We start from the raw sequence: 57,671 nt of genomic DNA, 5'->3' as shown, positions 1-57,671 counted from the left end.
CTTAAATTGAAGAGGTGGTATATCTTAAAAAGATGGCTCTAATTATCTCCTATACACTCTTTTTACAGAATTATGTACTTTGATGATGTACCATCCTTCAGGAAGTTTACTGAGTGATAACTGCGTCAATTTCTGGTCTATATCTATTCCAACTTGCGTTGAGTAATCTTTACCTACGTGATTGAAGATTTGAATTGGACGGTTATCTGTTCTGATTACTGTCACAATATCATCTGTAATTGTGGGATAGATTTTTATATTTTGAGTGGAATGATTTAAGTTCACTTCTAGATAGTAGTAAGTAGACTTTCCATCAAAATCAACTTGTTTTAATCGGTAAAATACTATTCCGTTTCTATAATTATCAAGAGCCTCTTCAAGCATATAATGCGTTCGAGTTTGCTTATTTCCGTTTCCATTGATTACCGCTACTTCCTCCCATTTTTTTCGATCATAAGAATAGTCTAAAACAAAAAAGTCATTATTAACTTCAGTAGCGGTAGTCCAATTTACAGAAATTACGTCATCCTCTACTTCTACAAAAAATGCAATCAGTTCTACAGGCAATTCTAACCCATCCATATCCAATAAGTAAGGTCTTTGATAAGGGTCTGCCTCAGAACCTCTGATTCCCCAATTCCCTGTAAAATTAAAATTATCCATGTCTTCAAATAATGAAGTGGCATAACCTTGCACACCCATCTGATTATTGGTGACTACATCATAAAGAGGCTCTCCTAGATTGCCCATATATTCATCACTGATATCAAAATAGGTATCGGAAATGTTATTTTGATTTCCATTATTTGCCGTTACTCCGCCAATTATTCCTCCTGACAATAGATTTCCAATGTTAGCCACTTTTGTCACTGCATAAGACTCAGTGATGGTAGCAGAAGTATAATTTCCTCCTACAACTCCCCCTATTAGAGTCGCATCCGTTTGCAATGTAAATTCAATAAAAGCATTGGACATATTGACACTGCTTGATGAATTATTATCACCAGTAATTCCCCCTATTCTTCTTTTTCCCTTTATTTTCCCTGATACCACCGCTTTTTCAATAGTACTTCCTTCATCATTTTTTCCGACAATTCCGCCAGCATATTGATCATCAACGATAATATCTAATCCTACAACTGTAATGGTACTCACCGTTGATGCTTTATTTTGCCCAACTATACCACCTGCATGAGAGACAGCGTTTATTGTTAGTCCATTTATCTCGACTTCCGATAAATCTGTCCCATTTGTAGTTTTACCAGCTACACCTCCAACTCTATTATTATCAGTATTTATTACAACATCATTCATTGTAATTCGGGTGATTTTCTTCCCCGTAGCACTATTAGAATTTAATCCTACAACCCCTCCAAGATTCTGAGCAGAGACACCTGTAGTATGTTCAATGGTCAATTCACTAACTACGATATCCTCTATGTTTCCTTTTTCATTATACCCTACAACACCACCTGTGTTATTTCCACCTCTAACATTAACACTATAATTCCCTGCCCCTTTTCTCAGTTCAATTTTCTTGATAGCATTTCCTTTTTCAATATATCCTGCAATGGCTCCCACATTATTTTGCCCTTCAATAAAAAAGTCTTCTAGGATTACTTTTTTAACTACAGCACCATTATTATTGAGGTAACCAAACATGCCCACATTATCCATCGCAGGCTGACTGATATACAAGTTCGAAATGACATGACCGGCATCAGAACCTCCATCAAAATTTCCTGTAAAGGCTACGGTACTATTTCCAATAGGAGAAAACGCTAATAAAGCATCGCCAGAACCTGAAGGAGTAGCATCTATAGCATTGGTCACAATAAAACTCTTATCCCACCATGAATCATTCTGCGAGATAAATAATAAATCATCATAGCTGTCGATTTCATATCGTGTACCACTACTTTCTAACTCAGGTTCTGTTTGAGCAAAAGAAAATTGAATCTGAAAAAATGATAGTAAGCAAAAAAGTAATTGTGATAAAGTCCATTTCATAACGCCTTTGTTTTTGTTTACTCAAAGGTGTCACAAATACAATTAATGAAAGGGGAACAAATATTAAAATTGATAGGGTGAAATATTGATCCCCTTCCATAAACGCCTATAAATCTGACTTTAAATCCACTTTTCTGTACTTTTTCATGTAGTCAGAAGGAGTAATATCAAATAGCTTTTTGAAGTTCGTTCTGAAATATTTGGCATCATTGAAGCCTACTAAGAATTGAATTTCTTTGATAGAATGATCTGAATTAGCAATCAATTCGGCCGCTTTTTCCAATCTGATTTTACGGATATAACCCGTGGCAGATTCGTTTTCGTACTTCTTCAATCTATTGTAAAGCGTGGCATAGGTCAAACCCATTTCTTTTGCGAAGGCTTTAGAATCAAAACCTTCATTCAACAAATTATCTTCAATCACCTTTTTGGCTTTCTTGATAAAAGTATCTTTTTCTGGATCTTCCTGCGTGACATTTTCATCTTTCTTAGAAGCATAAAACTGTTTGGTCAGTTTTCTTTCCTCAATCAAATTCATCACTTTGGCTAGTAAGAACTCCGTTTTGAAAGGCTTAATAATATAAGCATCTGCTCCACTCTCAATACCCTCCAAACGATCTTCATCTGCACTTTTGGCGGTCAATAAAATCACAGGTATATGGTTGAGATGCGGGTTTTTCTTGATTTCTTTACAGAGTTCAATACCATTCATTTCAGCCATCATAATATCAGAAATGACCACATCAGGCTTCATTTTTACCACTTGTTGATAACCTTCTTTTCCATTGTGTGCTAATGTAACGGAGAATAAATGCTCCAATTCTTTTTTCAAGTAATGAGCAATATCAAGATTATCCTCTACAATTAGAATCTTAGGACGGTGATCTTCTTTTGTTTTCACCTCAGCTTCATCACTAACCTCATTGATCACCTCTTCCACCACTTTTTCTTCGGGCTTCATAAAGTCATCACTCAATGGCAGTGTGACCACAAAACGGGTTCCTTCTCCTTCTTTACTCTCAAAAGTAATCGTACCATAATGTGCATCAATCAATCTTTTCACTAAAGATAAACCAAGCCCTGTGCCTCTATCCGTTTTATTTTGGGTTTGATAGAATTCCTCGAATATATGTTCTTGTTCTTCAGCCGGAATACCCTTTCCTGTATCTGTAATGGCAATTTGATAGTGATCGTCATTATTAGAAGAGAGTTCTACTAGAATATCCCCTCCCTCATTGGTGTTTTTAAAGGAGTTTGAAACTAGATTGTACACCACTTTTTCTATTATATCTTCATCCATCCAAGCCTCTTGAAAATCAATAAATGAATGGAAGGAATAATTGATATCATTGTCCTTGGCCAAGGTATTGAATGAGGAAGCGACCAAGCGTGTAAAGTTAACGATATCTGTATGTTTAAACTTCACTTTATGGTTACCTGTTTCGATTTTCCTAAAATCTAATAACTGATCGAACAATACTAAAAGACGATCAGAATTACGCTTCATGATATTGAGGTACTCTGTTACATTACTTTCCAGAGAAGTGTTTTTCAATAAGGTTTCCAAAGGACTTGAAATCAAAGTAAGAGGTGTTCTTAATTCATGAGAAATATTCACGAAGAAACGAATCTTCATTAAAGTGAGTTCTTCGTTCTTCTCTATTTTATAGCGTTCCAGCTCAAGACTTTGTTCCAACTTATGTTTATTGATCACCATTCTATTGATTTTATACACAATAGCCACAATAATCAAAAGGTATATTAAATAAGCCAATTTCGTTCTCCACCAAGGCGTTAAAACCGTAATTTTGATTTCTTGACCTGCTTCTTCCCAAACACCATCACTGTTGGCTGATTTCACTTTAAATACATAATTTCCGAAAGGTAGATTGGAATACACCACACTCCTTCTGTCAGTTGTCATCCATTTTTTATCAAAACCTTCCATCATATACTGATAGCTGTTTTTCTCTGGATTACCGAAGTGCATGGCATTAAAACCAATTTCAATATTATTCTGAAAATGCTGGAATATAATTTCTTGCGTTTCTTCCAAAGGTTTTTCAAGTAATATTTCACCATCTAACTCTTGTCCTTGTTCAATAGGCTGACCAAAAACATAAAGTGAATTAATAATGGTATGTGGAAGGTGTTTATTTTCTAATATTTTTCCCGCAAGAATATAGTTCAAAGCTTTATCGGAAGCAAAACAAAGGCTTCCATCCGATAATTGAGTAGCACAGTTCACTCTAAAATAACCTCCTTCAATACCATCATCTGTATTAAAAACATGAGTGATTTCATTTTCTGTATCAAATGCCGTCAGGTTTTTACCACCTACCCACAAATAATTACTCAATGAATCAAATACAAGGGATTGGATGGAATTAGAAGGCAATCCGTCTTTTGTTGTATAGGTTTTGATGTCTACTAATTGAAGTGATTTTGGATCAAAAGTTAGCTTAGAAAGTCCTTTCTCAATGGTTCCAACCCATAGTGTAGACCTTGAAGACCTGCAGATTTCCCAACAAAAAGCGGAGTTAACCTTTCCATCAATATTGATCACATTATACACTTTGTAAGTCAGTTTCTTTCCTTTTCTTTTGATTTTTGCCAATCCACTAGGTGTACTCGTCCATAAACATTTTTCGAAAGGATCGACATACATATAATTAATAGTATTGCTCATCAGAGGTAACTCCTCACTCTTTCTCCAGTATTGTTTTGATTTCAGTACATTCCCTTTTTTGTCGATGGAAAGCTTATTTAATCCTTTGCGGAAAGTGCCTACAAAAAGAGCATTATCATAAAAAGCTAAAGATGTAATTGTTTTGGATGTCAGATACTTATTATCAATTCTCTTAAAATACGCTCTCCCTGCCTTTTCTTCTTTTAGAGAAATAGAATGAAGGCCACCGCCCCAGCTACCAATCCATAAGTTACCGTAATCATCTTCACAAAGTGCTTCTACACCTCCGTAAGCATTTAAGTTGTAATTTGATTTTGAATCAGAGGAATATTCTACGGTAGTGTTATTGGCATATTTCACCAATTTACCGCTTTTCAAGCCAAACCAAGTCTGCCCTAATCGGTCTTCATAGACTACATTGACATTTTCTTTTTGTAACGCACTTAGGTGAACTGTTCGCAATGAAAGTGATTGAAGGTTAACATAACTGCTTCCTGATGAAGTACCTACCCAGAGAATATTTGATTTGTCAATTAAGAGTGAGTTGATATTATTACTCACCAAACTGTTCAATACATTTTTCTCACTCACAATGGAGGTCGTCTTATAATCCTCCAAGAGTGATACATGAAATAATCCGCTTTTGGTCCCCACCCAAAGCTGATTTTCCTTCAAACAAATCGAAGATATCGCTGTAATTGATTCATCTACTGGCAGTTTTTTTATTGTTGAAACCTGATTTTCATCGATTTCCAATGCATATATTGAATTATAAGTGGCCACAAAAACGGAAGTTCCTGTTAGAATAAGACCTCTAATAGAACCTTCTTCTAAAAACTCATGACCAATTACTTTAGTGAATTTTTTAGTATTAAGATTAAAGAAATAAAGACCACTTCCTCTAGTACCGATTAAAAAATCACCTGAAGGCAAAGGAAGAATTTCTGAGATAATCACCTTAGCATCCATTGGTTGAAAAAAAGCGACTTTCTTTTTCTTTATATCCAAAAGCCCTAAACCTTTTCGTAATTCGCCAACCCATATATTACCGTTCTTGTCCTCATTAATACTTGTAATATTAAAAGCTTGACCGGCAGTATATTGCTCAAAACCATAAGATTGTGAAATAAATTTATTCAAACCAGCATCTCTAGTCCCCACCCACAGGTCACCTGCTTTACTTTCATACATCGTGGAAATTCGATTACTGCTCAACCCCACTTTTTCTGAAAGACTACTGTAATAGTTCTTTACTGTAAAACCATCGTATTGATTAATACCATTGTTCGTCCCAAGCCATATATACCCATGTTTGTCCTGTAAAATGGAAGTGACATTAATATGCGACAGCCCTTTTTCAGGATTTAGGGTTCTAAAGTTCAATACCTCATTGGCCCAAATACTATTTGACACTATAAGGGCTAACAATAAAAAATGTATGAGTCGTCTAAAAGTAGATTTCATTTCTAAAAAATTGCAACAAAGCACCCTTCTCTAACATTGTAAAGAAAGTGACTTGTCTAGCTTAACTAAATACGATTTTGGAAGTACACAAATTTAGAAAGAAATAAAGAATATTCTGTCTTTAAAGTTCTTTAATTTCTTCAATTGTTAAACCTGTACTCTTAGCTATTGCTTCTAGAGGAAATCCATCATCCTTAAGCGTTTTTGCTATTTGCAAGGCCTTTCTATTCTCTACCTCAAATTCAGCATCTGCCTTAAGGGTAAATAATCTACTAGCTTCATCTCTTAAGTTTTTAAGATGTAGCTTATATTTTGCTTGTTCTTCTGAAGATAATTGGTCAACCCTTAAAAGTTCTTTTGCTTTTAGTAAACCTTTTGCTTTAAAGGTTTCTTTTATTTCATTATTCTTAAAATAATAAATCCACTCATCTAAACTATCTTGAGCAATATCGTTGAATTGGTTTACTTTGATAACATAAAACTCTGGAAATAAATCTGAAGGAGTACTTTTTCCAGACATCAAAATTTTCTGTTTAGCAGAGAGTGTTAATTGATCTTTTTTATGAATTCCTTCAAAATAAGTTCTTCCATGATAAACATAATCTTCACCCTGCCCTAGATCAAAATATACAATATTTACGGAATAAACTTTTTTCACTTGTTTATATGACTCTCCTAAAGCAATATACTCGGTTACTGCTTTTGAGGATCCATAAATCATCCTTTGAAAATAATCATACTCTAATTGATTTTGAATCTCAATAATGACTAATTCACCTTTCTCATTTTTCACTAAAATATCAACTCGGTTGTATTTATCAACCTCTATTTGTTGATTACTTTCACTTTCAAGAATACTTTCAATGCTTACATCCTCTTTCATTAATTCAGATAGAAAACCTTCTAATACCGAGTAATCAGCTTTATTACGTAGTAACCGCTTCATAGCCCAATCAAATCGAATTAAGTTTCTGTTTTCCATCTCTTATAAATTAATTTTAAACCAATTACATTTTTCTATAATCAACAACACAAAGCTAACACATCTAATAATTCGAACAAATACCTACCCTATTTCAATTCAAGAATGCAACAATTAATTTCATCCATTTGAATGAAAAAACACCAGCCTGAATCAAGCTAGTGTTTAAATCATGCTATACTATAATCCTATTACTTTTTGAATACTCTCTTCGTTACGCTTCTCGTCTTGATATAATACATACCTTGTTTTAAATTAGAGAAGTCAAACACCGAGATATATTCATTCTTACTAATAAGGTTGGCAGAAAGTGTAACCTCTTGACCAACGGAATTATAAATTCTCAATTGATCTCTTTCTAACGCCGAACCTTCTACACACACTTCGCTAGTCACTGGATTTGGGAAGACATTTACCTGCAACGCTAAAGTCCGTCCGACTGTAACTTTAGCCGTTTCACTGTATTCGTACTTTCCATCAAAATCCGTCTGTTTTAAATAGTAGTAGGATGTCCCTTCTAAAGGCGAATAATCTATCATTGAATATCTTAACGCTACAGAGGAGTTTCCAGCTCCATCTAAACGACCTAGTTCCTCCCATACTCTACCATCTCTTGAACGGTAAACTGTAAAATAATCGTTGTTGATTTCAGAAACTGTTTCCCATTCTAGATACACTTGTCCACTTGATGTCACTTCTGCTGTGAAATAGCTTAATACAATTGGTAAATCAACCAATTCCTGCACAGTTCCTAAAGTAAATCTAGCATTGTCTGTAATCTCACTAACGGCGGTAAATTGATAAATACCCTCACCCACTTTTACAGCTCCATCTATGCCAGTTTCATCGTCAAAACTTCCATCATTATTTGTGTCAACTAATAGTCTCAAGTCTGAAGGTTCGAGGGCTTCCATTTCTGATAAATCAAACTGAATATCAATCGACCCTACATCAATCGACCTTTTGATGATGTTGACTTCACTCACTCTCCACTCTCTTTCTAAACGAGCTGTCAAGTCAGAAGGCATATCCATATCATCTACCATTTCAAGGCTACCATTATTGTGTCCCCAAAACATAAACTCATTATTACCCAAATTAGAAGGATTAGATATTCTAACCACCCCCGTACCTTGTGCATCATCGTTTACATCAAGAAGTACTCTTCCAATACCCGCTACGTCATGATCAAAATCTCCATTTTCGGGGTTATCATGAGTATAAAGATCAAAAATTGAGGAAAGTTCAATCCCATATTTCGCTCCAAGGTAATTATGAATAAAATAGAGATTGAATACACTTACTTCCTCATAAACAATCACCTCCGCAATATCTCCATGAAAAGTATTGCTATGATGTCCGTGGCCAATTGTACCTATTGTAAAATTGGAAGAGTTTACACCACTTGAAAAAGAAGTGAATGTTGTTTCTATTCCAGCATCCTTAAAAACATAAGAAAGCGAGGAACTACTATTTTGAAAAGCAACTGAAGTGATTACAGGTGTATTTTCTGGGAAGATATCCCCAACACCTATTAATGTCCCAGCACCACTTCCAACTACATCACTATAATAACCACCATTATCCATAATGTAGCGTCCGCCATTCACTTTTTTATCACCCCATACACCACCAGAATTATTACTTGCAGGTATGTAAACAGCAATAATTGTGATGTTTGGATGAAGACCATTATTTATGGATAGATCTGTAGCTATTTGGTCATACTTATTTTTGCCAGATCTAATACCATCAAAAGTAATTGCATCATAGCCATTGATTGAAGAAGGATTGATTTTAATTCCTCCTGTAATAGTATTTTTTACCGAGTTACCCGATAAATCCTCAATCGAAATAATTTTATTTTCACTAATGATCCCTTCACTCGCATTTAACCAATATTTCAGGTTAGAAGAACCACCTGTGGAACCTACACCGCCCGGTCCCGTTTGGGCATAAGTCATTTGTAATGAACACACTACTGCTAATAAAAATCGTACAGCTTTCATCATAGTAAAACAATAAAAGTAACACGACATCAATATTTCAGAGGGCATTAAAACACAGTAATTGCTTTCGTTAGGACAGTTTATTATTTATCGAAATACAATATTTGATTTCAATTCTCTTTTGACTTCTATTAATGTCATAGATCAAATACTTTTTTTGTCATTTTTGGTTGATTCTGTTTACGTTTATTCGCTAAAACTTTTTACTTAAAAAAAAGAGAGGTCAACTTATTCAGTTACCTCTCTTCACACTGCCTTAATAAAAGCCTATTATACTTTTTTTTAGATATCTCCTAGTTGAGGTCTCACCACTAAGTCTTCCACTACAGCACTATCAGAAAGTTTGTAAGCCGACATCACTAGATCTGCAATATCTTCTGATTTCATAAAACGCTCTTCAGGTAAATCTACCCCTGCCCAGCTATTAGTGTAAGTAGCACCCGGCATCACAGAAGTGACTTTTACATTAAAAGGTTTCATTTCTTCTCTCAAGCATTTTGAAAAACCAAGCATCGCGTGTTTTGAGATAGAGTAAGAACCCCCATTGGCATACGCCATAAAAGAAGCTACTGAAGCAATGTTGAAAATATATCCTTTCTTATTATCGATCATCGTCTTGATCAATCCTCTTGTGATATAATAAGTAGAGTACATATTGGTTTGCATCATCATTTCAAAAGCCCCTTCATCTTCATCATGAATTGAACCCGGAACAAATACACCCGCATTATTGACCAATACTTCAATATCTTCCGCTTGTGCATTTACAAAATCAACGAAAGCTTTACATTCTTCTTTTTTGGAAACATCTGCTGAAAATGTTGCCACTTTAACATTGTGTGCATTTTCAACTGCCTCTTTCAAAGAGGAAAGATCTTCTTTGTTTCTAGCACATACTACTATATTTTTTCCTTCTTGAGCAAATTTCTCAATGATTGCTCTACCAATACCTTTAGTGCCTCCAGTGACAACGATCATAATGTTCTGATTTTAAGTACTATTCGTTTTGTATAAACTCTAACTTTTAACATAACAAGTCAAAACATGTCATGCGAAGTCTTCTATATTTCTTAATTTTGAATATCGAAACTAAATCAAAAAACTTATTTTACCTAATACAATGAGACGCCTAATTTTATTTTCTATACTAAGCTTGCTATGCACAGGTGTTTTTGCACAAAGTACATCTATTGCATCGTCTGAGTCTTATCAAAACTTCAGAACAAAAGCGAAAAATAGCATTTTTGACATGATGGAAAGATCTACTGACAGTACAGTTCATACGTTAGGAGATATTTCATGCGACATTTTTTCTAAAAACAATGGAATGAATGAATCAAAAATTAAAATCATCATTTCAGAAATGCAGCATCTTTTAGATACTGAATATGGGCACGATTTTAAAAATATTCAGTACCATGGAGCTCAGAAATCCACTTGTGATGGTATTGAGACTGTGGAAATTATTAAAAGTAATAGCTTCAAAATTGAGAACTTTGTGTCTTCTTACTTAAAGAGGTATTTCAAATAACATGACTTTCAACCATAAAAAAACGTTAAAAAGTCACCGTTAATATATGTTATTAGTTGATTAACATTACATAACTCTACCATATTTTTCTCCTTACTTTGTAGTGTAATTTAAAGTCATGGGAGAAGAAGTATATTTTAAAAGATGGACACGAAAAGGCTATGCCGTTTTTAACTCTTTGAAAAAAGAGATTAAGATCTGTATGCTCGATATTCAGCTCCACTTTCAATCTCCTCAGATCATCCTTGAGGGCCGTATTGCAAAGGTCCTATTTTCAAGTGATGAAGAAGAGCTAAACGATGATATTCCTTCGCTACAAATCGCTGATTTTAATTCAATTTTAGTTTATAATGAAGCTTTTGTGAACAAAACTCCCAATTTGGGACCTTTGAAATCACAGCTTTGTAATATTTTTATACAATGAAGCACTGATCATAGATCTAAGTATCTATTGGTCAGTGCTTTTTTTCGTTTTTAAGCATGAAAAAACACTCTACAACATTAATTGCATTCTTACTCCTAAACCTGATTGGTTCATTCGCTTTCGCACAAAAAAAAGTTGAACAGGATAGCTCGTCTATGTCATCTTACTATCTGGATGAGATTTCTGTAAACTCAGGTAGAGTACCTCAAGTATATTCTGAACAGGCTAGAATTATCACTTATATCAATGCAGAAGATTTACAAGAAATGCCTGCACAAAGTTTTGATCAAGTACTGGGTAATGTAGCCGGTGTGGATATGCGATCACGTGGACCTTTTGGGGTTCAAGGAGATGTTAATATTCGTGGCGGTTCTTTTGACCAATCATTAATCATGTTGAACGGCGTCAATATGAACAACCCTCAAACTGGACACCTCAATTTATTCGTTCCAGTGGATATGGAAGCGGCTTATGCGGTTGAAGTATTGGAAGGTCCTGCCTCTAGAGTATTTGGTGCCAATGCATTTACTGGAGCTATCAATATTCAAACAAAACCTCTTGATAAAAATAATATCTATTTACATGCATTAGCTGGTGAACATGGGCTTCAGAAATATACAGGAAGAGTTAACTTAACTTCAGGTAAAACACGTCACTTGATTACTGCATCACATAAAAAATCAGACGGCTACATTGATAATACTGACTTTAATGATGTAACCGCATTCTATCACGGTAGTTATGATGTAAAAGGTGGTACTTTTGATTTAACAGCTGGTCTTTCTGATAAAGGTTTTGGTGCGAACTCTTTCTACACTCCGGCTTACCCTAATCAGTATGAAAGAAATAAATTGTATCACGGTTCTTTAAGGTTCACTAATAACGGAACAATTAAAGTTAGCCCGACAATTTATTGGAATAGAACATACGATAGATTTGAACTGTTCAGAGAGAACCCAGCTTCTTGGTACACTCACCACAATTACCACCAAATGGATGCGGCAGGTGTGAATGTTAATACTATCATTCCTTCAAAACTTGGTGTTACTTCAATTGGTGTTGATGCTCGCTATGAAGGTATTTTAAGTAATGTGCTAGGAACTCCTCTTGACAATCCAATTGGAATTGATGGTGTAGAAAACACTCAATATACTCACGGAAAAGAAAGATATAATTATAGTCTTTTCTTAGAACACAATATTGTACTAGGGAAATTCACTGCATCAGCAGGCTTAATGTTCAATTACAACACTCAGTTAGCAGAATCGAGTGATGGTTTTGATATTTTTCCAGGTGCAGACCTTTCTTACCAAATTAGTGAAAGTTCTAGAATTTTTGGTACTATCAATACAGCAATGCGTATCCCTACTTACACTGACTTATATTATGATGGGCCAACAAACGTGGGTAACGACTCTTTAAAAGAAGAAAGAGCAACAACTATTGAATTGGGATACAAGATTGAGAAAAAAGGTTTTTCTGGTAGTGCTTCTGTTTTTAGAAGATATGGAAAAAATATCATTGACTGGGTAAGAACAAGTTCTGATGATCAATGGCAAGCACAAAACCTTACTTCATTGACCACTTCTGGTTTGACATTAAATGCAGGCCTGAATTTCAGACAAATTTTACATGAAGAAGCTTTCCTAAAAAATATCCGCTTCTCTTACATCTATTTGAATGTAGATAAGGAAGCTAGTGAGGATCTAATTTCAAACTATGTATTAGATCACCTAAATCACAAAGCCACTATGGGTATTTCACATCATTTATTCTTGAAGAATTTAAATGCTGATTGGCAATTGGTATATCAAGATAGAAATGGTACTTACACTGCATATAATCCTGAAGGTGCAGGTGTTGAAACGCCATATGATCCTTTCTTTACTGTTGATTTAAGGATCAGTTACACTTGGAAGAACCTATATTTCTATGGTGAAGGAAGCAACCTATTTGATGTACAATATAACGATATTGGAAATGTACCTCAGCCAGGAAGATGGTTGAGAGCTGGTGTAAGAATGAACTTGGATTTCTAATCCAATTACTTTTCACTTATTAGTGTGTATAGCCACAATGTCTAAGCAATTAGCGTTGTGGCTTTTTCATGCGTAATTTTGAGCATAAAAAAACGCCTCGGCAACACCAAAGCGTTTATTATTTTTCGCTCAAAATAATTAAAAGTTTTACCTTCTAATTAAAATTCTTTGTTACATAATAAATAAATTATTAATTGGTATTTCTTTTTTTTGCTATTTCTATAATTTAGAATATTGTTACGTAAAATTATAGACTCCATGAAGGGAAGTCAATACCCACAAATAGGTATTTTTACATAAATTTTACATTATAATCCTTGAATTTTCCAAGCTGAAGCCGAATGATCGTCAGAAACGGAGATCACTACGTCTTCTCCAACCCACGCCAAACGGTTTACTGATGTGCCATGTCCAGCATGTCTTGCTTTATCAACAACTTTCAACAGTCTCCAATCTTCGGTTCTCCAAATTTTAACGGATTTATCCTTACTACAAGTCGCAAAGTATTTACCATCTTTTCTAAATACAATATCATTGATAGTATACATGTGGGCTACAATGTCCTCTTGAGTTTCTATAAATCCATCTAAATTCCACACACGTAAGTGAGCATCTCTACTTCCACTCACCAAATACTGTTGATCTGGAGTAACTGTCAATGCAAAAACACTATTCAAATGCCCCACAAGTTCTCTTACTTCTGACAAGCTTTCCATCGTATAACCTTTAATGGTATGATCACTGCACCCTACCCATACATTTTTTCGCTTTGCATCAATAGCCACTGAACGGATGGATTTTTCTGAAACTTTGACTTTTTTAGTAATTGTCCATGTTGATAAATCTACAACGTAAAGCCATCCATCACCTGTTCCAATAAATAGCTCATTTTGGAATCTTTCTATACCAAAAACTGCCTGATCTGTTAGTTTTAAAGATTTAAGCTCTTTTCCTGAAGCAATATCCAGTAGATGAATACCATCTCCATTTTGACCTACCACCAATAAATTTTCCTCCACCAAGGGACACATTGAATAAACAGTATTGGGAACTTTAGCAATTAACTTTCCTTTATCAGGATCATCCAATTGCCATTCTACCACAAAACCATCTGCACCTGCAGTATAAAATTTCCCTTTATCATCAAAGTGTATTACACTATATAAACCATCTTTATGACCTCCAAACGTGGCCAATTTTTCTACTTCTAATATCTGTCTCATCTTGAAATTTAATTGTGATAACAAATATCTTACTTTTTTGTTTCATTTATTCAATCTGTCTGCCATATCTTTGCAAAATGGGAATTGTAAAATATGAACATCTAACAAAAAACATCTCCTTTTTGGTGTGGGCTATTGAGGAAAGCGAAGAAGCACTTTTACCTTTTCTTAAAAATACAGATTGTAATTTTGAGCATATAAAAAACCAGAAAGTAAGGTTAGAAAGTATCGCTGCAAGAGTAGCATTACATCACCTTTTGGAAGACAGTCCCGTTGAATTTAAGGGAATAAAAAAAGAAGATAGTGGTAAGCCGTCCTTAATTCATGATGAATATGGTATTTCTCTTTCCCATTCAAAAGGCTACGCGGCCGCTATTATTGATCGTTCTCAGAAAAATATTGGTATTGATATTGAAAATATTCAACCTAAAGTACTTCGATTACTACCAAGGTTTGGAAATGAGGAAGAGTTGCACTTTGCACAAAGCCAAGGCGAAGATCCTACAAACGCTACACAAATATGGACCATCAAAGAAGCTGTATATAAGGCTTTTGGAAAACTAAATATAGAGTTCAAGAGTCAGATACAAACCGTTTTTCAAAATTCACTCCCGTCAAAGGTTAAAATCAAAGAAGTAGAACAGGAATTTGTAGAATATCAACTTCACGTGGAAGAATATAAAACCCTCAAAATTGCGATTGCTTACCTGTGAGATTGAAGTTTTTCCTCCTTTAAATTTAAACGGTTAAACCATCTTCTTTCCAAACGCATCGCTTCTTTAGGATCATGGAAAATGTGGAATGGAATATCCAAGGCCAATAAATCTTTTTTGATCTTAAGCATTTCCACATCCTTTTTCCCTGAAGAGACATCTCGAATCATGATGCCAGAAATGTTATCAGGAAACTTTTCTGCTATAAACTTATAAGTATACGGATCCCTCTGTCCGCTGTCACCAATCAATAAAAATTTGCTTTTCGGAAACTTATCAATCAAGTAGGAAATACGGTCAATTTTATGCTGAGATTTCTGTAATCCAATGCCGATATTTTTTCTATTAGAGATAAAATCTTTCCAATTTTTATGGTATCTCAAATAAATTGGACCTTTAGGAAACTCCCTTGTCGACAAGAATAATTTAATGATCCAGAAAAGATTCATTTCACTATTGGAGACATAGAAAAAAGAGGCTCCTTGTGCTTTCATTTCATTGTAAAACTTACTCATTGCCTTCACTTCTTTTCTTTTGAAAGCATGCTTTACAATGGTCTGAGGAATACGTTTCAAAAATGAAGTAGCGTGTGTAATCAATACCGTATCATCGATATCAGAAATGACCATATATTTCCTGTGTTCGGAAATCCTTTTGATACCTCCTTTTGAAATACTTGGCAGTTTGATCTTCTGTGTTAAAGCTTTATCCAAATAAAATTTCAAAGAAGTGTTCAGTTCCTTATCTGTATAATTTTTCTTTAATGTAAACTCAGATCTGAAATACCCATTTTCATCTAAATCAATTTCAAAAATCTCCTCCTCTATTTTTGCATAAATATGAGCTTGAGTAATCGGATTTTGATTGTACAACTTCCATAAACGCGACACATGTCTTCTAAATCCTTCTGGTTTCTGAGAAAGATCCAACAAGCCTGTTTTAAAAATGAGCAATTGCCCTTCTAGTGAAAGTATATTTTTATGTTCAAAGCCAATTAATGGCAATAAAACCGTTGATTTACTCAAAATGAGATAAGATTTAATGAAAAATGATTAACACAACTTGAATCTAATCTATTTTTGGTAAATGTGCATGATTTAATTGGGGAATTTGAATGAAGAGTTGAGAGTTTTGGAGCTATAAAGTGATTTCATTGAGATGCCAATGCTCTCTAAAAGAAAATTAAAAACTCACCACAAACTGCCAAAAATCTCAACTCAAATAACGCGTTTTGAAGATCTTTTCAATCAAAGATTCACTACTAAACTGCTAGGATAATTTTCCTCTGTAAGTGGAGTACTTTGAGGTGACACATCGTCTTTTACAGTAATATTTTTTTCATTTTGAAACATATAGAACTGTAAAATAAAACTCAGTAAAACAGCCAATACAATCCCTGCCACAGCCTTATAAACAGGTATAGATTGATAAAAATAATTTATTGTCTTTCCTTTTTCAGCCACCAAAGAAGGTGTTTCTATAGTTATAGAAGCATCTACTTCTTTAAATTCATGTATCATAGCATAGTTTTCCTGATACTCCTCCTCCGTCATATTTTTCAATACTAATTCCTGCTCTTCAGAAGTAAGTTCCTCAAAGCTTTTCTGAGAGAACAAATCAAACAATCTATCTTCAAAATTTTCCATTGTATTCCGTTTTAAATTCTTTCATTTTAGACCTCATATTTTTCATCGCATAGAAAAGTCTGGACTTCACTGTCCCTTTACTGCATTGCATGGTTTCTGCAATTTCCTGAATACTCAAATTATCCAGATACTTCAAAACAAACGTTTCCCTATGCAAAGCACTCAGCGTACTCAATACCATTTGCATTTTTTGAAGTTGAAAAGTCCTACTTCCATCCTCTTTCCCCTCTTCCTGTACCACTGAAGGTTCATGATCTGAGAAGCGATCCAGCTTTCTTTTCTCATTCAGCCACTGATTTTTCCCTATCACATACAGCCAGACTTTGAAGCTCTTTTTAGCATTAAAAACATAAGACTTATGCAGTAATTTCACGAAAGTATGCTGTGCAATTTCCTTTCCCTGTTCCATACTGCCTGACATCCAGCCTATGTATTTTGAAAGCGATACAAAATACTTATGGTATAAAACTTCAAAAGCTTTCTGATTGCCCAACTCCAGAAATTGCATCATCAACTCTTCATCTGTTAAGTTTTCCATTTATAACATCTTATTTATACCATGCTTCAATCTCTGCCTGCCTTCCACTATTGACCGCTATCTGATGCATCAATTGATTGTACTTTTCAGCTTTTCGCTGATCCTCAACTGTTGCATAATGCTTTTTCAATTTGTTCAGACCTGGAATATAGGTAGCATTGAGGTACTTTTGAATAATAGCATCGTGAGGATGAAATTGGTAATTTGTCATCAGATAATCAAGGTTATATCTATTTTCAAAGTTATCAATGGCCAAAGACAGGTTATCCAATGCCTCTTCACTGTATTGAAATACAACTCCTGTCAGGTACATATTCTCTTTGATTCCCAATTTTTCAAAAAGTTGAATATCTGTTCCGCATCCAAAATAAATTTGATAAGTGCTCTTTGATTGCTCAATGATATAAGTAACAATTGCATTTTTGAAAGTTGCCATATCTGCAAAATCACTCAGTTTCTTAGAGTAATTTCTGATTCCTAAATGCTGACAAACCTTGTTTCGGTATTTTTCATGATAACCCAACAGCCACTCATTAACAATAAATGCATTCTCCCCCACTCCGTTAGCCAATTGTAATACATGTCTTGGCAAAGTATCCATATCACCATGAGAAAAGATGATGGATTGCCCTCTAGTAGAAACAAGCACATTATGATTCCATAAATAGGCCTGATTTGAATATAGGTTGCTTTCATAAATTCTCAGAGCCACCTCTTTCGCCTCACTCCAATCTTGGTCAATGATATACCTTGTCAATAACCCTTCATAAGTTTCTATTCTATCCGGATTGATCACATACGCCTTTTTCAGATAATCAAAAGCTTTTTCTCCATCATCAGTATTGACACTTTCCATCAAGAAATACTCGTACTTCTGACCGATATGCTTTTTTGATGCATTGATAATGGGCTGAAGTTTTACAAATATTGCCCCTCTATCGTTGTTCCAAGTTGACATATCATCTCTCTGGTAAAACGCTCGCATTGCTTTGTAATAATTATACCAGGCATTAGCATTTTGTGGTTCCTTTTGAGTTTTGCCTTTCCAAAGTTCTGACTGTTGCTGATAGTATTCCTTTGTCTTGGTTTCTTTCGCAATACCCAATATCTCTTGAGCATCTTGAGCAAAAGCTATAACAGTGGTAAAGGATAAAATGATTGTAAAAAGAGTTATTATTTTCTTGTTCATGTGTAAAAATTTAAGTGATTTTTGTTGTAGTACACATGAAAAAATGAAAGGTTCAAAGTTCATGACAAAAAAATAAAAAAACTGTGAAGTTGCCCCCACAGTTTTTAAAATTTCTATTCTGTCACTATCACCCAAGGAATATCCAAATACCCCTTCAAGTAATAAACGTTTACTGTATTTCCAGCCTCCATCTGATCATAAAAATCTTCTGAAACCGTAACAGTTTCAGGTTCTATCTGATCTCCCCAAGGCGTCAATTCAAATTTATAAGTTGTTGTTTTACCTGTATGCTTCATTTTTTGAATAATCTCAGCTCGATAAGCAACAGGCTCACTTTCATCATACACACAATTTGTGGTAATAATTACACCACCGCTGTACAACAATAAAATGGTAGAGATTCCAAAAAGTGCTCCAATACCTTTCGCTGTCTTCAAATCGAATTCTTTATGAGCAACGGCTACAGCACCTCCTATAAGAATTAATAACAACACTAGCAACGGTCCCCATAAATTACTGTAGTCATATATATTGAAATCAAATACGGCTCTTACAAGCAATCCAATAGAAGGTAAAACTATTGCAACCATAATGGAAGGGTAAGCACTTTCTTTATTTTCATTGAGCCTTATTAGACCTTTAAAAAACGGCAGCACTAAAATGGCCAGTATAGGTGTTATAATGGATAATATAATTGACAATTCATAAGGTGCAGTGATGAATAAAGTATATGCACCTACTCCTCCACCAAAAACGTTAAACCCTAAAGCCACATTTTTTGCAACACCAAGTTTTTCTTCCCTTTCTTCAACGGTTCTACCGTATTCATCATTCGACAAAATTTCTTGGGTTTCCTTCTCTTTATTGACTTCATTCAAGTCTTGAAAATTGGAGTACAGCCACTCAAAAATTTCTTGCTTGTTTTCGAAATATTGTCCAAAACGAATCCTTTTATAGGCCTTAGACTTTGTTTCTATATAAGTATATTTATCATCTGTCCTAAATCCGCTCACCTCAGACAGTGGCAAATCTCTATTGGTAAACAATGAACGCTTTCCTATTGATGTATTTGTAATAATTATTTTACTTTTAGCAGCATCAAAGATAGCTATGGTCATTAAAATGATCATCGGGATGGCGGCTATTCCAAAAAATAACACCATATCATCATCAGATTTGAGTAATCCATAGATTGGTAAAAATGTAAATAAAGCGATCATCAATGAGCCAGCCACATAGATAAACAGTGCCCAGCCTTTTGCTATTTTGTATTCTTTCATAAAATAAGAGTGCTTTAAGTTAAAAAGATTGAGGATGCAAAAGTATAAAAAAAATCCTACCAAAGTTAAAAAATAATGGTAGGATATTGTTTATTTCCAAACCGAATGAATAATACATGCCGGCTTATTTTCTTTCATTACTGCAGAGATTATTTTAGTATCCTCTTCTTCTAAGACCTCATGTACAATTTTCACCTTCTCACCCAAAATCACTTCCGCTACATAATTAATTTCCACAGCTTTCAGTGTCTTTTTCTGAGTGATTTCAACAGGCAAACTATCTAACATCCATTCAAAATAACGGATATTGTTTACATGATTTACAGGATCGAGATCACTATAGGAAGCTTCCCTTTCTGATGAAAAATCTACTTTCTCTACTCCTTTCAGTCTTTTGGGAGGACCGACTGTTGTGAGGTCTTCTCTAGCATGGACGCAATCTTCAAATTCATTGATAGATGTTGGACGTCTTTTCTTTAAGTCCAAACCAAACCAATTAGAAGAGCCGTGAATCATCAATTTTCCTTCTTCATCAAGAATCTTGAAATTCCTTTGAGAAGAAAATTTCTGAACATCATATACCCAAGTTTCTATACTCAGCTGATCGGTCCACTTAGGCCAATGAAAAACTTCATATTTATAAGTTCCTAGCACCCAAGCTTTACCCACTTTCATCAACTCTCTCAAACCAAATTTCTTAGCATTGGAATGATTGCCTGCCGCTTCTTGAAAAAGTTCTGAGATAGCAGTGGGTTTTAATGTATAATTAGGGCCGATTTGGTATGATTTCACCACCTGTTCTTCATACCAAATTCCCTCTATTTCTTTATTCATCTTTATCAATTATCTCCACAGAGAAAGTAGCACTAAACGTTTCCTCTTTAGGAAGTTTCTGGTTTGCGTACTTCTCTTTGAAGTTGTGGTTTTCATCTCTTAAATCAGCCACACCGTACCAAGGCTCAATACAAACAAAATCAGCTCTTTTACCAACTGGTGTCCAAATTCCCAATAAAGGCCAGTCTTTGAAAGCAACTCTTAGTTTTCTTGAATCATCATGACGGCAAACAATATCTAAAGACTCTGATTTGAAGTGATCAAAAATAATGGCATCATCTTTAAACGTATCAAATTTCAGATCTAATGTTTGAGCACCATTTAAGGCATCTTCTTGAATTGCTCCACTTCTCAAGCCATTATCCAATAATAAACGCTGGAATTTTTCCTGTTCTGAAAACTCAATAGTATAGTCTTCAAAAGATGTATTTTTGATAAAATCAGTATTAAAACCAGGGTGTGCACCCACTGAGAAATAAATTTCCTCCGTATCTAAATTATCAACTTGATAAGTAATTGAAAGCTTATTGCGCTTGATTTCATAGATTGTTCTAAACGCAAATTTATAAGGGAACTTTGTCATCGTATCGTGATCAAAACGCAGCTCAAAAATACAGCGTAATTCGTCTTGAGTGATCAGCTTATGTTCCATATCTCTCGCAAAACCATGCTGAGGAAGTTTGTATTTTACATCATCTACTTCATAAAAACCATCTTCCACTTGCCCAACAATCGGGAACAATACAGGTGCGTGCCTGCCCCATACTTCCTTATCTCCCTGCCATAAATATTCGTGTTGATGTTGTTTATGGTAAACTGAATGTAATTCTGCTCCGTTCTTTGATATTTTTACTTGTAGAATAGCATTTTCTAAAGTGACGATTTTGCTCATATGTATTTCTATTTTTGGTGGGTATATTTTTATTAAAAGTTCAAGCATTTTGTGCTATGCTGAAGCAAAATAATAAAAATTATAGGAAGAAAAAGTGATCAACGAAGATTTTATAATGGTTAATTTATGGATGTAATTTTTGACTATTCATAATCAATATTTTAGACAAATACACTCCTTAATAATAACCTTTTGATTTCATCTACTATTAATCGACATCACTTGATAGATCCATTAGGCAATCATCCCTTTTTCTTATGATCAATGCCTTCCATCGCCATTAATTCCAGCCCATAGTTACGAATGTGCTCAATGATAGGAATAGCCGTCATTCCTTTCTCTGTGATTGAATATTCAACTTTTGGAGGCACCACCGGATAGACTTTACGATCAACAAAACCTTCCGCTTCCAACTGCCTCAACTGGGTTGTCAGCATTTTATCGGTGATGTGTGGAATATCCTTTTTCAGTTCTCCAAACCGGAACACTCTTTCTTTCAGCCTCCAAAGGATTGGCATCTTCCAAGTCCCCCCGATTCTATCCATTGCAAACTCCACGGGGTTATAATACACTTTATTGTTATAAATGAAATCAGGCATAATAGTAGTTTTTATCCATACTTTCCAAAAAGTAAGTACCTCTCTATTGAGTAAGTATATTGCCTAAGGTAAGTATAAAAAATAACTTTGTATCATTCATTATTCACTTAAACTCTACACAAAATGAAAACTCTTGCTTTTCTCTTTATAATCCTGTTTTTCATCACACTAAACCCAGTATTTTCACAATCACCTATCAACCCTAAACACCATCACAAAATGAATTCAAAAGTAAAAGAAAGTAATCATTATGTTCACGCTCATGGCATGCCTTTCAAAGGAAAAATATTAATGGTAGCCAGCAGTCCTACGGTATCAAAACAAACAGGTTGGCCCATAGGCTTTTGGGCTGCAGAACTCACTCACCCTTTGTATGTTTTTCAAGAAGCAGGCTATGAAGTTGAATTAGTTTCTACCGAAGGTGGAAAAATTGAGATGGACAGTTATTCCAATCCCACAGATGCCAGTGGTTATGCTGCTCATGATGTGATTTCACTCGGATACCTGCAAACAGACTGGTTTAATGAAATGTTGGAAACGACAAAAAAACTGAAAGATGTAGATGCCCATGCTTATGATGCCATTTTCCTTGTGGGTGGTCAAGGGCCAATGTATACGTTTAAAGGAAATAAAGACTTGGAAAAACTTTTTGCTGCTTTTTATGAAGCTGGGAAACCAAGCACCGCCGTTTGTCATTCCGCAACGTTATTGCTCGAAGCTAAAAAATCTGACGGACAACTGATTGTAGATGGTAAAACCTGGACGGGTTTTGCAAATGCTGAAGAGGAATATGCCGATAATGCTGTTGGCCAGAAAATTCAGCCTTATTGGATTGAAGAAGAAGCTCGAAAACTTCCCAATACTACATTCAAAGTAGCTGCTCCTTTCAGTTCTTTCGCAATTGAAGATGGGAACCTCATTACAGGACAACAACAAAACTCAGGTGCTGCTGCCGCGAAATTGGTAGTGGAACAGCTTTCTAACTAACATTTCTCAAAATAATTTATTCATTATTATGAAAGTTTTATTTTTCATCCTATTCAGTCTATTTGGTTCTTCTTTATTGGCTCAAAGCTTTGAAGTGATGGCTGGCAGTCAACGAGTTTTCATAGATGCTCAGTATCTGAAATTCTTTGAAAACAATCAGAAGTTTTCTCTCTTCTCCAGGGCAAGAGCAACTGCTTAATATGATGAAAATAAAACTGACCTTTTTACAGGTGCTTATTTGAATTACACTACAAACTCTGGTTTTGGAGGAACGGTACTTGGTCGGATTTCCTCCAATAATGCAGGAGTTGATGCTGGTGTTCATTATTTCAAAGCTTCTAAGAAATTTGTCATTTACGCTTTGCCCTCCATCAACATCAATAATGAATTACTCTACAGCTGGTTTTCCATTCTCCGTTTTACACCTGACCTCAACAAACAATGGAAATTGTACTCTAGTTTAGAGCTTTTTTCAGCTTTTTCTGACATAGGGCATTTAAGTAGTGTACAAAGAGTTCGAATTGGTTTAGACAAGAAGGGTAATCAATTTGGATTGGCCGTCAACCTCCATGAAAGTAGATATAGCGCTTCAATAGACATAAATCCAGGTCTATTTTTCAGAAAACAATTTCAGTAAACTAATTAAAAGTTCACTTTCCGCGTGGGTGTTTTTATTATTAATCAAGAGATAAATCACTTCAGATTTAGTTCATTATTTTGGCTTTTCAAACAATAAAAATTAATAAAGACAACCTCAAAAAAAATTCTCTCGTTTTATAGTATAAAATTATTAAACAATTAACCCTTCAGAAAGATGACCATTAGTTTACTACAGTACATTTCTGATGTGAAAAATGAAATCCGATTTTGGGAAAACGAAATTAATTTCTACCTCAATGAGATAAAGTTATTACACATTAGATTAGACAGTTTATTAGAAAGGGAAATTAGTGATTACCAAGAAAATAAACTTCAAAACTTTAAAACATTAAATGCAAACCTTAATAAAATCGCACAAGAGATTCTAAACGAGGTCGAAGAATTTGATAATTCATTAATTGGGAAGGATAACAACAAGGAAATGAATGAGGAAACTTTTGAAAAGTACCATTATTTCAAAGAAAAACTAGACAACCTTGCCAATGATTATATGGAATTCAAAGATGAGTTCTTAAGGTTTACTATTTCAACCTTTGCATAGGTTTTTACGATTAAAGATATTATTTCATTCTGCTATTAGATAAGGGAATGAAAAAAAGGGCTTCTGAAATTATTTCATCAGAAGCCCTTTCATTTTTTTAAGCAGACAAATTACTTTTTCAACATCATGATTGTATTGAAAATTTCCTCTTTCGGCTCTGCTTTTTTGAAAGCTTTATTTTTGTGTTCCAAATTAACTTCATTCATTCTTGCACTTGCAATTACTGGAAGGTCGTAAGTACCGTGTTCAATTTTATAAAGTGCTTGGTACAACATTGGCTCATTCACGTCACCCCAATCATACATCACATTATCTTCTACCAATTGATCAACTGGAAGACCATCGAAATAGTTACCTTCTCCATTGGCATTAAGAATACGAAGAGAAATAATAGAATAGACATAAGCATTATTGCTTTCATTGACAAAAGCATAACTACCTACTGGCTTTCCATATGTATTCTGCCCTAATAATTGCACATCCATGTAAGGCTTCAAACTATTGATCACCAACTCCGAAGAAGACGCTGTTCCTCCTTCGCCAAAAATAAAAATTCTCTCTAAGTTGAGATTAGAAGGCATCAATTCAACATTCTGGCTTTCATCATATTCTGCAGACTGTAAAGGATTGTGTTGATATTTGAAAAGTTCTTTTCCACTTGCTGAGGATGGAAGAACGTAACCTGCAATCTGACTAGCAATATTCACTCTACCACCGCCATTGTATCTTAAATCAAGTACTAATTCTGTAACACCTTCACTTTTGAACTCTGCAAATGCATTGGCTAAAGCTTCCTCTGCTGTTTCAATAAATGATTTGAACACCAAGTGTCCTACCTTTTTACCGTCTGGCAATTCGATCACTTCTGAAAGTAAAACAGGCTGAATGATAAGCTCTTCTTTTGCTATTGTAATTGTTGTATCTCTTTGAGCACTCACTTCAACCTTTTCTCCATCAACATACTTTGTGATAGAAGGAATTGTAATCTCAAAAGTATTTTCAACTCCTTTTAAGTTTTTTCCTAATGAGCTATTGATCTGATCAGAATTGGCATCACTCACTTGTAAGCCATTGATACTTTTAATACGTGTACCTCTCCTTAAACCTGCCTCATACGCTTTTGATCCAGGGTAAGAAAAACGGATGTATAAATCTTGTTCAGAGATATAGTTCATATAAATACCATGTGCACCTTCGTCTCCAGAAGTTACTTGTCCAGAACCATAATAAGCATCATAATCCGCTTTGCTTTGAATTAAACTCCACTTGTCCTGCTCATTTCTCAAGGCCAATAGCATCTCGTCTTGCGTGGAATAGTCATCAATATCAATTGAAGGAAGTTCGTCGTTCCATAAATACCAAGCACTCATAAGCCCCTGTAAATAGACCTTATCCTGAACAGGATTAGTACCTACAGGATCAGACGTTTTCTCGCACCCGAAGAGAGCAATAATAATTGATAGCAGGATTGTTTTTTTCATTAAATTGGTCAACATATCTGTTAATGTTTGTGTGTTTATACAAAAAATAGATGTTTTCTAACTTTTCTATTAATTTTTATAACATAGAAGTAATAAAGTTGTTACCTTAGCACCGAGAAGATATTATTCTCTTTTAATTGATAACGGTTATGGGTGTAAAGTTACACTAATTAACCTAATTTTTGATAAAATTTTAACATAATTACGACCTAGATGGCAAAAGACTCGCACAGAACAAACCACCAAATCAGAGTCAAAGAAGTACGATTAGTGGGTGACAATGTAGAAAATGGAGTATACTCAAGAGACGAGGCATTCCGTAAAGCAGAAAGCTTAGGATTAGACTTAGTAGAGATTTCTCCGAACGCTAAACCCCCAGTTTGTAAAATCATAGATTACTCGAAGTTCAAATACGAACAAAAGAAGCGTGAAAAAGAATTAAAAGCTAAAGCTTCCAAAACGGTCGTAAAAGAAATTCGTTTTGGTCCTAACACTGACAAACACGATTTAGACTTCAAAACAAAGCACGCCATCAAATTCCTTGGTGAAGGGAATAAGGTGAAAGCTTATGTTCACTTCCATGGCCGTACTATTATCTATAAAGATAGAGGAAAGCAATTATTGAAAGACTTTGCAGAGAACATCAAAGAACATGGTAAAGTAGAAGGCGGAATGCGTGTAGAAGGTAGAAGAATGATCATGTTCATCTCTCCAAATGTCCCAAAAAAGTAAATATAAGTTATTGAAGTATTGAACTTACAATAATTATTTATACATTTGCATGCTTGAATTTATTCAGGCATGCATTTTTTGTGTTTTTTCATAAAAAATGCAACTGAGATACCGAGGCGATTGGCTGCCGTAGGTAATCAGTAAATTAAATAAATGTTTCACCTTTAGGGTTCAGGCTCTAAATAACTGAAAGGTAAAATGCCAAAGGTTAAAACAAAATCTGGAGCGAAAAAACGTTTCAAGTTGTCAGGTACTGGCAAGATCAGAAGAAAGCACGCTTACAAGTCTCACATCTTAACGAAAAAGACTACTAAGCAAAAGCGTAACCTAACTTTAATGGGTGAGGTAGACAAGGCTGATACAGTAAACGTGAAGAAAATGCTTTGGTTATAATACCAAGCAGTCACATTTATCAAATCAACCAAATTGTATTACAAAACTTATTAAAATTAGAAAAAAATGCCTAGATCGGTCAACCACGTCGCGTCTCGCGCTAGAAGAAAGAACATCTTAAAATTCTCAAAAGGATATTATGGTGCTCGTAAAAACGTTTGGACAGTAGCTAAAAATGCCGTTGAAAAAGGATGGAGCTACGCTTACGTTGGTCGTAAACAAAAGAAAAGAAACTTCCGTGCTTTATGGATCGCTCGTATCAACGCTGCGACTCGTATGTACGGTGATATGTCTTACTCTGTATTCATGGGTAAAGTGAACAAGTCAGGTGTTGAATTGAACCGTAAAGTTCTTGCAGACCTTGCTATGAACCACCCTGAAGCATTCAAAGCAGTAATCGAGAAAGTAAAATAATTTACTTCTTGTAAGACTAAAGAAGACCTATAGCCGTCAGTGTTATAGGTCTTTTTTTATATATTGTAATTAAGTTTTTGAGGTGAGCTTGTAAGTTACTCACTTTCAACAAACAATTGAATCAATGGTTCATACTTGAAAGTTTAAATTGAACTACTAATGCCCTGTAGAAGCGTAGACTGCTACGCTAAATAATGGAAGATGAGTATAGATGAATTTTACTGTAAAAGTAATAATACAAAACAACATCTTTTATTCTCGCACAAAAACACGTAGCAGGCTACGTGGCTACAGAGACATTCATCAAGCGATGAGTAATAGACAAGTGATAAACTTTTGATTCATTTATAAAATATTTTTTCAACAATCAAGATTATTAAACTTCAGAAATGTAAAATGTATACCATGCCCTACTTTTCTGAATCTTTATAAAATTACCTACAAAATAATATGTTATCGATAAGTAATGTTTCCTTCTATTTCGGAAGTCGTACAATGTATAAAAATGCCTCATTGACTGTTTACCCAAAAAACAGAATAGGTATAGTTGGGCATAATGGTGCGGGTAAAACAACGCTTCTGAAACTTATTAATGGTGATTTCACTCCTGACGAGGGACAAATCTCAATGCCTAAGGAGTGTACAATTGGTTTCCTCAATCAAGATCTATTATCTTATCAAACAGAAGAGTCTATTCTTCATGTGGCCATGGAAGCTTTTGGTCCTGTTTTGAAAATTCAGGAGCAAATTGATGAAATTCTTCATGAAATGGAAACTGATTATAAAGAGGAATTAGTTGAAAAATTAGCAGGCCTCCAAGAGAAATTTGAATCGATGGAGGGCTATACTATAAAATCTAAAGCGGAGACAATTCTTGCCGGTTTAGGTTTTAAAGATGAGGAAATGGAACAACCTCTTTACAGTTTCTCTGGTGGATGGAGAATGAGAGTAATGTTAGGTAAATTACTATTGATGAAGCCTGATGTTCTAATGCTTGATGAGCCTACCAACCACCTTGACCTCCCTTCTATTCAGTGGATTGAGAACTATCTATCTACGTATGAAGGTGCTGTATTGATCGTTTCCCATGATAGAGAATTCTTGGATAGAGCCATCAATCAAACGGTGGAAGTTTCCTCGGGCAGATTGACTTCTTATCCAGGCAACTATTCTTACTATCTTGAAGCAAAGAAAGAAAGAGCTGAACTTCAGAAGAATGCTTATGAAAATCAGCAACAAAAAATAAAAGAAACGGAACGCTTTATTGAGCGATTCAGATCCAAAGCTACGAAAGCCAAGCAAGTACAGTCCAGAGTGAAAATGCTGGATAAAATGGACATGATTGAGGATGTTAGAGATGACAATCCGGAAATCAATATGGATTTCAAGTTCACTCAGCAACCGGGTAAAGTCATTAGCGAAATCAAAGACTTTGATAAAGCCTATGGTAATAAAGTCATTTTCAAAGGCGCTGACTTGACACTGATGAGAGGTGATAAAATCGCATTAATTGGTGCCAATGGTAAAGGTAAATCCACTTTATTACGTTTGATCAGTGGTCGTGAAGGTGCTGACAAAGGAGAAAGAAAAGGCGGTCATAACGTTATTACTGCTTTCTACGCTCAGCATCAATTGGAAGACCTGAATGTAGAAAATGAAATCCTTGATGAATTAAAACAAGCCGGTTCTGAGAAAACAGAACAAGAATTGAGAAGTGTTCTAGGCTGTTTCTTATTCGGTGGAGATGAAATTTTCAAAAGAATTAAAGTCCTTTCCGGTGGAGAGAAATCAAGAGTGGCATTAGCAAAAACGTTGATTTCTGAAGCCAACTTCTTAATGCTTGACGAACCGACCAACCACTTGGATATTCCTTCTGTAAATATCCTTATCCAAGCTTTACAACAATATTTGGGTACCTATTTGGTCGTATCCCATGATAGACACTTTATCTCTAGAGTAGCCAATAAGATCTGGTACATCGAAAATGGCAAATTGAAAGAATACCCAGGTACTTATGCGGAATGGGTAGACTGGAAAAAGAAAATGGAGGAAGAGAATGCTTTACTAGCTCAATTGGATGAGGAAGATCAGCCAAAAGAGAAAAAAAACAAGAAGAAAAAGATGTCTAATAATGAGCTGAAGGAATGGCAGAAACGTTATAAGAAAGCCAAGCAGGAAATGGAAAAGGCGGAAGAAAAAGTGATGGAGCTTGAAGAAAAGAAAGAAGAAATAGAATCTTCTTTAGCAGATCCTGAAGTTTTCGGAAATCCTGATAAATTAGCAGAAGTGAATGCTACTTATGCTCAAGTGAAGGAGGATTTAGAAGAAGTAACGGAGACTTGGGAAGAGTGGATCATGGAAGTGGACGAATTAGAAGAAATCAAGCCAGACTAATACCCAATGAATCCTTACGATGTAGGTTATTATGAGACCGAAGACGGTCATTCTATATATTATGAACAAATTGGGCATCCTATGGGGATGCCTGTTTTGTATTTGCATGGAGGCCCAGGTGCTGGGCTAGATACTGACTATCATTTACTACTCCCCTCTTTACAGAATATTAGACTTATCGGCATAGATCAAAGAGGTGCAGGGAAAAGCAAACCCTTAGGAAGTCTTAAAAACAATAGTATTGAATTTTTAGTCAAAGACCTTGAACAAATCAGACAACATCTGCATATTTCTTCATGGTATATTTTTGGCGGAAGCTGGGGCTCAACTTTAGCGTTAGCCTATTCCTATTTTCATCCTCAGCAAGTCAGAGGACTGAACTTATGGGGGATTTTCTTTTGCAATCAACAAGAGATCAATTGGCTGTATAAAGACACGGCTCCCGTTATGTATTCCGATATCTTTTCTAAGCTGTTTGACACCTCTCCTATAAATACACCACAGTCCTTATTTTTAGATTATCAAAAGAAACTTCAGAAACCTGAATTGGTTGAGCAGTATTCAACAAAATGGTTATTATGGGAAGCATTCACTTCGGAACATCCTGATCCCGTTTTTGAAGATTTCAATCAGTGGCAAGCCTCCCCTCAAGCCATTGCTTGTGCGAAAATTGAAAACCATTATTTCCTCAATGTCCCTTTATTAATCAATGGACAAGAAGTAGAACACCTCTTCGAAAATATAGTATTTGACTTTCCGATTTATATTACACACGGCAGAAATGACCTAGTTACACCTGCTGCATCTGCTTTAAAGCTTAAGAGTTTATTCCCACATTCTGAAATCAACATTATCAAGAATAGTGGTCATTCATTAGAACATAAAGATTTAAAAGAAAGTATTCTGCATTTTGGAAAAGCTCTTTTAGAGTAAAAACTTTAGCCTCAAAAATTGTATTCCACATCAGCTACCACTATACTTTTTAGTATATCTACCCCTGCAAAAACACATCAAACTGATTAAAAAGTTGATTCCTCAATAAGTCGGCATCACCAGAAAGTGGAATTTCATTTAAGAAATGGTGGAATGCCAAAACTACAGAACGATTTAAAACTAGCGTTTTTTCTAAGTTTTGATCCACGACTGATACATTAAACCTACTCTCATAAAGTTCTATAAGGAGTTGATGAGCAATATCATCTGGTAATTTATTTTTATAAGCCTCTGCTAGTCGAATCAAAATACTCTGCAAAAAGCGAAATTCCATTGTTGTCAGTTTTAATCTATATTTCTTCATCTTCTACTAAGAGGTATGCATAATAATTTTGCACCAAATTTACATCAACCAAAGGTAAAAATCCAGATTGAACTTTTTGATGTTTTATAGCCAATGGGTACTTTACTTCCATTTCTTCTTGAAAAGTCTTGAAGTCTTTAACCTCGTGTTTGGTAATGATCCGCCACTCGGCTTTTTTACTTGAAGGCACCACTTTTTCTAAACGCAACGTGATATGTCCCATCGTGTAACGAGGATTAATCTCTATACATGGATGAATGACTCTTTCTCCATTACTGTCTCGAAACACCAATGCGTCAATACCAAAGTAGCCTTCTAATGTTTTTTCATCTTTTACTTTATTTTTGATGAGATCTACAGATTTCAAAATACTTTCCCATTCTTGACTGGAAAAACGTTTTTTAAATCGATTTAATTCAGAACCAAAATATTGCCCCGTTAGGCCTGCTAGAAAAGATGTTCCTCCTAAAAATTCAACCTTATTATTGTACTTTTTGAATAGAAGAGAAAAGTCAAACTCCTTTATTAATAGAGGCTCCACCAAAAGGCTACCTTGCTGATTAATAGCACTTTCTATCCATGTCTGTACACTTGGTGTAATTTCATTTCTTTTGAGTACTAATATCCCTCTACCTGAGGAACTATAAGGGAGTTTCATTATTACACCATACGGATTTGATGTAAACGTTTTTTCAATCTGCTTCTGAGCATCCCCAAATGAGGAACAAAAACTTCCTAACGAAGCCTTACACAATAAGTTAAATAATTTACTATCAATTATATAACTCAAAACATTGTAACCAAATTGCCGATGAAAAATTGGTTTAAGATGTTTATCCCATTGATAAAATGGAGCATAGGTTGGGTCCAAAAAATGTAAATCTGATATAATACTAGGTGATTTCCCCCATGTTTTGACTCCTTTAAAGGTAATTTTCTGCTCTTTTATACTTTTAGGTGTTACAAAATTTATATTTATCCCCACAACACTTTGCATTCTTGAATACCATTCTTTATTTACCTTATTATTCACCATCAAAATACTGTCATTATTGTTGGCTAACCACATCATTAGAACAGAAAGGTCATTTTGTACTTTCTTAATCATTTTAGGTGGGGTATAATGTTGCTGTTCCTTGAGTATAGATAACTCACAATGAGGATTAAACAGCCATAAATCACCTTTCATTAGCATTTTTTTAAGGTTTGGGAAATAAATAGCTTAACAAGATGGTTTGTTAATTCTTAGGTTCAAAGTTAAAATAATCAAATTAAATATTGGTATTATTAAATCAAATCCTCATCTTGTAAGTTAATTAATAAGCCAATTTTTACTGTTTAGACTACATTAAACTCAAACATAATTGATATGCTTAAGTTTTGCTTCGCATGCATAGGGATGCTATATGCGATTACTTCACTTGCAGGCATAAATGAACGCAAACTCACTTTAGAGGAATCAAAACCTTATGTGAATGCTGCTTCAAACGCCTACTACTACATTGATCCTACAAATGAAATGGACTTTGCTCAGATTTCGAGCCCAACTTTTTCAAAATTTACGGCATGGAACAACAGTTCTTATGTAAGCTTTGAATATGGTCAATCTACCTATTGGGTAAGAGTGGACATTGAGAACGAGAAAAAGACCATGAAACCGGATTGGCTTGTTGAAGTAAACTATGCCCCACTCGATTATGTTGACTATTATGTTGTAAAAGATGGAAAATTGATTGATCACGTTGCAACAGGAGATCATGTAAGTTTCAACCATCGCCCTATACAACATCACAATTATGTTTTCCCTCTTCAAGTGGAGGGAGAAGGCATCACAAGCATGTATTTTAAAGTGAGAACAGATGGTTCCGTAAAAATTCCAATGCGACTGTACAGACCTTGGAAATTTGCTGAAATCAATTCTAAATATGAAGTAGGCTTCGGATTATTTTTTGGAATATTAGTCATGATGGCTGTATTAGGTTTAATCACCTATCTCCCTACAAAAGACATCAGTTACTTGATTTTCCCTATTCCAATCGTCGCTAAAATATTATTTACTTTTTCTTTATCAGGACACACCTTCCAATTTTTATTTCCAAACAACATCTATTTGGCCAATAAAATCACACCTTTATCAATAGGTATTTGGATGGTGGGTATTGCGTGTTTCAACCTGTATTTTTTAAGATTAAAAAGACTGTCACCTACAGCACATAAACTTAACTATGGGGGGCTAGGGATTGGCGTAATTGCCGTATTAGGAGCTTTATTTTTACCTTACTATACCGCCATCCAAATTGTTACAGGAACGTCAATTCCTTTTACTATGTTGGCGTTGGGCGTTGGTATTACATCCTATGTGAGAGGCAATAGGTTTGCTGGCTACTATATTGCATCATTCAGTATTTATCTTACTGCTCTTTTACTGTTTGTAGGGCGAATGAAAGGTGTGGTCCCTGACAACCTTCTTACTTCAAGAATTCTTGAATATGGAGACGTAATCATGGTGACACTTCTATTTACAGCATTGAGCAAGAAATACGCAATCTACAGAGAAGAGAAAAATGTTGCCATCAAACAAATGCTCCAAATCGAAGCCGATGCAAAAGCTACTTTAGAACTGAAAGTAAAAGAAAGAACTTTAGAGCTTCAAAATGCTACCGCTGAACTGGAGGAGCAAAAAGAGGAACTTGAATCACAAGCCACTCAGCTCGCTTCTAAAAATGAGGAAATCATGGCACAAACGGAGAAACTTCAGTTGCTCAATAATGCCATGAATGACAAGAACGATGAACTAGAGCAACAAAATGAAGAAATTGCGGCTCAAAGGGATATGGTGGAACTAAAGAATATTCAAATCGAAAAAACCACCAAAAACTTAAGAGATAGTATTAATTACGCCAAACGTATCCAAAGTGCTATTCTTCCAGCCGAAGAGACTTTAAGCAAGGTGTGGGAAGAATACTTCTTGATGTATAGACCAAAAGATGTAGTGTCAGGTGATTTTTACTGGACTTACGAAAACAAGAAAGAAAATAAATCCATTTTGATTGTAGCAGATTGTACAGGGCATGGTGTACCTGGAGCCATGATGTCTATGATTGGTGATGGATTTTTGCAACAAATTGTCAAGCTAAGAGGTATCACATCCCCTGCTAGAATATTATTGGAGATGAATGCCAGCTTACATAATATGCTTCAACTGGACGAAAGTACAAGTATTAGAGATAGTATGGATATGGGTGTATTGGTTTGGGATAAAACCAATCAGAAAGTACATTTTGCAGGTGCTCATACTCCATTGGTTTTTGTACAGAATAATACTATTTATCACCTCAAAGGAGAACGTCTGAGCTTGGGTTCTTTCAATAAAAAAATAAACATTAAAGAAAATATTATTTCATTGAACTCTGCAACTTCATTTTATCTCTTCTCTGATGGCTATCAAGATCAGTTTGGAGGTGAAAACGACCGCAAGATTTCAAGCAAAAGACTGAGAGAATTGATATTGATGGTTTCGTCAAAACCTATGCTCCAACAGAAGGTTGCATTAGAAAACTTCTATGAATCTTGGATAAATGCAAATAATAATTCTATTGGAAGACAGATTGACGATATATTACTAATGGGAGTTAAAATAAAACCATAAAATATTGTATAAATTTCTTAAACTTCACCCTTTTACACCTGTTACTTTTTAACATTTGCAAAAGGGTGATTTTTATCGCTGTAATTGTATGAGATAGTTAGGATATTGGATCAACGAAAAATTTTATATCATTTACTACGCATTTATAGTGAAAATTCTCATACTTAACTCTGGTAGTTCTTCTATCAAGTTCCAACTCATTGAAATGCCTTCTGAAAAGGTTATTGGAAAAGGTTTGATAGAAAAAATTGGTTTACCAGACGCTTCAATTACAGTCAAGAATAGCGAGGGACATAAAGAACTAATCCGATTAACAATACCTGACCACTCTAAAGGCATCGAATTTTTATTAAGTATCATCACAGATGAAAAGCTTAATATTCTTTCTTCACTGGACGAATTATCAGCCGTTGGACATAGAATTGTACACGGTGGTTCTACCTTCTCCAAAAGTGTTTTAATCAATGATGATGTGATGCACGGAATTACGTCTTGTATTGATTTGGCCCCATTGCACAACCCTGCCAACATTAAAGGTGTTGAGGCAATTGAAAAAGCTATTGGCAATATTCCACAAGTTGCAGTATTTGATACAGCATTCCACCACACTATTCCAGAACAAAGAGCAGTATATGCCTTACCGATCAGCTTCTTCAAGAAGTATGGTTTGAGAAAGTATGGTTTCCATGGTACATCACATCAATATGTTTCTGACCGTGCAAAAGAATTATACGGTGAGGACAGAACAAGCAAGATGATTACTTGTCATTTGGGTAATGGTAGTTCTTTGGCTGCTATTGAGGATGGCAAATCAATTGAAACATCAATGGGCTTCTCTCCTACTGACGGCTTGATGATGGGTACAAGATGTGGCTCTATTGATCCAGGAGTTATTCCATTTATTGCAGATCACGAAGATTTAGATATCCAAGGTATTTCCAATCTGATCAATAAAGAATCTGGTTTATATGGTGTGTCTGGTGTTTCTTCTGACTACAGAGATGTATCTATTGCTGCAAGCAAAGGAAACGAAGATGCTGATTTAGCATTAAGAATGTTCCATTACGATGTAAAGAAATACATTGGTACTTATATGGCAACATTAGGTGGGCTTGAAACGATCATCTTCACAGGTGGTATTGGTGAAAACGCCATCAACGCAAGAAAAGAAATCCTTAAAGGTTTGGAAGGTCTAGGTATCAAATTAGACTCTAGTAAAAATGAAGCAACCATGGGTGAAGAAGCTGTGATTTCAGCGGATGACTCAAAAGTAAGAGTTGCAGTAATTCCTACCAACGAAGAAGTGATGATTGCAAGAGACACTTATAACTTGACTAAATAGTTGATTGTCTTTTGATAAATGAATAGAATAGGCTTTATGCTTCAAGAAGAAGTATAAAGCCTATTTTTATGCATTATAATAGGACCGTTATTCTATTCACCTTAAATATGCCTTTTCAAAACATCATCATATTACAATAATACCTTTGTTTTCTTGGCCACCCATTCCATTGAAAACGGATGAATCAGTAATGATAGGAAGACGATAAAACTAACGATGTAAAATATTAATTCTGCATTTTGTAAATCTTCTAGTAAAGGAATCAAAGCAAAAACAATAGGTGTTGCTCCTTTCAATCCACTCCAAGAAATAAATATTTGTTTTTTAAAGGGTTGTCTCATTGGAAGGTATGATGTAAAAACGCCCAATGGTCTTGCAATTAAGAACAAAAATAAGGCTGGAAGAATTGCCAATGGAATAATCTCAAGTAATTCAACTGGATTAATTTGAAGTCCTAATAATAAGAACATTATCGATTGTGCCAACCAAGAGATGCTATTAAAAAAATGAAGTGTATTGTCTTTGTAATGATAATCCACAGTATTCAACATCACTCCAAGAATATAAGCTCCAATCAAGGCATTTCCACCCAGAAAATCATTGACTTTTAGAAACACTATTAGTGCACATAAAAGAAATATAGGAATAAGCCCTTCTTCCACAAAATGAATTTTCTCTAGTATATATTTGATGATCAGATATAAAAAGAAAGATAAACCACACCCTACAAATACCTGTTGTACAAAAAAAGTCAAATAATCTAAGTAAACGACCTCTACACCTGCTGACTTTATAATACTTACAAAAATCAATGTCAATATTAAAGCCATAGGGTCATTTGTAGCTGATTCAAACTCCAATACTTTATCAGAGTTGTATTTCATTTTCATATTTTTAGACTCCAACACACCAAATACTGCAGCGGCATCTGTAGAAGAAACAATTGCTCCCAAAAGCAATCCTTCAATAATAGAAAGTGGTGTTACTAGGCTTACAAAAAAGCCCAGAGAAAAAGTGGTGACAAATACCCCAATATTGGATAATAACAATCCCTCAGCAAAGACTCGTTTAATGTCTTTTATATTGGTATGTAAACCACCCACAAATATAATGACCACTAAAGCCAACTGACTGATCAAGTCTGTTTGTGTTGGATTATGAAAAGCAAAAGATGAAGCAGAGTCATTGCCCAAAAACAGGCCTACCCCAATAAATATCAAGGCGGCGGGAATGCCATAATATTTACTGGGGTTGTAGAGCAATATTCCTACTGCTATGAAAAAAGCAATTAATAAAATGATTTCATTACTTAGCATATAGTTTATTTTAGTTTATGTTGTAAGTGAAAAAATAAGGTGTTAGCCTTACTTTATCATTGACTTGTGTTTAAAGATGAGATTACTTTTGAAGGAGAGGTGATAGCAAAACCATTGTTACCGACATGACCAATACTTACTGCCTCAATGATTGGTAAATCTTTCAACTCACTTTGGGCACCGTAATTTACTATAAAATTAGCTCCCGATCCTCCTTCCTGATCACTGTATTCTACAACAAATTCTCTAGTTTCTAAAGGCCTCAATTTATTGGTGTCCATCACAAACTTTGACAGCAGTTCGCCATAGCTGTCATAATAGTCTACTTTATCTACATAAATAGACTCTGTAAGGCTTGTGTTTCTTATGCTCAGTACCACTGTACAATAGGCATTGGTTTTTGCACTTCTATAGTAAAGATTGGAATAAGCCGAAACATATCTTGTTTCTTGAAAGTCCAACGAAGGAATATAATCATCGGTTAACGAAATCCGATTCAGTTCCTTGTCAATGTTTTGATCTCCGGGGCCATTTCCTTTACAGGAAAATAAAATGATACTACAAAGAATTATAATGATCATAGCTCTGAAATTGAGTCTTTTGAATAAATTTACCATAACAAATGAGGTTACTTTTTTAAAGCTAAGTAGAAAAAGAAAATTACTAATGAAATAGCTCCTGTGATTAATATTATTCTATACATAATGTTCTATTTATTTTGTTTTCATTGATACAAATATCTCAAAACAAACACCCTTGTATATTGTGTTATCACTACAGTTTTCAAAAGTAGAGATTCACTTATTCAACTTACGTGAATCACGTAACAGGTAGAAATTGAACATTAAAAAAGTCCGATTCAACACGAATCGGACCTTTAAATCTCAACTAACTAAAACTTTACAATTCTTGATGTTATGTCTAACTACTTTACGTATTCAATAATGTAAAATTCGGTATTAATTGATGTATATTTTTAGGTGAAAAACCAAGATTTTGTTATTGGTGTTTCACGTAGAATTAGATATTCTTGTAAAGAGGTTTGATTCTTTTTCTTACAATTTTTTTCACTACACCTCTTTTAGGGTTTAAATCCATATTTGCTAAAGTATTAGCATTTTCAGTTTGTTTGATAATTTCATCATTTTCAGGATTAATAAACCTTGCATTACCAAAAAAGTCAAGTGCGTTTGTCAAATTGAAGAACAGAATAAAATCGGCATCTTTTTTATCCTTTACAATACCCCAGTAACCCCACTTTTTTAATTCGTTAGTAGCATGAATAATAGCATTTGCATCATTTGCATCGACGAAAACCTTATTCTTTCTCTTCGTCAACTTATAAAAAAGCTCATTCAAGTCACCTACATTTAATTTTGAATAGTTTTCTATCATACCATTTTTATAAGTAATGTTTTCTACCTCACTTATAGAAACAGTGTAAACTGGGCCTTCCAAATTTTCCGACTTTTTGTATTTGATATGGCTTTCTGTTATTTCAATGACCTTACAAGATTGTTGTTCACTATTTGTGAATTTGATAATATCCTGACCAAAAGATATATGCTGAACCAGTAAAAAAACAATAGTTAAAATAAGATTTCTCATAAAATTGATTCAATTGTAAATATGTACTTAAAAGTAAAAGAATAAATTATATATTACAATTAAAACCTTCTTCCATATAACAGTAATAAATACTTCTACTCTAGCTTCTTCATATTTTTACAAATCAGAAAACAAATTTCTCTCTATTGCATACAATACTAAGCCTGCCACATTTTTACAGCCTGTTTTTTCAATAAGATTTCTCTTATGTGCCTCAATTGTACGAGTAGTCACAAAAAGCTCTTCAGCCATTTCTTTGTTTGTCTTTTCTTTACAAATCAAATGCAGCACCTCCAATTCTCTTTCAGTAAGTGCGATGTCAGTAATGGTTCTTTTTTTCATTTTTGGTTTAGAGGAAAGTCCCTGCATAATGACCTGTGTGACACTGCTAGAATAATAATTCCCCCCAGCATATACTGTTTTGATCGCATTGATCAGCTCTTCTTGAGTACAGTCTTTTAAAATATATCCTTTTGCACCTGCCGAAAGCATTTGCTTTATATTTTGATGTTCATTGAGCATGGTTAACGCCAATACAGAGACCTCAGGATAGTCTTTTGTTAACTGAGTAGTGAAGTCAATCCCATCCATAACAGGCATCATAATATCTGTCACTACAAGATCTATCTCATGCGATTTCATCAATTCAAGCCCTTCTTTGCCGTTCATTGCCTCTCCAACAACTGTAATTTCCTCTTCTTCTAAAAAAGTCTTTAATCCATTTCTGATCATGTGATGATCATCTACTAAAATCACTTTTATCATATTATTTACTTCAATGGTAATTCAACTAAAATCTGTGTTCCTCTACCCTTCTGACTATTAATCTCAAAGTAAGCTCCAAGAGATTCAGCTCGTGTCCTCATGCTATTAATGCCAAATGTCTTATGCGTTGCAACTCGTTCAAACCCCACGCCATTATCATCAATTGTCAGCAGAAGAACATCAGAATGCTTTAACAATTGAATGGTACATTTTTCTGCATCTGCGTACTTTATGACATTATTAATAGCTTCTTGAGTAATCCGATAAAGCGTCATTTCAATAGATAACTTCAATCGGATTTCATTTAGGTTTTGATCAAATATAAAAGCTGTTTTGGTAGAAGGCTGTATAGCCGTTAATAAAGCATTTATCGCTTCTACTATTCCATTTTCATCTACCACTTTTGGCATAAGATTATACGCCAATGTTCTGCTCTCTTCGATTGCATTTTTCAAATATTTATAACCTAACTGGAAACGCTCATTTTCTGTTTCATTTTGAAATGACAATGAGGACCTCAACTTCTCAAAGCTCATCAGTGATGTGGTCATGGTCTGTTGTAAGCCATCATGAATTTCTCTAGCAATTCTGCTCCTCTCTTTGTCCTCTGTCTCTAATACAGCATTTACAATTTTCTCCTCTTGTTTCATACGTTCCGTAATGTCAGACATAGTGCCCACAATACGGATTGGCGTCTGATCGGCGTCAAATTCTACAGCTTTACCTTTGGTATGAATCCACTTATAATCGTCATCCTTAGTTCTCACTCTGTAAATGCTATCATGGATTCCTTCTTCCTGAATTTCCTTTTTCTGACTGATCAATGCCTTACTTTGCTCTTCTAATGGAATAATGGTTTGCCAGAATTGATTTTGATTCTCCCCTTCATCATTATGATCAAAACCCAGCATAGAGTAGCACCTTTCACTGAAAAGTATTTTATCCACCCCTTTGAAAATTTCCCATATGCCTTCATTCGAAACATCCAATGCATATTGTAATTGTTGTTCCTTTTCCAATAAAGCTGTTGCCGCTTCTTTTTTACCGGTGATGTCTGTAAATGTACCTACAATTCTTGTGGAAACTCCAATTTCATTTCTTGAAGAAGCACCGGTGATATGATACCATTTGATTTCTTTTTGTTTGGTATTGAAACGGGCCTCATAATCTAAAGGCATTCCTTGATGTATATGTGCATTGAAATGCTGATCAAAAGATGATTGGTCTTCAGGATGAATTATACTCCGAATAAAATCAATTGTCGGAATAATTTCCCCCTCATCGTATCCTAAAACCTGGTAATGAATGGGAGACCAATAGCATACACCTGATTGAACATCTAAATCCCAAATTCCTGAATTGTTGGCTTTTGTTGAAAGATTGAAACGCTCATCACTTTTCCTTAACTCAACAGCTGTTGCCTCTTTTAATTGTATTTCTTTTTGAAGACTACTATTGGTTTCTTTAAGGTTTTTGAAATAGGTATTTCTCTCATAAAAATTAGACAACAGAGACGCAATTGTTTCAATCAAATGCTTTACTTCATTACTGATTTCATTGTTGTCATTATAAAACACTTCAATCTTGCCCAACACTTCACCCCTAATAATAATCGGAACTTCCTGTTTTATATCTGTCTCCTTAAAATTAATGGATATATAAGTGTTGGTTTTAAAAGTGATTCTAGCAAAAGAATCATCAGCATGTTTCAAGCCGTAAGGGATAATAAAAACAGTGGATTCTAAAACGTGCTCTATACTTTTATCTGTATTTTCAAGCAACTGAGAGACTCTATACAGGCATGCCTGTTCATTACTTCTCGCTTCCAGTTCATTTGCAAGTTCTTCTTTTTGATTAAGCCTTTTGATAATCATTGAATAGGTAATAAATGAAATCAGAATGGCTACGATAATAAATAAAAGCGTAAGCAGAAGTAGAAATTCTCCTTTATCTCTGTATTTTTCTACCGTTGATTTTGTTCTAGTTTCAATTAGACTTTCAAATTTAATCAGCGGTTCAGCAATTTCTTTCTTCAGCAACAAATACTCTTTACCATGCAATATTTCCAAAGCAAGAGGCGTATTGGCTTCCCCTTTCACTGTATAATGATTGAGACTATCTTGAAAGATTCCTTTTGATGCATTAAACGCCATTGTCTCTTTTTCGATCAATTGATTGGAATTGTCTAGCGCTTCTTTTAAAAGACTAAACTCTTCTTCAGAAAACCCCATGTGATACATACTATCAAGGATAGATCTGGTCCAGCCACTTCCTTGTGGAATATTCCCCTCACGCATTGCTACTACCTCCCAATACCTTTCCTCCCAGATACTATCTTGCGTTACTACATAGTTTTTACAGTATTCAGTCAGCAGGTCATCACTCTGTTTCAAAGCATCTCCTAATCGATAAGAATTATATCTATTTACCTGACTATCAAAGAGAATTTGTTGATTTTCAAATAACAACATCAACGTAAAAAGTATACCAAAAATTAGAACCACACTCATTGTAAACAACACCATGAAAGTTCCTTTTTTGCTGTCTTTTAATAGGTTTATCATTTATAATTAATCAAATGAAATTTCTTAATCTGTACATTATTAAAGGTAATCAAAGAAAATGAGAGAATGGTGAGTGATTTTCGAAAATAGACTTTATTGGTGTTTCACGTAAACAAAAAAGGGCTAATCTTCAATTGAAAATTAACCCTGATGAAAAATCGATATTATATCTTTTATACTTTGATGACTATATTTTTTCTATATAGAATTAAAATTGGAATACTGATGAATGCTACATAGAGGACCGCAAACAATAAACTACTTGCTTCTAACGGAATTGAATCAATTGTAATCATTGCAAATAAATGTGCCTTGATGGTAGTGTCTCCTATAGAAATCACTCCTATTAAGCTCGCTATCATTTGTGCAAGAACATAAGCCGCCATTGGATTCAAACCAAACGCCTTTGGTAGTAATACCTGATTCCTCCCTAGTTTTTTCACATCAAACAAATAAAAGGATAAACCTAATGCGATCGCTCCCAAACCTCCGGTATACAATACATATGAAGAAGTCCATAAACTCTTATTAATAGGGAAAATGATACTCCAAACTTGACCTATTACAACACTTACTACACCTAGTAGAAATAGCTTTTTCACAACTTCATTTCCTTTATTCTGCTTTACAATTTCTCCAGAGAATAAGCCTAGAATTGCTGTTCCGATTGCAGGAAATGTTGAAAATAAGCCCTCAGGATCCCATGTTTTTGTACCAGACCACATATGCCCTTTAAAAAACAATTGATCAATGTAGGCTGAAAGTACTGCGTTTGGATCGTCAATATTAGGTGTTCCTATCTCAGGAATTGGCACAAATACCATAGCTAACCAATACACCACCAAAATGCTTACGAAAGTAGCAATGATTGTTTTTCTATCAGCATATAAATACAAGGCTGAAGTAATCATAAAGACCACTCCTATTCTTTGCAGAACGCCTGGAATCCTCATTTCAGAAAAATTAAAAAGTGGAAAGAGCCCCAAGAACAGTCCAATACCAATCAGTTTTGCACCTCTCCATAACGCCTTTCGCATAGCGATAGGTCTTTTCAATGGATCTCCTTTTACTTTAGCCATTGAGAAACTAATGGAAACTCCAACTATAAAAAGAAAGAAGGGAAAAACTAAATCAGTAGGTGTACATCCATGCCAATGAGCATGTTGAAAAGGAGCATAAATTGCTAACCAAGACCCCGGATTATTCACTAAAATCATAAGAATAACCGTTAAGCCTCGGAAAATATCAAGTGATAGTATGCGTTCAGATTTGTTCATTGCTTGTCGTTTCATTATTGAATAATAAATGTACTTTAAGCACTTATTATAGTCAATAATTTTAGACCACTGGAGCAGTTTTGCATACTAACTACCTATTTTCCTTTACGAACTTAGTTCATTGTCCCTTTTTGGAGGGATAAAATGCGTAGACCTAAAATGGTAATCAGAGCATTTACTAATAAGATTTCAAAACCAAATTGATAACCAAAAAACAGCTCTTTTGAATAGGTATTAATGACATAAGAAAGTACAGGTGAAAGTAAACATAAATAGACCACATACTTGTCTTTTACTTTCTTTTTAGAATAAATGCCATAAACAAATAACCCTAACAAAGGACCATAGGTATATCCTGCCGCCTTAAATACAGAAGAAACCACAGTATCATCATTCAATATTCTAAAACCTACAATAACCAAGAACAAGATCATAGAGAAACCAAAATGAACCAATTTTCTTCTTCTATTATTTTGTTGAGGGTTTTCATCCATAGATAAAAAGTCAATACAAAAGGCCGTTGTTAATGCCGTCAATGCAGAATCTGCACTCGAAAAAGCAGCCGCAATTATTCCCAATAAAAAAACGATTGCAGTGAATAAACCAAAGTGATTCAAAGCCAAAAGCGGGTAAAGTTCATCAGACCTTTCAGGCACCTGAATACCATTATAGGAAGTATACTCATACAACAGCACTCCAAGAATCAAGAAAACTACTGTCGCAATAAAAAAGGCCAACGCAAACCACAACACATTTTTCTGAGCCTCACCCACTGTTTTACATGTCAGGTTCTTCTGCATAATATTTTGATCCAAGCCATTCATGGAGATTGTAATAAAAATCCCCGCAAAAAACTGTTTCCAGAAGAAGTTACCGGCTTTCCAATCCCAAACAAAAATTGATGACATTTGACTCTCCCAAACAGTAGAAATCATGCTTCCCATATTTATATCCAATGAAGATGAAATGGTATAAATAGTCCAAATAGCGGCTAAGATCAAGAAAGTGGTCTGCAAAGTATCTGTCCAGACAATAGTCTTAATTCCACCTTTAAATGTATACAACCAAATCAATATTATTGTGATCAGCACTGAAACTGCAAATGGGATATTGAATGCATCAAAAAAAGCGATTTGAAGCACCATGGCCGCCAAGTATAATCGAAAGGCCGCTCCGATAGTTTGTGACACCAAAAAGAAAAAGGAACCCGTTTTATAACTTACAATACCAAATCTGGTTTTCAGGTATTGATAAATTGAAATCAACTTTTTATTGTAAAATAAAGGAATTAATAAATACGCTATCAAAGCATATCCTACCATATTTCCCATCATGAACTGTAAATAACTCCAACCTGATTTGGCTACCATTCCAGGTACAGAAATAAAAGTAACTCCTGATAATGTAGCCCCTACCATCCCGTAAGCTACTAAATACCATTTTGAATTTCGGTTGGCTGTAAAAAAAGAATTGGATTGGTTCTCCCCTTTCTCTGAAGTCAGAAAAGAGATCAACATTAAAAAAGAGAAATAGAGAAAAATAACAATAAATACCGTTGTTGCAGACATAGTTTAAAAAATCATGATTTACTGAAAAATGAATATAAATTTAATCCTTATCTTGTACAACAATTTCAATCTAATTTCTAAGCTTAACTTTCTATCAACACATTATGAAAAATTATTATTTATCATTGCTATTGCTTTTAATAAGCACTTCTATTTATGCTCAAGTAGCTGAAAATAAGAATCTTTTAGATTATGCTTCATCTACTGTAAAAGATGTTTCTCTCTTACATGAAGAAAATTTTGATGGAACCCCTTTTTACAATGAAGGATGGAACTTAGGTACGGTCACCACAACTGACAACACCGATTTCAATAATGTACTCCTCCGCTTCAATACCAACAATGATCAACTTTGGCACATGAAAAATGCTGAACATATGATTGTAGTGGATAAACAGAAGGTTCTTTTTTTTGAATGGAAAGTAGATAACGTAGTCACTCAATTTGAAAGATGTTCCATTAATGGAGAACAACTTTATCTTGAAGTAATCTATTTAGATGAGAATTTTCAAATCTATAAGAAGAGAGATAAAATTTTGATTAAAAAGGGAAAAAATGACAATGGTAATTCCCAAAAGGATCAATACATTTGGAGTGAATTTAAACTTTACCAAAGAAAAGAAGGACAACTTGTTGGTATATCAAGCAAGGAAAAACAGTTCTTCTTAATATTTGGGAAGCTAAAGGGTAAAATTCATAAGTTTGCGAAATCAAATAAATTAAAAATCAACAAGAAAGAAGATTTAGAGGAGATTTTCGCCCATTACTATACATTAGTTCACTAATCTACATAAAATGATAACAGAAGAACTTTTCCAATTCCTCAAAGATTTGGAAGAAAATAATAATAGAGAGTGGTTTAATGAAAACAAACCCACTTACCAAAAGCATCATAAAACGGTAAAAGAATTATTTCAGTCAGTTCAGGATGAATTATCTCAAACTGATCAGATTGATGGTCATAAGATTTATAGAATTTATAGAGATGTACGTTTTTCTAAGGACAAATCTCCTTATAAAAAGCATTTCAGTGGTTATTTTGCAAGAGTAAAACCTCTATTAAGAGGAGGCTATTATCTGCATATTGAGCCCGGTAATAAATCTATAGTGGGAGGTGGTTTTTATGGTCCTAATACAGATGATCTAAAGCGAATAAGAGAAGAACTTTCTTATGATGCTACAGAATTAAGAAATATCATAGATGCTCCTTCGTTCAAAGAAACTTTCGGTGAAATGTATGGAGAAGAATTAAAGTCTGCACCAAGAGGCTTTGATAAAAATGATCCTGCTATTGATTTAATCCGTAAAAAGCAATTTATCTTTTTCAGAACTTTAACTGATGAAGAAGTAATGGCTCCTGATTATATGGAAAAAGTAATGAACGCATTTATAGAAATCAGACCATTCTTTGACTTTATGAGTAATGTCCTTACGACTGATTCTAACGGCGAGCCCCTTTATAAATAACTAGCAGAGTGATGAGTAAATCAGTATTATTACGAAATTGAACTCATCACTCTTTCTTTTTTACCCAAACTTGTAGACTTTACTCGGTTGAATACCAAACTTCTCTTTAAACATTCTTCCAAAATGGGTAACGCTTATAAAACCTAATCCATAAGTACAATCAGATACATTATGTTTCCCCTCCTGCAACCATGTGTAAGCCAATTGCAACTTATAATCATTGGCATACTGTAGCACAGTTACCCCAAAGGTTTCTTTAAATAATTTCCTCAATTTACTATACCCAAAACCTGCTACTTTTTCCAAATCATGAGGTTCACTTTTAGACTCATAATTCTGCTCTAAGTATTTTTTAACTCTAAATGTTTTATCAATATCATTAGAAGAATAATACTTAGGGAAGCATTTATTTTCTACTCTTTCTACCAAAAAACTCACAAAGTCATAAATCAGCAAATAGAGGTCTGAATATTTTTTGAAAACATCACAGGCTTCTTTGTTTTCCAAAAAACTACTAAGCTTAGCTACAGTATCCTGTTCATTTTTTTTAAACATTAAAAAACCATCTCTAACTTCCTCAAAAGTATTTCTTAAAGTTTGATTCTCATGAATGTACCTCAGCATATGGATGGATGGAAATGTGATAACGGTCAGTGCAAGTTCCTTATCCTCATCAAAGTAAAGGTATTCCTCCTCTTGACAATTTGAAAAATAACTCCATTGCTCTTCACTATGCTGATAATCATTGGGGTTGTTACGTTGAGGTAAAAAACGAAAGGAAGATTGAATGTACACAAAAGAGAAAAAGCCCTCTCTGTTAGATTCTTTGACAAACTTGACGTGACTTTGAAGCCTTCCTTTTATAGAGATAATATTAAAAGAATCGATGTTTTTTAATACAACTTGAAAATTGGTCTCCGAAAGAGACTCGGGTATAATAAGGTTTTGAGATGCTATATCTTCATAAAATGAAGTCTTCAGCCTAATTTCTTCCATATTCAATGATCGTACATTAAAACGGTGAAATTACAACAGAAAACAGGAAACAAAAAAAGTAGCAGAACTTTTTACATTCTGCTACTTACCCCTGTTTTACTGTAAAGAGATTGTTGTATACACACTCAAAACAGAACGTTTTGACTGATGATTGTTTTGATTTAGACTGATAATTATAGATAGTAACATTATATTTCGTATAGGAAGTATAAGAGAAGGGTAAGGCATTTTCACCTTTAACTTTTCTTAGAACTCCTCCACCAAACGATGTTCTTCTAAGTCGATCATTGCATTTAGAGCCCTCAAATTAGCCATGTGTGATGCTTCCGTTTGGTTTTCTTTAAACGTGTGTTGCATCTCTTTCACTGCTCTTTGAAGCTTGTCTAAATTGTCCTTTCTTTCGAGGATCCTCTGATTCAAAAGCTGATAATAAGCCTTGTTGACCACTGGATCAAAAACGTCATTTTCATGCTTTACTTTTTCTACAGGTTTCTGATTGTCTGAAAAAAATAATTTAATAGTCTTGATAATACTCATATTACTGTAGGTTTGCTCCCTAAAAAGTTCAAAAATTTAATAAGTAGATTTACTTTCGATGAATTTTGTTATACCTAATCATGAGAAATATATTGTTATAACACAACTTTTTATTACAATAACACAGTGTAATAGTGTATATTTTAACAAATTAGCCTAAAAATTATTTACAATACCGTAACATTAACATTTATTTAAACTACAACTAACTACCTTACACACTGAGTATAAAAATATAATTTCTTAGTATTATCCTATTTTAGAGTGTAAATAACATTTCAAAACTCTTTCGTTAACATTTAGTTAACATTAAAATTTGATTTTTTCGCATTGTTACATTTTGTCATCAAAAACACTCCAATAACGGCTATCTTCTATTCCAATATGAATTATGTTAAATTTAACATTTGAATCTCGTACCGTTCATTTATATTGAATTCACCTACAACTAATATTAATGAAAAACACAAAAGCCACCTCATTTCGATCAATGAGATGGCTTTGGAAATTTATTTTCAGGGAGGAAAAGCTACCATTTCATACCTTCCCTCTTAAATGCCTTAAAAGTATTTTTGCTGATTTCCTTATTACTCTTCACTTCATAAATACAAGCTTGTGAGTTTGGTTGAAGGAAATTATCAAATGTAAAATAAAACTCTTCTCTAGAATTAATTTCCCAATGCTTCAGTTTATATTCTTCTGCAAGATACTTTGCTGAGGTTCTTTGTTCTGTCTCAAAATACTCTCCTAACTCAGGTTGCCTTGCAGGTCCGTCAATCATTCTGAAAATAACACCACCATGATTATTGAGTAAAACCACTTTTAGATTTGATGGCAAGTAATTATTCCAGAAAGCATTTCTGTCATAAAAGAAAGCTAAGTCTCCTGTCAACAAGAAATGAAGTTCATCAGGATTCGCAATAGCATGACCAATAGCAGTACTTGTGCTTCCATCTATTCCGCTTGTTCCTCTATTGGCAAAAACTTTTACATCCTCTCTTTCTACACCAATAAAATTAGCATACCTCACTGACATACTGTTAGCAAGATGAAGTGTTGAATTTTCAGGAAGTGAATTAATCAAATGATTTACCACCTCTAACTCTGAAAAAGAAAGTAATTCAAAGAAGTCTGTTTTCTGTGCTTTTACTCTATCATTGTATTCTTTCCAAGAAGATAGGTATTCACCATACTCTTCTTCTTCAAAATTGATAGAACCTAACTGATCAAAAAACAATACGTCTGAGGAACGAATCACTTTTGTCAATGCCATAAATGGATCAGGTACATCTCCAGCTTCCTGTATATGCCAATGTTCCACTGGTTTGTTATTTCTCAAAAACAGTTTGAGATTTTTTGAAATAACAGATTTACCAAAAGTGATTAATATATCGGGTTGTAATTCAGTATTCTTATTAGGAGTAAGGAATACATCTTGGTGCACTGTAGCATTATCTAATTGGCCATAATTTGAGATGACATCTGAAGCCACAGGAAATGGTAAGCTCGAAAGGCTCTCTCCTACTTCTTCATCAAACTGTCCTTGTCCTGCTACAATCAGTATTTTTTTATGCTCTTGTAATAAAGGAATCAATTCTTCTTCCCAAATTTCTTCTTCCACATAAGGTTCAGAACTTATTTCTTTCCTTACTCTTATTGAAGTTGAATCAAAAGCAAACTGTTCTTCCGCATCAGGATAAAAAGGTTCTCTTAACGGCCAATTAATATGAACAGGGCCTTGGGGATAAGACAACGCCTCATTCATTGCCTCATTTCCTATTCGTTCCTTATACCATTTAGCATCAGGATGTGAGAGGTCATCAGGCATTTGGAAACTCTTCTTGATATGATTTCCAAAGATATTATTCTGACGAATCGTCTGTCCGTCCCACTGATCAATCCATTCTGTTGGGCGATCAGCAGTAATTACAATAACAGGAATTCTCTGATAATAAGCTTCTGTAATGGCTGGGGTATAATTAAGCGCTGCGGTTCCTGAAGTACATGCAATGACTACAGGCCTTTCAGTTTGCTGGGCGATTCCCATTGCCACAAAAGCGGCAGAACGCTCATCACTTACAGATAGTGTATTGATCTCAGGATGTCTCGCAAAAGCAAGTGCCAATGGTGCTACTCTTGAACCCGGTGAAAGCACCACATCTTTCACACCCATTTTTGACAATTGGGCCACAAACTGCCCTACTTCATGCAATAATTCTGACTTATTATGCCCCATTTTTCTTATTTCTTTCTCTCCACTACATAAGTAATCAGCTCATGCAAAGCTTGACGGTATTCAGAATCAGGCAATTCATCAAGAATAGCTCTACCTTCCTTGATGTATTCATGCATGGTTTTTTCTGCATATTCTAAACCGCCCGACTGTCTTACAAACTCAATGATCTCACGGACCACTTTTTGGTTTGTATTTTGAGTTTTTATTTTAAAAATGATCTCTCTCTTTTTCAACCATCCTGCATTATTCAATGCATAGATTAAAGGAAGGGTCATTTTCTTTTCTTTAATATCTATACCAAGAGGTTTTCCAATTTCGTCGGTTCCGTAATCAAACAAATCATCTTTGATCTGGAAAGCAATACCTATTTTTTCACCCATCAGTCTCATCCTGTCCACAATCTCTTGCGTTGCTCCAGCTGATGAAGCACCCACAGCAGTACAAGCAGCAATCAAAGTAGCTGTTTTTTGTCTGATGATTTCAAAATAAACATCCTCCGTAATGTCCAGTCGTCTTGCCTTTTCAATCTGCATCAATTCTCCCTCGCTCATCTCCCTCACGGCAGTTGATACATATTTCAGCAATTCGAAATCCTCATTCTCAACGGATAATAACAATCCCTTTGACAATAAGTAATCACCAACAAGTACGGCGGTTTTATTCTTCCATAAAGCTTTTATAGAGAAAAAGCCTCTTCTATAATCTGCATCATCCACCACATCATCATGTACTAAAGTGGCTGTATGCAACAGTTCAATAAGTGCGGCTCCTCTATAAGTCTGATCAATAATTTGTCCAGTAGCTCCAGCAGTTAAAAACACCATAATGGGTCTCATCTGCTTTCCTTTACTTTTCACAATGTAGCTCATGATACGATCTAAGAGTGCTACATCGCTTTTCATAAAATAGCGGAACTTCTTTTCGAATTCAATCATTTGGTCCTTTACAGGACGTTGAAAATCCCCTAATACCTTCGGCATATATTATTTATTCTTCGTAACTGGAACGTAAGCGATCTTTTTTGTCTCAAAGAAATCCTCTTCGTAGAGATCTTTCATATCAAACAACTTGTATTTCTTTTTGTTTAATTTTGAGAACTCCTCAGTAAGATCTCCTCCTTTTAAACAAATAATACCATTATTCAATTCATGCCCTTGCTGGAAAGCTACTTTTGATCTTACCCATCTCAAAAGAACATCAATTCTTGTTACAGCTCTAGAAACGACGAAATCATATTCTCCATCTACTTTTTCAGCTCTCATTTGCTCCGCCTTCACATTTGTCAAACCAATTGTCTTCGCAATTTCGTTCACCACGTTGATTTTCTTGGCAATGGAGTCCACAAGGTGAAATTTCACATTGGGGAAAAATATGGCTAATGGAATTCCTGGAAAACCACCTCCTGTTCCAACATCCAAGATCTCAGTTCCTGGCTTGAACTCAATGATCTTTGCAATACTCAAAGAATGCAATACGTGACGTTCGTATAAGTTATCTATATCTTTTCTAGAAATAACATTTACCTTCTCGTTCCACTCTGCATAAAGGTCTCTTAATTGAGCAAATTGATTTTTTTGTACTGAAGTTAAATCAGGAAAATATTTCTCAATAATATCTATTTGTGCCATAAAATTTTGTTCACTTTTCTGAAGGTCCAAATTTAAGGATATTTCAAAGGTATCTTAAATTTATTGTAGAGATTATTCCATAATAATTCTCAAATCGATGTTTTTTGGGCATTTCCTACTAAAATATACAAGTGGTATTATTCTAATTTCACACATTAAGCAGTTAAATCTTCTTTATTATAATGCCATTTTCTTGTAAAAATACTATATGTAAGCAATTCAGCTCTTGATTCACTTTTTTAAAGAAAAACAAGAATAACACTCATTTTCGAAGTAAAACAAGGTCATAGAAAAAATCAAAAGGTTAAGTTTTCATTAAAAAATGAATTTGTATTTGAAATTCTATTACATGCTTTATGATTCCATAATTGAACAAAAAGAAGAAAACTAATGTAATAGAAGCAAACAATCTGAAAAACTGTTTTACAATAAACCTAATAATATTATGACCAGCTTTACCACAGATATCAATAGTAGAAATAACACCCTCACCATACGCATGAGAGGCTTTTTTCAACCAGATGCTTTTAATGAGCACCTTGAAAGTACACTGAAAGATATACAAAGTGGGAAGCCATCTGTTGTATTGCTGGATGCAAGATTTGTAAAAAGTGGATGGATGTCTTCTAACCCATGGTTGGTTAGTTGGTTTATCCCAAAGATATTATTATTGAAGGTCCAACATTTTGGTGTCATAATTGAGGATGACTGTGATCCTTTTACACGTTTTTCAGTGATTAATTTAGAACACTTGCTGGAAAATGAAACCAGTTTTAAAATAAAACTTTTTGAATCTCCAGAAGCTGCCGCTATCTGGGGTAGAGATAATATTAAAGCAGCATAATTATATAAAATATTTGGGTGGTTTATCACAGTTAATCTGTGAGAGGGGTCTCTTGGTCAGAGACCTCATTTTTTTGTTTCTACTTTTTTGATCTATCTAGTCACAACCTAACTCCCTTTTTCTTAATCTCAGATCCAATTTTAATGATTCTTCATAGCTTAAAGACTCAAATCCTTCATAAAAACACCCAACGGGAGCGCAATTCAATGATGATCCATCTTCAGAAAGAAGAAATAAAAAGTCTTCATCATCATAATATGCAACCCAATGTAAACTATTCAACAAGTAGAGCAACTCTATTTTTTGACAATTATTCTCTAAACTTAAATATTCTTCTTTGATTTCTATTTTAAACTTTTCCTCGATCATCAATATTTGTTCAATATCAATTCTACCTTTAATGGAATCATATTTTGCAGTAATAGTATTATACTCTACACTCAAATCTATGATACGATCGACTTTCTCAATGGGTAAATATTTTAAGTCCTTCAAAAGAAAAATTGAATCTTGAATTGCCATTGAGTAAACGGTATCCGAAAAACTAAGGAAAATAATCAAAATCAATAGTAGCTTTTTCATAATAGCATAGACTAAGATGTTATAGTTGTTTTGGCCAAGTTATTCTACTCTGAACACTTATTCTAGATTGTTAAGAGTAAATTGAGAATATTAATAATCTAATCAAGAAATTAATTTTGAATAAAAACCTTATTGTTTAATACTATTTTTCTCTTACCAACAAACTCTGCCTCTTCACTTTCAAAGTTTTGATACTCATAATCGCAAAAACCAATTTGAGGCATTTTAATAACAAAGGAGTTATAGCTATCTGTATTTATACTATCAGAAAAAATGGGGTAAGATGGAAGTTTATGATCAGGCAAGGTAGAGACCTCAAATAAATCCACCCCTGTTTTGTTTATATACCTACTTTTCAAAACTGCTAACCTATCTTTTTTTATGGTCAAAATTCTTTTTTTGTTGATCATTACTTCAAATGCTAATGCAAATGATTCATTAGGCTTCTCAATGTAAAAATATAAACTATCTCGACTTGAAGACCTATTCTTTTCAAGGGAAAATTTAGGATCTGGTTTTGGTATACTATTTAAAACTAAGTTATGATGATCATTCAACCTCCAAACTCCTTTTGAAATCGTATCACATTCTTCAATCGGATGTGCAAGCATTGAGCCATTATTCAATAAGAAAAATGATCCATTTTCATATAAAACCAGTTTTTCATAACTCGAAAAATATTCTGCAGGAAATGTATTAGAGATATTTCTATTATCAACTAAAGTTCGACAACAAATACAAGTTATGCTTAGTATGAAGAATATTAAAAGCTTCTTTTTTATTATTCCATTACGACTTTGGTTTGCTTCCACGATTGAATGTTTGTTAGTGTATCTCAAATCTAAGATTTCTTGAAATATCATCATAATTATCAATCAATACTTATACTTCTTCTGCCACATCAACTGCAACCTATTCATCATTTCCTTTTCCCTACTATTTACCTTTGGTTTATAAAGCGTTTTTCCTTCCAAACCTTCTGGCATGTACTCTTGAGGAATAAAACCTTGAGGATCATCATGAGGGTAAATGTATGCATCTGCGTAACCCAATTCTTTCATTAATTTGGTAGATGCATTTCTTAAATGTAATGGAACTGGTAAATCTCCTGTCGTTTTTACAACTTTTTGAGCATCTTTGATAGCTGTATAAGCCGCATTACTTTTGGGTGAACAAGCCAAATAAGTTGTTGCTTGAGACAAAACGATTCGTCCTTCAGGCATTCCAATATTTTGAATAGCTTGCATACAGTTATTAGCAATCAACAAAGCGTTGGGATTGGCGTTGCCGATATCTTCAGAAGCTGAAATAATCAATCTTCTTGCAATAAATTTAGGATCTTCTCCCCCTTCAATCATTCTTGCCAACCAATAGACTGCAGCATTCGGGTCAGAACCTCTGATCGATTTGATAAAAGCAGAGATGATATCATAATGTGATTCTCCTTTTTTATCATAACGTGCCGCACGTTGTTGTGCAACCATGGCGACTAATTCATCTGTAATGATAATTTCACCTTCCTCTTCTTTTGCGGCATCCACTGAAAGTTCAAGGAGGTTTAATAGCCTTCTTGCGTCTCCACCAGAGTATCTTAGGAGATTGTAAGTTTCTTTTAGCTGTATGGTTTTCTTTTTAAGATAAGGATCCTCTTTGATAGCTCTATTCACCAATTCTAATAAATCTTTCTTATCCAAAGATTCTAATACGTAGACTTGACTTCTAGAGATCAAGGCTGAATTCACTTCAAAAGAAGGATTTTCGGTAGTTGCACCCACCAAAACAATAATACCTTTCTCGACAGCATTCAACAAAGCATCTTGCTGTGATTTACTGAAGCGGTGAATCTCATCAATAAATAAAATAGTGCCATAGGCATAAGTAGCTTCCTTGATGACTTCTCTTACTTCCTTAACTCCTGCACTTACCGCACTCAACGTCTTAAAAGGTCTACCTGTTGCCTCAGCTAATAGTCTTGCTAAAGTTGTTTTGCCTACACCTGGAGGGCCCCAAAGAATCATTGAGGGAATGGTCTTGCTTTCCACCATTCTTCTAAAAACACCGTCATCTCCTAAAAGGTGACGCTGTCCTACCACATCAAAAACTGATTTTGGTCTCATTCTCTCCGACAAAGGTACGGCTCCCATCATAACCTTATTGCGTTTATTTTAAACACTAAATTGCTCAATATTATAGCAAATATACATAAGTAGTAGGACAAAAGAAAAGAGATATTTTGAATGAAGCGTTAAGAATGATGAATGAAAAAGTAAATATTTAGTATTTCTCCATCTTTTGCAGGAAGTTATACTTCTTTTATACTTGATATGTTTCAATGACCTATAAGTACTACATCCATTAATATATGGATAAGTCAAATATTATGATCAAGAGTTGATAAATGAGATATCTTCCAAAAAGCCCATAATTTCAATTATGGGTCTACAAAACATGTATATTCATTTATCCTGCTTCTTAAATGAACCTTATTTCATCTCAAAAATTTCAAGGCAAAAAAAAAGAGGTCAAGCACTGCCTGACCTCTCTTAATTTTATGCAACTAAAACTTACCCTTTAGAAGAGTAGTTTGGAGCTTCTCTTGTAATTGTGATATCGTGTGGATGTGATTCTTTCACACCTGCACCTGTAATCTTCACAAATTTAGCATCTTTCAACTGATCGATAGATCCAGCACCACAGTAACCCATACCTGCTTTTAATCCACCTACCAATTGATAAAGAACTTCCTCAACACGTCCTTTGTAAGGTACACGTCCAGCAATTCCTTCTGGTACTAATTTTTTGATGTCATCTTCTGCATCTTGGAAGTAACGGTCTTTAGAACCTTGGTTCATTGCTTCTACAGAACCCATACCTCTATATGATTTGAACTTACGTCCTTCGAAGATAATCATATCACCAGGAGCCTCGTCAGTACCTGCTAATAATGAACCAATCATTACTACGTCAGCACCACCAGCAATTGCCTTTACTAAGTCACCTGAGAAACGAATACCACCATCAGCGATGAAAGGAATACCTCTCTCTCTTAATACTGAAGCTGCTTCGAATACTGCTGATAACTGAGGTACACCAACACCTGCGATTACACGTGTAGTACAGATTGAACCTGGTCCAACACCTACTTTGATACCATCAGCACCTGCATCTGCCAACATTTCTGCTGCTTCTGCTGTAGCAATGTTACCTACGATAACATCTAAATCTGGAAATTCCTTCTTGATTCTCTTTAAGGCATCAATTACACCTTTTGAGTGACCGTGTGCAGTATCTAAACCTACTACATCAACACCTGCTGCTTTTAATTCAGCAACTCTCTCCATAAGGTCTGCAGTAACACCAATTGCAGCACCTACTCTTAAACGACCGTACTGATCTTTACAAGCGTTTGGTCTGTTCTTATTCTTAAGAATATCTCTATACGTAACCAAACCAACTAACTTGTTTGATTTACTTACGATTGGAAGTTTTTCGATTTTATGCTCTTGAAGAATCTCTTGAGCCTCGTCTAATGTGATACCATCTGCTGCTGTGATAAGGTTTTCCTTTGTCATCACATCCTTAACAGCGATGCCTAAGTCCTTCTGGAAACGAAGGTCTCTGTTTGTTAAAATACCGATTAGAAGTCCTTCTTCGTCAACTACTGGAATACCTCCGATTTTGTATTCTCTCATTAACTCGTTTGCTTCAAATAATGTTTTGTTCGCAGTTAAGGTAACTGGGTCCAAAATCATTCCTGATTGCGAACGCTTGACTTTTCGTACTTGGGAAGCTTGTTGTTGAATGGTCATGTTTTTGTGGATGAAGCCTAAACCTCCTTCCAATGCCATTGCGATAGCTAACTCAGCTTCTGTTACAGTATCCATTGCAGCTGATACTAAAGGAATATTCAACGCAATGTTTTTTGTTAACATTGTTTTTGTAGTTGTCTCTCTAGGTAGGATTTCAGAGAAACCAGGTCTTAATAGCACGTCATCGTATGTGAGTGCTTCATACAAAACTTTACTTGGATCGATAGCCATTTGAAGCAAATAATTTAACTGTGATTATTTGCGGTGCAAAGTTAGAACTATATATGACTATTCAACAATATTGGTGTTATTTTTTTTGTAAAAAATTATTAACCAGATATTTAGGCATAAAAAAAGGACACACGTATTACGTATGTCCTTTTTTTGACTGTGGGGCGTACTGGATTCGAACCAGTGACCCCCTGCTTGTAAGGCAGGTGCTCTAAACCAACTGAGCTAACACCCCAGTTTTACTATCTGTAAAATCTGGTGGGACGTATTGGAGTTGAACCCCCCCTGCTT

General features: G+C 34.6%; 51 protein-coding genes and 1 tRNA gene. 18 read left to right on the top strand and 34 right to left on the bottom strand.

All coding sequences use genetic code 11. The features are described 5' to 3' along the window. Nucleotides 1-42: 42 nt before the first annotated feature. The 5 genes from AVL50_RS28340 to AVL50_RS28320 form a co-directional block, all read right to left on the bottom strand. Entirely contained in the window at nt 43-2,010 is a 1,968-nt protein-coding gene (locus tag AVL50_RS28340; RefSeq protein ID WP_062620725.1) for a hypothetical protein, read from the bottom strand. Nucleotides 2,011-2,116: 106 nt separating this feature from the next. Further along, nucleotides 2,117-6,112 carry a two-component regulator propeller domain-containing protein gene (locus AVL50_RS28335; protein WP_062620723.1) on the bottom strand — a complete coding sequence of 1,332 codons (3,996 nt, stop codon included), beginning with the start codon at nt 6,110-6,112 and terminating at the stop codon, nt 2,117-2,119. A 172-nt stretch (nt 6,113-6,284) separates the two neighbouring features. Beyond that, nucleotides 6,285-7,145, bottom strand: a complete 861-nt coding sequence (locus tag AVL50_RS28330; protein WP_062620721.1) for an Rpn family recombination-promoting nuclease/putative transposase — start codon at nt 7,143-7,145, stop codon at nt 6,285-6,287. 191 nt (nt 7,146-7,336) lie between these two features. Continuing rightward, complete coding sequence (locus AVL50_RS28325) at nt 7,337-9,157, bottom strand: T9SS type A sorting domain-containing protein (RefSeq protein WP_062620720.1); 1,821 nt, start codon at nt 9,155-9,157, stop codon at nt 7,337-7,339. A gap of 279 nt (nt 9,158-9,436) precedes the next feature. Continuing rightward, on the bottom strand, nt 9,437-10,132 hold the full coding sequence (locus AVL50_RS28320; protein ID WP_062620718.1) for an SDR family oxidoreductase: 696 nt from the start codon (nt 10,130-10,132) through the stop codon (nt 9,437-9,439). A 142-nt stretch (nt 10,133-10,274) separates the two neighbouring features. Between AVL50_RS28320 and AVL50_RS28315 the strand changes: the two genes are divergently transcribed. The 3 genes from AVL50_RS28315 (at nt 10,275) to AVL50_RS28305 (ending at nt 13,148) form a co-directional block, all read left to right on the top strand. After that, nucleotides 10,275-10,685, top strand: a complete 411-nt coding sequence (locus AVL50_RS28315; RefSeq protein ID WP_157491645.1) for a hypothetical protein — start codon at nt 10,275-10,277, stop codon at nt 10,683-10,685. A gap of 118 nt (nt 10,686-10,803) precedes the next feature. Then, nucleotides 10,804-11,109 carry a hypothetical protein gene (locus AVL50_RS28310; RefSeq protein WP_062620714.1) on the top strand — a complete coding sequence of 102 codons (306 nt, stop codon included), beginning with the start codon at nt 10,804-10,806 and terminating at the stop codon, nt 11,107-11,109. Between the two features lie 56 nt (nt 11,110-11,165). Beyond that, entirely contained in the window at nt 11,166-13,148 is a 1,983-nt protein-coding gene (locus AVL50_RS28305) for a TonB-dependent siderophore receptor (protein WP_062620712.1), read from the top strand. Between the two features lie 308 nt (nt 13,149-13,456). Here the strand turns inward: AVL50_RS28305 and AVL50_RS28300 are convergent, their stop codons facing one another. Beyond that, complete coding sequence (locus AVL50_RS28300; protein WP_062620710.1) at nt 13,457-14,371, bottom strand: WD40 repeat domain-containing protein; 915 nt, start codon at nt 14,369-14,371, stop codon at nt 13,457-13,459. Nucleotides 14,372-14,448: 77 nt separating this feature from the next. On the opposite strand from AVL50_RS28300, the gene AVL50_RS28295 reads away from it, so the two are divergent. After that, entirely contained in the window at nt 14,449-15,084 is a 636-nt protein-coding gene (locus AVL50_RS28295) for a 4'-phosphopantetheinyl transferase superfamily protein (RefSeq protein WP_062620708.1), read from the top strand. Here AVL50_RS28295 and AVL50_RS28290 read toward each other — a convergent pair. The 8 genes from AVL50_RS28290 to AVL50_RS28255 all read right to left on the bottom strand — a co-directional run bounded on the left by AVL50_RS28290 (nt 15,075) and on the right by AVL50_RS28255 (nt 22,062). After that, the gene (locus AVL50_RS28290; protein ID WP_157491642.1) at nt 15,075-16,109 is read right to left on the bottom strand and encodes a phosphatase domain-containing protein; all 1,035 of its coding nucleotides are present in this window, start codon (nt 16,107-16,109) and stop codon (nt 15,075-15,077) included. The genes AVL50_RS28295 and AVL50_RS28290 overlap by 10 nt on opposite strands. Nucleotides 16,110-16,331: 222 nt before the next feature. Beyond that, on the bottom strand, nt 16,332-16,730 hold the full coding sequence (locus tag AVL50_RS28285) for a hypothetical protein (protein ID WP_062620703.1): 399 nt from the start codon (nt 16,728-16,730) through the stop codon (nt 16,332-16,334). After that, nucleotides 16,717-17,268 (bottom strand): RNA polymerase sigma factor, encoded by a 552-nt coding sequence (locus AVL50_RS28280; RefSeq protein ID WP_062620701.1) that lies wholly within the window; start codon nt 17,266-17,268, stop codon nt 16,717-16,719. The genes AVL50_RS28285 and AVL50_RS28280 overlap by 14 nt, the downstream gene beginning before the upstream one ends. Before the next feature lie 10 nt (nt 17,269-17,278). After that, nucleotides 17,279-18,457 (bottom strand): hypothetical protein, encoded by a 1,179-nt coding sequence (locus tag AVL50_RS28275; protein WP_157491640.1) that lies wholly within the window; start codon nt 18,455-18,457, stop codon nt 17,279-17,281. A 113-nt stretch (nt 18,458-18,570) separates the two neighbouring features. Then, complete coding sequence (locus AVL50_RS28270; protein WP_062620697.1) at nt 18,571-19,737, bottom strand: hypothetical protein; 1,167 nt, start codon at nt 19,735-19,737, stop codon at nt 18,571-18,573. A 90-nt stretch (nt 19,738-19,827) separates the two neighbouring features. After that, on the bottom strand, nt 19,828-20,571 hold the full coding sequence (locus tag AVL50_RS28265) for an acyl-[acyl-carrier-protein] thioesterase (protein WP_062620695.1): 744 nt from the start codon (nt 20,569-20,571) through the stop codon (nt 19,828-19,830). Continuing rightward, nucleotides 20,564-21,463, bottom strand: a complete 900-nt coding sequence (locus AVL50_RS28260; RefSeq protein ID WP_062620693.1) for an aldose 1-epimerase family protein — start codon at nt 21,461-21,463, stop codon at nt 20,564-20,566. Before AVL50_RS28260 ends, AVL50_RS28265 begins: the two co-directional genes overlap by 8 nt. A gap of 242 nt (nt 21,464-21,705) precedes the next feature. Further along, the gene (locus AVL50_RS28255; protein ID WP_062620691.1) at nt 21,706-22,062 is read right to left on the bottom strand and encodes a helix-turn-helix domain-containing protein; all 357 of its coding nucleotides are present in this window, start codon (nt 22,060-22,062) and stop codon (nt 21,706-21,708) included. Nucleotides 22,063-22,281: 219 nt separating this feature from the next. Between AVL50_RS28255 and AVL50_RS28250 the strand changes: the two genes are divergently transcribed. From AVL50_RS28250 to AVL50_RS28240, 4 genes are all read left to right on the top strand, one after another. Next, nucleotides 22,282-23,049, top strand: a complete 768-nt coding sequence (locus tag AVL50_RS28250; RefSeq protein ID WP_062621073.1) for a type 1 glutamine amidotransferase domain-containing protein — start codon at nt 22,282-22,284, stop codon at nt 23,047-23,049. 28 nt (nt 23,050-23,077) lie between these two features. After that, entirely contained in the window at nt 23,078-23,248 is a 171-nt protein-coding gene (locus AVL50_RS33165; protein WP_157491638.1) for a hypothetical protein, read from the top strand. A 39-nt stretch (nt 23,249-23,287) separates the two neighbouring features. Beyond that, the gene (locus AVL50_RS28245; protein ID WP_062620690.1) at nt 23,288-23,686 is read left to right on the top strand and encodes a hypothetical protein; all 399 of its coding nucleotides are present in this window, start codon (nt 23,288-23,290) and stop codon (nt 23,684-23,686) included. 177 nt (nt 23,687-23,863) lie between these two features. Then, on the top strand, nt 23,864-24,250 hold the full coding sequence (locus tag AVL50_RS28240) for a hypothetical protein (protein WP_062620688.1): 387 nt from the start codon (nt 23,864-23,866) through the stop codon (nt 24,248-24,250). Nucleotides 24,251-24,360: 110 nt separating this feature from the next. Here the strand turns inward: AVL50_RS28240 and AVL50_RS28235 are convergent, their stop codons facing one another. Further along, nucleotides 24,361-25,731 (bottom strand): S41 family peptidase, encoded by a 1,371-nt coding sequence (locus AVL50_RS28235; RefSeq protein ID WP_172826943.1) that lies wholly within the window; start codon nt 25,729-25,731, stop codon nt 24,361-24,363. Between the two features lie 213 nt (nt 25,732-25,944). Here AVL50_RS28235 and infC point away from each other — a divergent pair, with 213 nt between their 5' ends. The 5 genes from infC to AVL50_RS28210 all read left to right on the top strand — a co-directional run bounded on the left by infC (nt 25,945) and on the right by AVL50_RS28210 (nt 30,597). Beyond that, nucleotides 25,945-26,463 (top strand): translation initiation factor IF-3, encoded by a 519-nt coding sequence (gene infC, locus AVL50_RS28230; protein WP_044200944.1) that lies wholly within the window; start codon nt 25,945-25,947, stop codon nt 26,461-26,463. Nucleotides 26,464-26,661: 198 nt separating this feature from the next. Next, nucleotides 26,662-26,856: a 50S ribosomal protein L35 gene (gene rpmI / locus AVL50_RS28225; protein WP_044200946.1), complete on the top strand. Its 195-nt coding sequence runs from the start codon at nt 26,662-26,664 to the stop codon at nt 26,854-26,856. Between the two features lie 66 nt (nt 26,857-26,922). Next, nucleotides 26,923-27,270, top strand: a complete 348-nt coding sequence (gene rplT, locus AVL50_RS28220) for a 50S ribosomal protein L20 (RefSeq protein ID WP_062620685.1) — start codon at nt 26,923-26,925, stop codon at nt 27,268-27,270. A 450-nt stretch (nt 27,271-27,720) separates the two neighbouring features. Then, nucleotides 27,721-29,664, top strand: a complete 1,944-nt coding sequence (locus tag AVL50_RS28215; RefSeq protein ID WP_062620682.1) for an ABC-F family ATP-binding cassette domain-containing protein — start codon at nt 27,721-27,723, stop codon at nt 29,662-29,664. Between the two features lie 6 nt (nt 29,665-29,670). Then, nucleotides 29,671-30,597: an alpha/beta fold hydrolase gene (locus tag AVL50_RS28210; protein WP_062620680.1), complete on the top strand. Its 927-nt coding sequence runs from the start codon at nt 29,671-29,673 to the stop codon at nt 30,595-30,597. Between the two features lie 58 nt (nt 30,598-30,655). On the opposite strand, the gene AVL50_RS28205 is transcribed toward AVL50_RS28210, so the two are convergent. Both AVL50_RS28205 and AVL50_RS28200 read right to left on the bottom strand, forming a co-directional pair. Further along, the gene (locus AVL50_RS28205) at nt 30,656-30,961 is read right to left on the bottom strand and encodes a hypothetical protein (RefSeq protein ID WP_062620679.1); all 306 of its coding nucleotides are present in this window, start codon (nt 30,959-30,961) and stop codon (nt 30,656-30,658) included. Then, nucleotides 30,948-32,150 (bottom strand): hypothetical protein, encoded by a 1,203-nt coding sequence (locus AVL50_RS28200; protein ID WP_157491637.1) that lies wholly within the window; start codon nt 32,148-32,150, stop codon nt 30,948-30,950. Before AVL50_RS28200 ends, AVL50_RS28205 begins: the two co-directional genes overlap by 14 nt. 180 nt (nt 32,151-32,330) lie before the next feature. Between AVL50_RS28200 and AVL50_RS28195 the strand changes: the two genes are divergently transcribed. Beyond that, on the top strand, nt 32,331-34,610 hold the full coding sequence (locus AVL50_RS28195; RefSeq protein ID WP_082796039.1) for a 7TM-DISM domain-containing protein: 2,280 nt from the start codon (nt 32,331-32,333) through the stop codon (nt 34,608-34,610). A 148-nt stretch (nt 34,611-34,758) separates the two neighbouring features. Further along, the gene (locus tag AVL50_RS28190) at nt 34,759-35,952 is read left to right on the top strand and encodes an acetate/propionate family kinase (protein ID WP_062620664.1); all 1,194 of its coding nucleotides are present in this window, start codon (nt 34,759-34,761) and stop codon (nt 35,950-35,952) included. A gap of 131 nt (nt 35,953-36,083) precedes the next feature. Here AVL50_RS28190 and AVL50_RS28185 read toward each other — a convergent pair whose 3' ends face one another. The 7 genes from AVL50_RS28185 to AVL50_RS28155 all read right to left on the bottom strand — a co-directional run bounded on the left by AVL50_RS28185 (nt 36,084) and on the right by AVL50_RS28155 (nt 45,050). Then, nucleotides 36,084-37,268, bottom strand: a complete 1,185-nt coding sequence (locus AVL50_RS28185) for a potassium/proton antiporter (RefSeq protein WP_062620663.1) — start codon at nt 37,266-37,268, stop codon at nt 36,084-36,086. A gap of 56 nt (nt 37,269-37,324) precedes the next feature. Then, on the bottom strand, nt 37,325-37,849 hold the full coding sequence (locus tag AVL50_RS28180; RefSeq protein WP_172826942.1) for a DUF3124 domain-containing protein: 525 nt from the start codon (nt 37,847-37,849) through the stop codon (nt 37,325-37,327). Nucleotides 37,850-38,288: 439 nt separating this feature from the next. Continuing rightward, nucleotides 38,289-38,876 (bottom strand): hypothetical protein, encoded by a 588-nt coding sequence (locus AVL50_RS28175; protein WP_062620659.1) that lies wholly within the window; start codon nt 38,874-38,876, stop codon nt 38,289-38,291. Between the two features lie 117 nt (nt 38,877-38,993). Beyond that, a complete protein-coding gene (locus AVL50_RS28170; RefSeq protein ID WP_062620658.1) occupies nt 38,994-39,641 on the bottom strand; it encodes a response regulator transcription factor in 648 nt (215 codons plus the stop codon). Nucleotides 39,642-39,646: 5 nt separating this feature from the next. Then, on the bottom strand, nt 39,647-42,205 hold the full coding sequence (locus AVL50_RS28165) for a PAS domain-containing protein (RefSeq protein ID WP_062620657.1): 2,559 nt from the start codon (nt 42,203-42,205) through the stop codon (nt 39,647-39,649). Between the two features lie 173 nt (nt 42,206-42,378). Continuing rightward, nucleotides 42,379-43,497: an acyltransferase family protein gene (locus AVL50_RS28160; RefSeq protein WP_062620656.1), complete on the bottom strand. Its 1,119-nt coding sequence runs from the start codon at nt 43,495-43,497 to the stop codon at nt 42,379-42,381. A gap of 98 nt (nt 43,498-43,595) precedes the next feature. Next, a complete protein-coding gene (locus tag AVL50_RS28155) occupies nt 43,596-45,050 on the bottom strand; it encodes a sodium:solute symporter (RefSeq protein ID WP_062620655.1) in 1,455 nt (484 codons plus the stop codon). 104 nt (nt 45,051-45,154) lie between these two features. Here AVL50_RS28155 and AVL50_RS28150 point away from each other — a divergent pair, with 104 nt between their 5' ends. Both AVL50_RS28150 and AVL50_RS28145 read left to right on the top strand, forming a co-directional pair. After that, on the top strand, nt 45,155-45,835 hold the full coding sequence (locus AVL50_RS28150; protein WP_062620654.1) for a hypothetical protein: 681 nt from the start codon (nt 45,155-45,157) through the stop codon (nt 45,833-45,835). A gap of 10 nt (nt 45,836-45,845) precedes the next feature. Further along, nucleotides 45,846-46,517 (top strand): DUF2461 domain-containing protein, encoded by a 672-nt coding sequence (locus tag AVL50_RS28145; RefSeq protein ID WP_062620652.1) that lies wholly within the window; start codon nt 45,846-45,848, stop codon nt 46,515-46,517. A 60-nt stretch (nt 46,518-46,577) separates the two neighbouring features. Here the strand turns inward: AVL50_RS28145 and AVL50_RS28140 are convergent, their stop codons facing one another. The 5 genes from AVL50_RS28140 to rsmG form a co-directional block, all read right to left on the bottom strand. Next, nucleotides 46,578-47,513, bottom strand: coding sequence for a helix-turn-helix transcriptional regulator (locus AVL50_RS28140; protein ID WP_062620650.1), 936 nt, complete (start codon nt 47,511-47,513; stop codon nt 46,578-46,580). Nucleotides 47,514-47,759: 246 nt separating this feature from the next. Continuing rightward, nucleotides 47,760-48,050: a hypothetical protein gene (locus AVL50_RS28135; protein ID WP_062620648.1), complete on the bottom strand. Its 291-nt coding sequence runs from the start codon at nt 48,048-48,050 to the stop codon at nt 47,760-47,762. A gap of 529 nt (nt 48,051-48,579) precedes the next feature. Beyond that, nucleotides 48,580-50,286, bottom strand: coding sequence for a 2-succinyl-5-enolpyruvyl-6-hydroxy-3-cyclohexene-1-carboxylic-acid synthase (menD, locus tag AVL50_RS28130; protein ID WP_062620646.1), 1,707 nt, complete (start codon nt 50,284-50,286; stop codon nt 48,580-48,582). A gap of 5 nt (nt 50,287-50,291) precedes the next feature. Further along, nucleotides 50,292-51,266, bottom strand: coding sequence for a polyprenyl synthetase family protein (locus AVL50_RS28125; protein ID WP_062620644.1), 975 nt, complete (start codon nt 51,264-51,266; stop codon nt 50,292-50,294). Nucleotides 51,267-51,269: 3 nt separating this feature from the next. After that, complete coding sequence (rsmG, locus tag AVL50_RS28120) at nt 51,270-51,914, bottom strand: 16S rRNA (guanine(527)-N(7))-methyltransferase RsmG (RefSeq protein ID WP_062621071.1); 645 nt, start codon at nt 51,912-51,914, stop codon at nt 51,270-51,272. 445 nt (nt 51,915-52,359) lie between these two features. Between rsmG and AVL50_RS28110 the strand changes: the two genes are divergently transcribed. Continuing rightward, on the top strand, nt 52,360-52,758 hold the full coding sequence (locus tag AVL50_RS28110; RefSeq protein WP_157491633.1) for a hypothetical protein: 399 nt from the start codon (nt 52,360-52,362) through the stop codon (nt 52,756-52,758). Between the two features lie 96 nt (nt 52,759-52,854). On the opposite strand, the gene AVL50_RS28105 is transcribed toward AVL50_RS28110, so the two are convergent. The 5 genes from AVL50_RS28105 to AVL50_RS28085 form a co-directional block, all read right to left on the bottom strand. Further along, nucleotides 52,855-53,340: a hypothetical protein gene (locus AVL50_RS28105; protein WP_157491631.1), complete on the bottom strand. Its 486-nt coding sequence runs from the start codon at nt 53,338-53,340 to the stop codon at nt 52,855-52,857. 110 nt (nt 53,341-53,450) lie between these two features. After that, the gene (locus tag AVL50_RS28100) at nt 53,451-54,152 is read right to left on the bottom strand and encodes a hypothetical protein (protein WP_157491629.1); all 702 of its coding nucleotides are present in this window, start codon (nt 54,150-54,152) and stop codon (nt 53,451-53,453) included. 63 nt (nt 54,153-54,215) lie between these two features. Then, the gene (locus tag AVL50_RS28095) at nt 54,216-55,484 is read right to left on the bottom strand and encodes a replication-associated recombination protein A (protein ID WP_062620635.1); all 1,269 of its coding nucleotides are present in this window, start codon (nt 55,482-55,484) and stop codon (nt 54,216-54,218) included. 420 nt (nt 55,485-55,904) lie between these two features. Then, a complete protein-coding gene (guaB, locus tag AVL50_RS28090) occupies nt 55,905-57,380 on the bottom strand; it encodes an IMP dehydrogenase (protein WP_062620633.1) in 1,476 nt (491 codons plus the stop codon). Nucleotides 57,381-57,540: 160 nt separating this feature from the next. Next, nucleotides 57,541-57,615, bottom strand: a tRNA-Val gene (locus AVL50_RS28085). Nucleotides 57,616-57,671 lie beyond the last annotated feature (56 nt).

Source organism: Flammeovirga sp. SJP92 (assembly GCF_001583495.1).
In the GTDB taxonomy this organism is placed as follows: domain Bacteria; phylum Bacteroidota; class Bacteroidia; order Cytophagales; family Flammeovirgaceae; genus Flammeovirga.
The sequence above is the reverse complement of the archived record's forward strand: the minus strand, read 5'-3'. Positions and strand labels throughout refer to the sequence as shown.

Coding starts and splice junctions, on each gene's coding strand:
- AVL50_RS28340 (WP_062620725.1), bottom strand. CDS start 2,010: ATGAAATGGACTTTATCACAATTACTTTTTTGCTTACTATCATTTTTT.
- AVL50_RS28330 (WP_062620721.1), bottom strand. CDS start 7,145: ATGGAAAACAGAAACTTAATTCGATTTGATTGGGCTATGAAGCGGTTA.
- AVL50_RS28325 (WP_062620720.1), bottom strand. CDS start 9,157: ATGATGAAAGCTGTACGATTTTTATTAGCAGTAGTGTGTTCATTACAA.
- AVL50_RS28320 (WP_062620718.1), bottom strand. CDS start 10,132: ATGATCGTTGTCACTGGAGGCACTAAAGGTATTGGTAGAGCAATCATT.
- AVL50_RS28315 (WP_157491645.1), top strand. CDS start 10,275: ATGAGACGCCTAATTTTATTTTCTATACTAAGCTTGCTATGCACAGGT.
- AVL50_RS28310 (WP_062620714.1), top strand. CDS start 10,804: ATGGGAGAAGAAGTATATTTTAAAAGATGGACACGAAAAGGCTATGCC.
- AVL50_RS28305 (WP_062620712.1), top strand. CDS start 11,166: ATGAAAAAACACTCTACAACATTAATTGCATTCTTACTCCTAAACCTG.
- AVL50_RS28300 (WP_062620710.1), bottom strand. CDS start 14,371: ATGAGACAGATATTAGAAGTAGAAAAATTGGCCACGTTTGGAGGTCAT.
- AVL50_RS28295 (WP_062620708.1), top strand. CDS start 14,449: ATGGGAATTGTAAAATATGAACATCTAACAAAAAACATCTCCTTTTTG.
- AVL50_RS28285 (WP_062620703.1), bottom strand. CDS start 16,730: ATGGAAAATTTTGAAGATAGATTGTTTGATTTGTTCTCTCAGAAAAGC.
- AVL50_RS28280 (WP_062620701.1), bottom strand. CDS start 17,268: ATGGAAAACTTAACAGATGAAGAGTTGATGATGCAATTTCTGGAGTTG.
- AVL50_RS28275 (WP_157491640.1), bottom strand. CDS start 18,457: ATGAACAAGAAAATAATAACTCTTTTTACAATCATTTTATCCTTTACC.
- AVL50_RS28270 (WP_062620697.1), bottom strand. CDS start 19,737: ATGAAAGAATACAAAATAGCAAAAGGCTGGGCACTGTTTATCTATGTG.
- AVL50_RS28265 (WP_062620695.1), bottom strand. CDS start 20,571: ATGAATAAAGAAATAGAGGGAATTTGGTATGAAGAACAGGTGGTGAAA.
- AVL50_RS28260 (WP_062620693.1), bottom strand. CDS start 21,463: ATGAGCAAAATCGTCACTTTAGAAAATGCTATTCTACAAGTAAAAATA.
- AVL50_RS28255 (WP_062620691.1), bottom strand. CDS start 22,062: ATGCCTGATTTCATTTATAACAATAAAGTGTATTATAACCCCGTGGAG.
- AVL50_RS28250 (WP_062621073.1), top strand. CDS start 22,282: ATGAATTCAAAAGTAAAAGAAAGTAATCATTATGTTCACGCTCATGGC.
- AVL50_RS33165 (WP_157491638.1), top strand. CDS start 23,078: ATGAAAGTTTTATTTTTCATCCTATTCAGTCTATTTGGTTCTTCTTTA.
- AVL50_RS28240 (WP_062620688.1), top strand. CDS start 23,864: ATGACCATTAGTTTACTACAGTACATTTCTGATGTGAAAAATGAAATC.
- AVL50_RS28235 (WP_172826943.1), bottom strand. CDS start 25,731: ATGAAAAAAACAATCCTGCTATCAATTATTATTGCTCTCTTCGGGTGC.
- infC (WP_044200944.1), top strand. CDS start 25,945: ATGGCAAAAGACTCGCACAGAACAAACCACCAAATCAGAGTCAAAGAA.
- rpmI (WP_044200946.1), top strand. CDS start 26,662: ATGCCAAAGGTTAAAACAAAATCTGGAGCGAAAAAACGTTTCAAGTTG.
- rplT (WP_062620685.1), top strand. CDS start 26,923: ATGCCTAGATCGGTCAACCACGTCGCGTCTCGCGCTAGAAGAAAGAAC.
- AVL50_RS28215 (WP_062620682.1), top strand. CDS start 27,721: ATGTTATCGATAAGTAATGTTTCCTTCTATTTCGGAAGTCGTACAATG.
- AVL50_RS28210 (WP_062620680.1), top strand. CDS start 29,671: ATGAATCCTTACGATGTAGGTTATTATGAGACCGAAGACGGTCATTCT.
- AVL50_RS28205 (WP_062620679.1), bottom strand. CDS start 30,961: ATGAAGAAATATAGATTAAAACTGACAACAATGGAATTTCGCTTTTTG.
- AVL50_RS28200 (WP_157491637.1), bottom strand. CDS start 32,150: ATGAAAGGTGATTTATGGCTGTTTAATCCTCATTGTGAGTTATCTATA.
- AVL50_RS28195 (WP_082796039.1), top strand. CDS start 32,331: ATGCTTAAGTTTTGCTTCGCATGCATAGGGATGCTATATGCGATTACT.
- AVL50_RS28185 (WP_062620663.1), bottom strand. CDS start 37,268: ATGCTAAGTAATGAAATCATTTTATTAATTGCTTTTTTCATAGCAGTA.
- AVL50_RS28180 (WP_172826942.1), bottom strand. CDS start 37,849: ATGATCATTATAATTCTTTGTAGTATCATTTTATTTTCCTGTAAAGGA.
- AVL50_RS28175 (WP_062620659.1), bottom strand. CDS start 38,876: ATGAGAAATCTTATTTTAACTATTGTTTTTTTACTGGTTCAGCATATA.
- AVL50_RS28170 (WP_062620658.1), bottom strand. CDS start 39,641: ATGATAAAAGTGATTTTAGTAGATGATCATCACATGATCAGAAATGGA.
- AVL50_RS28165 (WP_062620657.1), bottom strand. CDS start 42,205: ATGATAAACCTATTAAAAGACAGCAAAAAAGGAACTTTCATGGTGTTG.
- AVL50_RS28160 (WP_062620656.1), bottom strand. CDS start 43,497: ATGAAACGACAAGCAATGAACAAATCTGAACGCATACTATCACTTGAT.
- AVL50_RS28155 (WP_062620655.1), bottom strand. CDS start 45,050: ATGTCTGCAACAACGGTATTTATTGTTATTTTTCTCTATTTCTCTTTT.
- AVL50_RS28150 (WP_062620654.1), top strand. CDS start 45,155: ATGAAAAATTATTATTTATCATTGCTATTGCTTTTAATAAGCACTTCT.
- AVL50_RS28145 (WP_062620652.1), top strand. CDS start 45,846: ATGATAACAGAAGAACTTTTCCAATTCCTCAAAGATTTGGAAGAAAAT.
- AVL50_RS28140 (WP_062620650.1), bottom strand. CDS start 47,513: ATGGAAGAAATTAGGCTGAAGACTTCATTTTATGAAGATATAGCATCT.
- AVL50_RS28135 (WP_062620648.1), bottom strand. CDS start 48,050: ATGAGTATTATCAAGACTATTAAATTATTTTTTTCAGACAATCAGAAA.
- menD (WP_062620646.1), bottom strand. CDS start 50,286: ATGGGGCATAATAAGTCAGAATTATTGCATGAAGTAGGGCAGTTTGTG.
- AVL50_RS28125 (WP_062620644.1), bottom strand. CDS start 51,266: ATGCCGAAGGTATTAGGGGATTTTCAACGTCCTGTAAAGGACCAAATG.
- rsmG (WP_062621071.1), bottom strand. CDS start 51,914: ATGGCACAAATAGATATTATTGAGAAATATTTTCCTGATTTAACTTCA.
- AVL50_RS28110 (WP_157491633.1), top strand. CDS start 52,360: ATGACCAGCTTTACCACAGATATCAATAGTAGAAATAACACCCTCACC.
- AVL50_RS28105 (WP_157491631.1), bottom strand. CDS start 53,340: ATGAAAAAGCTACTATTGATTTTGATTATTTTCCTTAGTTTTTCGGAT.
- AVL50_RS28095 (WP_062620635.1), bottom strand. CDS start 55,484: ATGGGAGCCGTACCTTTGTCGGAGAGAATGAGACCAAAATCAGTTTTT.
- guaB (WP_062620633.1), bottom strand. CDS start 57,380: ATGGCTATCGATCCAAGTAAAGTTTTGTATGAAGCACTCACATACGAT.